General features: G+C 62.0%; 46 protein-coding genes and 2 tRNA genes. 17 read left to right on the plus strand and 31 right to left on the minus strand.

The window, feature by feature from the left end; genetic code table 11:
• The coding region (locus BN1133_RS07980; protein ID WP_197273658.1) for a PepSY domain-containing protein at window positions 1–647 on the minus strand (647 nt) is incomplete at its 3' end.
• 613 nt (window positions 648–1,260) lie between these two features.
• Between BN1133_RS07980 and BN1133_RS07985 the strand changes: the two genes are divergently transcribed.
• Window positions 1,261–1,557, plus strand: a complete 297-nt coding sequence (locus tag BN1133_RS07985; protein ID WP_050666078.1) for a YciI family protein — start codon at window positions 1,261–1,263, stop codon at window positions 1,555–1,557.
• Window positions 1,558–1,821: 264 nt separating this feature from the next.
• Here the strand turns inward: BN1133_RS07985 and BN1133_RS07990 are convergent, their stop codons facing one another.
• The 3 genes from BN1133_RS07990 to BN1133_RS08000 all read right to left on the minus strand — a co-directional run bounded on the left by BN1133_RS07990 (window position 1,822) and on the right by BN1133_RS08000 (window position 6,412).
• Window positions 1,822–2,235, minus strand: a complete 414-nt coding sequence (locus BN1133_RS07990; protein WP_050666019.1) for a GNAT family N-acetyltransferase — start codon at window positions 2,233–2,235, stop codon at window positions 1,822–1,824.
• A 772-nt stretch (window positions 2,236–3,007) separates the two neighbouring features.
• The gene (locus BN1133_RS07995; RefSeq protein ID WP_050666020.1) at window positions 3,008–5,101 is read right to left on the minus strand and encodes a hypothetical protein; all 2,094 of its coding nucleotides are present in this window, start codon (window positions 5,099–5,101) and stop codon (window positions 3,008–3,010) included.
• Window positions 5,102–5,257: 156 nt separating this feature from the next.
• Window positions 5,258–6,412, minus strand: a complete 1,155-nt coding sequence (locus BN1133_RS08000; RefSeq protein WP_050666021.1) for a Na/Pi symporter — start codon at window positions 6,410–6,412, stop codon at window positions 5,258–5,260.
• Window positions 6,413–6,632: 220 nt separating this feature from the next.
• Between BN1133_RS08000 and BN1133_RS08005 the strand changes: the two genes are divergently transcribed.
• A complete protein-coding gene (locus BN1133_RS08005) occupies window positions 6,633–6,929 on the plus strand; it encodes a hypothetical protein (protein ID WP_050666022.1) in 297 nt (98 codons plus the stop codon).
• A 77-nt stretch (window positions 6,930–7,006) separates the two neighbouring features.
• Here the strand turns inward: BN1133_RS08005 and BN1133_RS08010 are convergent, their stop codons facing one another.
• From BN1133_RS08010 to BN1133_RS08035, 6 genes are all read right to left on the minus strand, one after another.
• Window positions 7,007–7,330 carry a hypothetical protein gene (locus tag BN1133_RS08010; RefSeq protein WP_050666023.1) on the minus strand — a complete coding sequence of 108 codons (324 nt, stop codon included), beginning with the start codon at window positions 7,328–7,330 and terminating at the stop codon, window positions 7,007–7,009.
• A 405-nt stretch (window positions 7,331–7,735) separates the two neighbouring features.
• Window positions 7,736–9,082 (minus strand): APC family permease, encoded by a 1,347-nt coding sequence (locus tag BN1133_RS08015; RefSeq protein WP_050666024.1) that lies wholly within the window; start codon window positions 9,080–9,082, stop codon window positions 7,736–7,738.
• A 385-nt stretch (window positions 9,083–9,467) separates the two neighbouring features.
• A complete protein-coding gene (locus BN1133_RS08020; RefSeq protein WP_050666079.1) occupies window positions 9,468–10,817 on the minus strand; it encodes an APC family permease in 1,350 nt (449 codons plus the stop codon).
• Between the two features lie 364 nt (window positions 10,818–11,181).
• Entirely contained in the window at window positions 11,182–12,468 is a 1,287-nt protein-coding gene (gabT, locus tag BN1133_RS08025; RefSeq protein WP_050666025.1) for a 4-aminobutyrate--2-oxoglutarate transaminase, read from the minus strand.
• A gap of 53 nt (window positions 12,469–12,521) precedes the next feature.
• The gene (locus BN1133_RS08030; RefSeq protein ID WP_050666026.1) at window positions 12,522–13,970 is read right to left on the minus strand and encodes an NAD-dependent succinate-semialdehyde dehydrogenase; all 1,449 of its coding nucleotides are present in this window, start codon (window positions 13,968–13,970) and stop codon (window positions 12,522–12,524) included.
• Window positions 13,971–13,981: 11 nt separating this feature from the next.
• Window positions 13,982–15,370 carry a glutamine synthetase family protein gene (locus BN1133_RS08035; RefSeq protein WP_050666027.1) on the minus strand — a complete coding sequence of 463 codons (1,389 nt, stop codon included), beginning with the start codon at window positions 15,368–15,370 and terminating at the stop codon, window positions 13,982–13,984.
• Between the two features lie 235 nt (window positions 15,371–15,605).
• Here BN1133_RS08035 and BN1133_RS08040 point away from each other — a divergent pair, with 235 nt between their 5' ends.
• Entirely contained in the window at window positions 15,606–16,883 is a 1,278-nt protein-coding gene (locus BN1133_RS08040) for an NAD(P)/FAD-dependent oxidoreductase (RefSeq protein WP_050666028.1), read from the plus strand.
• Window positions 16,884–16,947: 64 nt separating this feature from the next.
• On the opposite strand, the gene BN1133_RS08045 is transcribed toward BN1133_RS08040, so the two are convergent.
• Window positions 16,948–17,358, minus strand: a complete 411-nt coding sequence (locus BN1133_RS08045; protein ID WP_050666029.1) for a CesT family type III secretion system chaperone — start codon at window positions 17,356–17,358, stop codon at window positions 16,948–16,950.
• Window positions 17,359–17,550: 192 nt separating this feature from the next.
• Between BN1133_RS08045 and BN1133_RS08050 the strand changes: the two genes are divergently transcribed.
• A complete protein-coding gene (locus BN1133_RS08050; RefSeq protein ID WP_050666030.1) occupies window positions 17,551–18,888 on the plus strand; it encodes a protein-tyrosine phosphatase family protein in 1,338 nt (445 codons plus the stop codon).
• Window positions 18,889–18,948: 60 nt separating this feature from the next.
• On the opposite strand, the gene BN1133_RS08055 is transcribed toward BN1133_RS08050, so the two are convergent.
• Window positions 18,949–20,850, minus strand: a complete 1,902-nt coding sequence (locus tag BN1133_RS08055; protein ID WP_050666031.1) for a PTS fructose transporter subunit IIABC — start codon at window positions 20,848–20,850, stop codon at window positions 18,949–18,951.
• Window positions 20,851–21,231: 381 nt separating this feature from the next.
• Here BN1133_RS08055 and BN1133_RS08060 point away from each other — a divergent pair, with 381 nt between their 5' ends.
• The 3 genes from BN1133_RS08060 to BN1133_RS08070 all read left to right on the plus strand — a co-directional run bounded on the left by BN1133_RS08060 (window position 21,232) and on the right by BN1133_RS08070 (window position 24,965).
• Window positions 21,232–22,155 (plus strand): Gfo/Idh/MocA family protein, encoded by a 924-nt coding sequence (locus tag BN1133_RS08060; RefSeq protein ID WP_050666032.1) that lies wholly within the window; start codon window positions 21,232–21,234, stop codon window positions 22,153–22,155.
• A gap of 278 nt (window positions 22,156–22,433) precedes the next feature.
• Entirely contained in the window at window positions 22,434–24,179 is a 1,746-nt protein-coding gene (locus tag BN1133_RS08065) for an ABC transporter substrate-binding protein (protein ID WP_050666033.1), read from the plus strand.
• A gap of 51 nt (window positions 24,180–24,230) precedes the next feature.
• Window positions 24,231–24,965, plus strand: a complete 735-nt coding sequence (locus BN1133_RS08070) for an RNA methyltransferase (protein WP_050666034.1) — start codon at window positions 24,231–24,233, stop codon at window positions 24,963–24,965.
• Between the two features lie 79 nt (window positions 24,966–25,044).
• Here BN1133_RS08070 and fdxA read toward each other — a convergent pair whose 3' ends face one another.
• A complete protein-coding gene (gene fdxA, locus BN1133_RS08075) occupies window positions 25,045–25,368 on the minus strand; it encodes a ferredoxin FdxA (protein WP_050666035.1) in 324 nt (107 codons plus the stop codon).
• 264 nt (window positions 25,369–25,632) lie between these two features.
• On the opposite strand from fdxA, the gene BN1133_RS08080 reads away from it, so the two are divergent.
• The gene (locus BN1133_RS08080; protein ID WP_050666036.1) at window positions 25,633–27,249 is read left to right on the plus strand and encodes an NAD(P)/FAD-dependent oxidoreductase; all 1,617 of its coding nucleotides are present in this window, start codon (window positions 25,633–25,635) and stop codon (window positions 27,247–27,249) included.
• A 67-nt stretch (window positions 27,250–27,316) separates the two neighbouring features.
• Here BN1133_RS08080 and BN1133_RS08085 read toward each other — a convergent pair whose 3' ends face one another.
• The 3 genes from BN1133_RS08085 to kch all read right to left on the minus strand — a co-directional run bounded on the left by BN1133_RS08085 (window position 27,317) and on the right by kch (window position 32,391).
• Complete coding sequence (locus BN1133_RS08085) at window positions 27,317–28,582, minus strand: RidA family protein (protein ID WP_050666037.1); 1,266 nt, start codon at window positions 28,580–28,582, stop codon at window positions 27,317–27,319.
• A 627-nt stretch (window positions 28,583–29,209) separates the two neighbouring features.
• Complete coding sequence (locus tag BN1133_RS08090; protein ID WP_050666038.1) at window positions 29,210–30,943, minus strand: RICIN domain-containing protein; 1,734 nt, start codon at window positions 30,941–30,943, stop codon at window positions 29,210–29,212.
• A 248-nt stretch (window positions 30,944–31,191) separates the two neighbouring features.
• A complete protein-coding gene (kch, locus tag BN1133_RS08095) occupies window positions 31,192–32,391 on the minus strand; it encodes a voltage-gated potassium channel protein (protein ID WP_050666039.1) in 1,200 nt (399 codons plus the stop codon).
• A 156-nt stretch (window positions 32,392–32,547) separates the two neighbouring features.
• Here kch and BN1133_RS08100 point away from each other — a divergent pair, with 156 nt between their 5' ends.
• On the plus strand, window positions 32,548–33,471 hold the full coding sequence (locus BN1133_RS08100) for an exopolyphosphatase (protein WP_050666040.1): 924 nt from the start codon (window positions 32,548–32,550) through the stop codon (window positions 33,469–33,471).
• A gap of 57 nt (window positions 33,472–33,528) precedes the next feature.
• Here BN1133_RS08100 and manA read toward each other — a convergent pair whose 3' ends face one another.
• Window positions 33,529–34,716 carry a mannose-6-phosphate isomerase, class I gene (gene manA / locus BN1133_RS08105; protein WP_082177954.1) on the minus strand — a complete coding sequence of 396 codons (1,188 nt, stop codon included), beginning with the start codon at window positions 34,714–34,716 and terminating at the stop codon, window positions 33,529–33,531.
• Window positions 34,717–34,819: 103 nt separating this feature from the next.
• Between manA and BN1133_RS08110 the strand changes: the two genes are divergently transcribed.
• Window positions 34,820–35,701, plus strand: a complete 882-nt coding sequence (locus BN1133_RS08110; RefSeq protein WP_050666042.1) for a helix-turn-helix transcriptional regulator — start codon at window positions 34,820–34,822, stop codon at window positions 35,699–35,701.
• Here the strand turns inward: BN1133_RS08110 and BN1133_RS08115 are convergent.
• The 8 genes from BN1133_RS08115 to cysK form a co-directional block, all read right to left on the minus strand.
• A complete protein-coding gene (locus BN1133_RS08115; protein ID WP_050666043.1) occupies window positions 35,679–36,461 on the minus strand; it encodes a PTS sugar transporter subunit IIA in 783 nt (260 codons plus the stop codon). The two genes, BN1133_RS08110 and BN1133_RS08115, sit on opposite strands and share 23 nt — an antisense overlap.
• A complete protein-coding gene (locus BN1133_RS08120; protein WP_050666044.1) occupies window positions 36,448–36,759 on the minus strand; it encodes a PTS fructose transporter subunit IIB in 312 nt (103 codons plus the stop codon). Before BN1133_RS08120 ends, BN1133_RS08115 begins: the two co-directional genes overlap by 14 nt.
• 38 nt (window positions 36,760–36,797) lie before the next feature.
• Complete coding sequence (locus BN1133_RS08125; RefSeq protein WP_050666045.1) at window positions 36,798–37,328, minus strand: SRPBCC family protein; 531 nt, start codon at window positions 37,326–37,328, stop codon at window positions 36,798–36,800.
• Between the two features lie 200 nt (window positions 37,329–37,528).
• The gene (gene mscK / locus BN1133_RS08130; RefSeq protein WP_050666046.1) at window positions 37,529–40,837 is read right to left on the minus strand and encodes a mechanosensitive channel MscK; all 3,309 of its coding nucleotides are present in this window, start codon (window positions 40,835–40,837) and stop codon (window positions 37,529–37,531) included.
• Window positions 40,838–40,987: 150 nt separating this feature from the next.
• On the minus strand, window positions 40,988–41,497 hold the full coding sequence (gene crr, locus BN1133_RS08135) for a PTS glucose transporter subunit IIA (RefSeq protein ID WP_005356937.1): 510 nt from the start codon (window positions 41,495–41,497) through the stop codon (window positions 40,988–40,990).
• 44 nt (window positions 41,498–41,541) lie between these two features.
• Window positions 41,542–43,269: a phosphoenolpyruvate-protein phosphotransferase PtsI gene (ptsI, locus tag BN1133_RS08140; RefSeq protein ID WP_050666047.1), complete on the minus strand. Its 1,728-nt coding sequence runs from the start codon at window positions 43,267–43,269 to the stop codon at window positions 41,542–41,544.
• Between the two features lie 50 nt (window positions 43,270–43,319).
• Window positions 43,320–43,577 (minus strand): HPr family phosphocarrier protein, encoded by a 258-nt coding sequence (locus BN1133_RS08145; RefSeq protein ID WP_005338266.1) that lies wholly within the window; start codon window positions 43,575–43,577, stop codon window positions 43,320–43,322.
• Window positions 43,578–44,028: 451 nt separating this feature from the next.
• Window positions 44,029–44,997, minus strand: a complete 969-nt coding sequence (gene cysK, locus BN1133_RS08150) for a cysteine synthase A (protein ID WP_050666048.1) — start codon at window positions 44,995–44,997, stop codon at window positions 44,029–44,031.
• Between the two features lie 150 nt (window positions 44,998–45,147).
• Between cysK and BN1133_RS08155 the strand changes: the two genes are divergently transcribed.
• The 4 genes from BN1133_RS08155 to BN1133_RS08170 are packed head-to-tail and all read left to right on the plus strand — an operon-like array spanning window position 45,148 to window position 49,811.
• Window positions 45,148–45,990: an AAA family ATPase gene (locus BN1133_RS08155; protein ID WP_050666049.1), complete on the plus strand. Its 843-nt coding sequence runs from the start codon at window positions 45,148–45,150 to the stop codon at window positions 45,988–45,990.
• Between the two features lie 2 nt (window positions 45,991–45,992).
• Complete coding sequence (locus BN1133_RS08160; RefSeq protein ID WP_050666050.1) at window positions 45,993–47,156, plus strand: vWA domain-containing protein; 1,164 nt, start codon at window positions 45,993–45,995, stop codon at window positions 47,154–47,156.
• A gap of 35 nt (window positions 47,157–47,191) precedes the next feature.
• Window positions 47,192–48,328 carry a beta-ketoacyl-ACP synthase III gene (locus tag BN1133_RS08165; RefSeq protein ID WP_050666051.1) on the plus strand — a complete coding sequence of 379 codons (1,137 nt, stop codon included), beginning with the start codon at window positions 47,192–47,194 and terminating at the stop codon, window positions 48,326–48,328.
• A 46-nt stretch (window positions 48,329–48,374) separates the two neighbouring features.
• Entirely contained in the window at window positions 48,375–49,811 is a 1,437-nt protein-coding gene (locus BN1133_RS08170) for an HD domain-containing phosphohydrolase (protein ID WP_050666052.1), read from the plus strand.
• A gap of 33 nt (window positions 49,812–49,844) precedes the next feature.
• On the opposite strand, the gene tsaA is transcribed toward BN1133_RS08170, so the two are convergent.
• The 5 genes from tsaA to cydD form a co-directional block, all read right to left on the minus strand.
• Window positions 49,845–50,552, minus strand: coding sequence for a tRNA (N6-threonylcarbamoyladenosine(37)-N6)-methyltransferase TrmO (gene tsaA, locus BN1133_RS08175; protein ID WP_050666053.1), 708 nt, complete (start codon window positions 50,550–50,552; stop codon window positions 49,845–49,847).
• Between the two features lie 58 nt (window positions 50,553–50,610).
• A complete protein-coding gene (locus BN1133_RS08180; RefSeq protein WP_050666054.1) occupies window positions 50,611–50,997 on the minus strand; it encodes a DUF488 domain-containing protein in 387 nt (128 codons plus the stop codon).
• A gap of 44 nt (window positions 50,998–51,041) precedes the next feature.
• Window positions 51,042–51,413 carry an Rcs stress response system protein RcsF gene (gene rcsF / locus BN1133_RS08185; RefSeq protein ID WP_050666055.1) on the minus strand — a complete coding sequence of 124 codons (372 nt, stop codon included), beginning with the start codon at window positions 51,411–51,413 and terminating at the stop codon, window positions 51,042–51,044.
• A 77-nt stretch (window positions 51,414–51,490) separates the two neighbouring features.
• Entirely contained in the window at window positions 51,491–53,218 is a 1,728-nt protein-coding gene (gene cydC, locus BN1133_RS08190; protein ID WP_050666056.1) for a heme ABC transporter ATP-binding protein/permease CydC, read from the minus strand.
• A complete protein-coding gene (gene cydD, locus BN1133_RS08195; protein ID WP_050666057.1) occupies window positions 53,211–54,980 on the minus strand; it encodes a heme ABC transporter permease/ATP-binding protein CydD in 1,770 nt (589 codons plus the stop codon). Before cydD ends, cydC begins: the two co-directional genes overlap by 8 nt.
• Before the next feature lie 200 nt (window positions 54,981–55,180).
• On the opposite strand from cydD, the gene BN1133_RS08200 reads away from it, so the two are divergent.
• The 3 genes from BN1133_RS08200 (at window position 55,181) to BN1133_RS08210 (ending at window position 56,830) form a co-directional block, all read left to right on the plus strand.
• Window positions 55,181–55,254: transfer RNA gene (locus tag BN1133_RS08200), tRNA-Gly, on the plus strand.
• A gap of 10 nt (window positions 55,255–55,264) precedes the next feature.
• Window positions 55,265–55,339 (plus strand) — tRNA-Gly (locus tag BN1133_RS08205).
• 192 nt (window positions 55,340–55,531) lie between these two features.
• Window positions 55,532–56,830 carry a methyl-accepting chemotaxis protein gene (locus BN1133_RS08210; RefSeq protein WP_050666058.1) on the plus strand — a complete coding sequence of 433 codons (1,299 nt, stop codon included), beginning with the start codon at window positions 55,532–55,534 and terminating at the stop codon, window positions 56,828–56,830.
• 57 nt (window positions 56,831–56,887) lie between these two features.
• Here the strand turns inward: BN1133_RS08210 and arcA are convergent, their stop codons facing one another.
• Window positions 56,888–57,607: a two-component system response regulator ArcA gene (gene arcA / locus BN1133_RS08215; RefSeq protein WP_050666059.1), complete on the minus strand. Its 720-nt coding sequence runs from the start codon at window positions 57,605–57,607 to the stop codon at window positions 56,888–56,890.
• Window positions 57,608–57,671: the final 64 nt, after the last annotated feature.

Below are 57,671 nucleotides of genomic sequence, written 5' to 3' on the forward strand. Positions count from 1 at the left end.
ACCTGGGGAGTCTCCATGCGGCAATCCGGGCTCACCGTCATGGGGCCATAGCTGCTGCCCGGGCTGAAGTCATAGCGCCCGCTCTTCTGGTTACCGCCATAGCCTCTGGCCTCCTGGCGGGTGAGCCCCTCCCATCGATCCAGCACCTCGCCACTGTGGGCGTCGATCAGGGTGAAGGGGCGGGCCAGCCCATCGCCGCTCGGATAGAGGAAATCCACCAGATAGGCCAGACGTGCCTTCTGCTCCCCATCGAGGGTGATCAGGAGGCGGGCGTTGGCGGCATCGCCGCCGGCGACACCCTGCTCGGCCTCGGCGATGTCGATGGCCTCTCGCTCACCGAGGGTGGGGGTGGTCGAGTCGATATCCTCGCCGATGGCGGTGACCACCTTCCCTTCCCGCGCCAGCAGCACCCCCTTGCCCGAGCCCTGAACGATGGAGTGGCCGTAGACGGGGATCCCTTGATAGAGCTGCTGCTGCCGGCTCCAGGTCTGGTCGCCGATGGTGAGCCTCTGCTCCTCGCGAAAGGCGAGGGAATCCTTGCCCGTTGGAGCAGCGAAGGGGGTGATAGCCAGGTCGGCGATGTCGATCAGGTCGGCCGCCATCGAGGGGAGTGACAGCAGCAGGACGCCGCAGGGGAAATATTTCATGACCGGTTCCTTATGGTTTGGCACGCATATCCACAGGCAGGAAGGGCCTGCGATGTCGTGGCCGGAATAGACGATACTGGAAACAGAGCGGGTTGCTTATCGGTGACCGACAGCCATATCCCCGCACCTGGTAAAGGGTATTGCCATCGTGAGGCGTGGTAAGTTGAAAGGTGTGTCAATTGACATCGGTAACCCCATGAAATAACAGGGATTGATGAATTGGTGATTAGCTGTTCCTTATATGAACTTACTGCTTTTATTGTTATTTTTTGCGCTCTGCTCCAGCCCCCTTCGGGCTTGGTTTATTCCCTTTTTATTATTCCAGTGGCATCAGGTCTGACCATTGAGGTGGGGGCGGTTTAATGGTTCGTTTGTCATTATCTCTCCTTCACCCATCTTGATAGTTCCGCTCTAAAAGGCTTGTATTTTCGCCGGTAATATGGGGCGGTGAATGGAAGCCCTCTTTTGGTGGTGGCCTGCGGCAACCGCTATTGGCCAACGCCGCGAAGAGGCCGCTGCGCAGGGCGGTGACGCCCATCGCTTTCTAGGTGGCACCGTCATGTTAAGTTGAGCGGGAGCCCGATCAGGCGGGCGAGCTGCTTGGGAGATGGCGATGGCGCACTACCTGTATCGACTCACACCGGCCCGGGGCGATCTGTTGGTCACAGGCCCAACCCCGACTGAGGCGGCCCATATCGCCGCTCACCTTGCCTATCTGGAAGCGTTGAGCCGGCGCGGTGTGGTGCGCTTGGCCGGACGGACACTGGACGAGGGGCCCGACACCTTCGGCCTGGTGATCTTCGACGCTGTCGATGAGCAAGCCGCCAGGGCCGTGATGGAGGGAGACCCGGCTGTGGTGCAGGGTGTGATGCTGGCGCGTCTGTGGCCGTTTCGCATCGCCTTGCCATAAGCGACCCCGTGCGGGAAGAGGCGCCTGTCACCACACATACCTTTTTCATCGCTCGGTTCCTTAACGGGTTTATCGGGTGATGCACGGCATCACCCTGTGTCATCACGTTACCCAAACAGAGAAGAGGGTACTTATACGGATTGGGGAAAAATGACGCGATTTCCCAAAACAGGGAGCCCCCCTGGTGTCTTTGGGTGCCGAGCGGTGTCTTGTTGGCTCGCCGGGGGCTATGGTGTCCCTCCCTTTGGCCGGGGCAGCGACCGGCTAAACCAACTCCTCGGCGCTGGCGATAGTCCAGGCGCTGGAATGGGCGCTAAAGCCTAGCTTGGGGTAATACCCGGTGGCCTGGGGGGCGGCAAGCAGGATCAGCTTGCACCCCTGATGCAGCGCCTCGAGGGTGTGGCGGATCAGCGCCTTGCCGATGCCTCTTGTCTGCATCTCATCGGCGACCGCCAGATCCGACAGGTAGCAGCAGTAGTGAAAGTCCGTCACCGAGCGGGCCACCCCCACCAGCTCTTCTCCCGACCAGGCGGTGACCAGCAGATCGGCGTGCTCCAGCATGCCGGCTATGGTGGCCGCATTCTCGATAGGGCGCCTGGCCCCCAGGCTGGTGCGTTTGAGCAAGGCGACAAACTGCTCGGCCGTGACGGGGTGGTTGATACGGTAGTCAATATCCATGATGTGGGCTCATCCGTGATGGGGTAACAGAAGGGTGATATGCCCACTCTTTGCACCAAAAGGCAAGAGGGAGGCCGCGCCGCTAAGGGGCGAAGAGTGGAGCCCCCTTCAGTCCGCCGAGGGGAGGGTACTGTGTCAGAAGCGCTCAGTAGCGGCTTCAATGCATCAAGTCTTAGCAAGGGCATCAGCGGGGCAGGGTATTGGCTCCCCTTTCAATCCGCCGAGGTGAGGGCGCAAGGTCAGGGACGATCAGTGGCTACATCAATGCATCCCGTATCGGTAAGAGTATCCGTGGGGCAGGGTATTGGTTCCCCCTCTGATTCGCCGAGTTGAAGCCATCAGGCCAGGTCGCGAGACAGGGATGTCGAGCGAGGGGCGGCGGTCCAAGGATGGACCGTCGGCGCGTGCCGTCGGCCTGATGGCTGAGGCGAGGGTACTCGACGAAGGAGAGCGAATCAGCGGGGGTGGCCTTTCTTTTGGTGACTTTTCTTTGGCTACGCAAAGAAAAGTCACTCGCCACAGCCCGCAGGGCGGGCGAACCCCTTTCGAGGGCAGCGCCCTCGCATGCAGGGTGCCCGTCGTAGGCAAGGAGCTCGACCGAGCTCCCCCTGGTGGGCGGGCGAACCCCCTATGCGGCGCAGCCGCATCAAAGGGCATGCCACAGGCAAGGAGCTTGGCCGAGCGCCTCCCGTGTTCGGCGTAGCCGCAAATGCCCAAGGCGCAGAAATAAAAAGGCGCGGTCGATACCGCGCCTCCTGGGTCAAGGCGTCGTTCAGGCGCCACTCTTTCTCGGGTTGAGGGAGAGGATCCGGGTCTTGCTGACCTTGTGGCGGTAGATCTCGCGCAGATAGAGGACCGCCTTCTTGACGCATTCGCGGCTGAGGCGAATGTCGTTGATGGAGACATACTTCTCCTTCTCGCGAATCAGCTCCCGGTACTTCTTCTCGTACATGGGTTTGATGGCGTACCAGTTGGTGTCGAGGATCTTGGCCGGGTTCTCGAACTCGTTGAGCATGTCGTCCAGCGCTTCGGCATCCCACTGGTCATCCTGGATCAGATCGAGGATCGCCTTGTCGAGGTGATCGTCGAAGCGGTAGTGATCCCGGGCGAAGCAGCGCTTGATAAAGGCGACGATCAGGGTAAGGAAGTCATCGCTCAGGCAGGGGCTCTTGACGATCAGGGTGGTCAGGGAGATGTTGGCCGAGGCACCGATCACCAGGGCGTAGCGCTTGAGGGTGGTGTTGGGGAAGAGCCCGTTGAGATGAGACTTGAGCCGGTTGAGATCCACGTAGGAGAGCTTGTACTCCTTGGGCAGGGAGATGATCGAGACGATGGAGGAGCAGTTCTTGAAGAAGTGCAGATCGTTGAGGCGGGTCGGGTTGTGACCGCTTTGCACATAGTCGTCCAGATACTCCTGATAGTGCTCCGCCTCGATGGGGAGCAGGCTGATCCCCTCGATGGCCTGGGTGGTCTTGTTGAAGTGGGGCAGCTGGATGGAGCGGGTGAAGAGATCGTCCACGTTCAGCCCCCCCTCCCGGTCGAACAGCCCCTCCTCGGGGGAGACCGACTCCGCATAGGCGACGGCGACCGGCCCGGCCAGGCTCATGAAGAGGTCGTTGGCATCGAGGCGGATGGTCTCGCTGATGTCGATGCCGGCGCGGCGGAAATAGTTCTCGTCGTAGTCGGTGGTGACGGCCTGGGCGGTCAATATGTTGAAGATCTGCTGGGAGATGTACTGGTTGGCGTACTTCTCCATGGTGTTGACGTCTACATGCTGGATATCCCCGTCGTCGCTCTGCTCGGCGTAGCGCATGATGTCGTTGGAGATGAGCATCATGGCGTTCCAGGGGCGGATCCGCTGCAGCATGGTGGTATCTCCCGACACCTCGTTGTCGAAGTGATAGGAGAAGTCCCACTCCTCGGAGAGGTATTTGCACAGCAGGCGCCCGGCGTTGATATGCAGTGCCTCGGAGATCTCGATGCCCCGATCGCAGATGTTGGGCAGGATGCAGATCCCGCTGGTGAAGATGGGGTCGAACATGAAGTGCTCCCCGAGGGAGAGGGGCTCTTGCTCCTCTGACGGGGGGGAGAAGGTCTTGCTCATGTAGGAGTACTGCTGGGCCAGACCGAACTCGGAGGCCATGCCCGAGCCGGTGCCACCGCCGGCGCTGAAGATGTAGAAGTAGAGACGAGACTGGTTGGCCTTGATGCCGCACGAATCCACCAGATAGGTGTGGATGGCCTGCCACTGGGAGTTGGAGAAGTAGTGGGGGCTCTTGTTGAGGATGATCTTGGCCAGGTACTGACCGAGGATGGGGGCGTTACCGGCGCCCCCCGCATGGATCTCGGAGAGATCCATGACCCGCATCTTGGCGTAATCACGCAGAAACCCCCCCTCACCCCCGCGGTTGGAGTGGCGAATTCGACCGTCGATGTCCTTGTCGAGGTCTCCCAGCATCACCATGGGCTCGATCAGAAAGACGGGGCGGGCGCCGTGATGGGGCAGGCGCAGGTTGCGACGGATCCAGCGCACCGGGCCAAACTCCTTCTCTCGCTTGCGCTGCTCTTCGCTATTGAACTCGTTGAGGTAGAAGCTGCGCGCGTTGTAGACCAGAGAGGCCACATCCTGGGCTATGTTGGAGCCGCATCGCCCCAGGCCGACCAGGCAGACAGAAGGGAAGCTGTGAGGGGGCTGAGAGGTCTCTTCAGCGCCCCCCGGTACGGTGGGAAAGACCGCCTGGCGAAGCTGTTCGAGGTTATCGAGAATGCGGGCGAGATCCCCTTCCGTGTAGTAGAGATAGCGGTTACCGGTCGGGGCCGGCTCGACCATGCCTTCGCCGGGCAGGTGATCGGTGTGCTCTGTCATGAATTGGCGTCCTCTGCATCTGGGAGTGCATATAAATCAGCAACTTTGCGCTGCCTGTTAACCTTAGTCGAAGAATCGGGAGGACGTCGGCCCGACTCGTGACTGATCCCCAAATGCAAACGGCGACCCAGGGGTCGCCGTCATCTGCCACACCGTTTATTTGGCCAGCATCATCATCATGCCCGGCAGGGCGAAGAAGAGTCCCAGCACATAGCCCATGGCCAGCAGCTTGTTCTCGCTGCCCACCTCGGCCAGCTTCTCGGCGGCACGCACCGGCAGGTCGCGCAGGAAGGGCAAGCCATAGATAAAGAGGACGCCGAAGATGTTGAACAGCACGTGCACCAGGGCCACGGTCAGGGCCAGGTGAGCACCCTCACCCGTGATGGCGGTCGCCGCCAGCAGGGCCGTGATGGTGGTGCCGATATTGGCGCCCAGGGTGAAGGGGTAGAGCTGGCGGGTGGTGAAGACACCGCCGCCGGCCAGGGGGATCATCAGGCTGGTGGTGGTGGAGGAGGATTGCACCATGATGGTCACCAGGGCTCCGGAGGTGATACCGGCGATCGGGCCACGGCCCAGCGCCTTGTGCAGCAGCTCCTTGGCGCGGCCCACCAGCACGGAGCGCAATACCTTACCGAGCCAGGTGACGCAGCCGAGGATCAGCAGAATACCGATGGCGATGGTGGCCAGGGCCGGGCCCTTGCCGGGCAGGAAGGCGGTGATCCCGTCGATAAGATCCATGGCCGGTGCGGTCAGGGGCTTCATAAAGTCCATCCCCTTCATGGAGAGGTTGCTGCTGCCCACCAGCAGGTTGGCGAGGGCCTCTGCGCTGTGGGAGAGCAGGCCGAAGGCGAGCTCCAGGGGCAGGAAGATGGCTACGGCCATCAGGTTGAAGAAGTCGTGCACGGTCGCGGCGGCGAAGGCGCGGCGAAACTCCTCGCGGTTGCGCACATGGCCCATGGAGACGATGGTGTTGGTGATGGTGGTGCCGAGGTTGGCACCCAGCACCATGGGGATGGCCATGGCCATGGGCAGGCCACCGGCGACCAGGCCGACGATGACCGAGGTGACCGTGCTGGACGATTGCACCAGGGCGGTGGCCAGGATACCGAGCAGCAGGGCCACGAAGGGGTTGCTGGCGAAGGCGAAGATCTGGGCGGCCCCTTCGGCGCCACCGGAGAAGCCCTTGAAGCCGTGGGAGACGGCGGCGACGGCGACCAGGATGAGATAGACCAGGGCAATGACGCTGGCCCAGTTGAGCAGTTGGCCGTAAGAACGGTGCTGGACTTGGGACTGGGTGTGTTCGCTGTGCATTGAAGCCTCTTGGGACGGTCGGGCCGTCGGGTAGCTGAAGTCGGGCGCATTACAGCAGGGGTTTATGACGCTTTTATTACACTTTGACGTTTTGATGATGGTTCGATGACATTTTCTGACGGCTCGACGGGGCCCCGGCTCATCCATCGCGCCGGCGGGATTGCATCCTGTCATCGCCCCCTCTAGGCTGGTGGTTTTCCTACCCTGATGGAGTCTCGCGATGCGATACCTGATGATCCCTCTGCTGCTGGTGATGGGCAGTGCCCAGGCGAATCTGATTAAGCCCGACTGTACCCTGGAGAAGGTGGCCAAAAATGGGGCGATGAATGCTGCCGTCGGGGTGAAAGGTCGCTGTGATGCAGAGGACCTGGTCGAGCAGAAGAGTGAGCAGGCCAGGAAAGAGGTGAAGGCGGTCAAGGAGGGGGCCGGGGACAAGATAGAGGCGGGGCACGAGAAGCTGGAGAAGGTCACCGACAAACCGCTTCGCTCGGCCGAAGAGGCCCTGACTCGGCAGTGAAGAGAGGGGGCTGGCTCCCCCTCTCATGACAGGGCGGCATGCGAAGCGACTCACTCTGCGAGCCGCGGCTTGCCCTGTCAGAAGTGATAGCGGTCTACTCCTGCCTCAATCCAGGATTTGAGCGAGCCGGGCTCCTCCTGAATCGCCGAGATGGCCTCCTCTGTGTGAGGAGTGCCGCTTGCATCGAGGGCTAAACCCATCACCTTGCCATCCTCCAGTTTCAGGTGGTAACCCAGTGGCACCTCCATCGTCAACCCGTTGCAATCGAACTCTTCACAGACCCGGGTGATCTTGACCACTTTGCGTGTGAGTGCTCCATCGTTGAAAAAGAGATAATCGACTGGCTGCCCGTCGAGCAGCTTGGTGATGTGGCGTACGGAGTCGGCGGTAAAAATAATCATGATAACTAGCCTGTATCTAACAAAAACGGGTCGGCCGATCCGGGGCTCGGAAGCGGGGACCTGGGGGCGAACATGTTGCGAGATGGTAATTAATCGGAGACTGAGGTGTCACCGTTGTGTGCATTTTTGTGGGTAAATGAGAAAGGTTCTGTTCAGGTCCTTTTTTCATCCCTGCTGGTGTCTCCAGTGTGCAACTCGGATTGCCTGTACGAGACGCCATCACCCCCGGGGGCCGGAAGAGGACAAGATAGCCGTTTATTGGACACCGGGATGTCACCGGGCATCGTCTTTTTATGAAAAAGAGGCCGCTGCCGATATCGAGCCGTGTTGGAAAGGATCGGGGACGCCAGAGGGCGCAATGAAAACGGCGACCAGAGGGTCGCCGTTGTTATCAGAGGGAGTCCCTTAGCGGGCATCCAGCTCTTCGTACTGACGAAACGGGATACGAAACACGGCCAGACGCAGGAACAGGTAGGTGGCGCCGATACCAGCCCAGATGAGGCCCAGTTCGAGTGAGCTCTGCTCCAGATTGATCCACAGGGCCCCGATGGTGGCGGCGCCCAGCAGCGGCAGCAGCAGATAGAGCAGGTGATCTTTCAGGCTCTTGTTACGCTTCTCGCGCACCCAGAACTGACCGATCACCGAGAGGTTGACGAAGGTGAAGGCCACCAGGGCACCGAAGTTCACCAGCGCCAGCGCCATGTCCAGATCGAACGACACGGCGGAGAGGGCCAGGGCGCCCACCATCAGCACGTTGATGGCCGGGGTGCGGTATTTCGGGTGGATGTAGCCGAATACCCGCTCCGGGATCATGCGATCGCGCCCCATCACGTAGAGGATGCGCGACACGCCGGCGTGGGCCGCCATGCCGGAGGCCAGCACGGCTACCGTGGTGCACACCAGTACCACGCTCTGGAACAGGGTGCCGCCCACGTAGAGGGCGATCTCCGGCAGCACGGCGTCCGGCTCCCTGAAGCGGGCCAGATCCGGGAAATAGAGCTGCAGACAGTAGGAGACCACCACGAAGATGACGCCGCCGATGAGGGCGGTCAGTACGATCGCCTTGGGAATCACCTTGCCGGCATTGGGGGTCTCTTCACTAAGAGAGCTCAGGCCGTCGAAGCCGAGGAAGGAGAAGCAGAGGATGGTGGCACCGGTAAAGAGCGGCACCATGCCGGCCGACTCAACGTGGAACGGCCGGCTGCTCACCAGGGTGGCGGCCCCTTCGCCGTGATAAATGCCCCAGCCCATCAGGCCGATAAAGACGGTGATGATGGCCAGCTGGATGAGGACGATGGCGCCGTTGAAGTTGGCCACCAGGTTGATGCCGCGCAGGTTGAGGAAGGTCATCACGGTCACCAGAGCGAAGATGAAGACCCAGGGCTCGATCCCCGGAAACAGGGCGCTTAGATAGATCTTGGCCAGCAGGATGTTGATCATCGGCATGAACATGTAGTCGAGCAGGGAAGACCAGCCGACCATGAAGCCGATGTAGGGGTTGAACACCTTCTGGGCGTAGGTATAGGCAGAGCCTGCGGAGGGGAACTTGCGCACCAGGTGGCCGTAGCTGAAGGCGGTGAGCAGGATGCCGCCCAGCGCCAGCAGGTAGGCGGTGGAGACGCGACCGTCGGTGATCTCGCCGACGATGGCAAAGGTATCGAACACGGCCATGGGGGTCAGATAGGCCAGACCCATGACGATCACCTGGACCAGGGTCAGGGTCTTGAGCAGCTTGGCGCCTTGTGCAGCCATTATCGGGTCTCCTCCGTGCTCTCTCCCGTCAGGGAGATGAATCGGGTGCGGCAGGGAGCCGCCTGGAGATCGTGAGCGCCGGGGAGACGCAGGCCGGCACATTCCGGCACAAAAGCAGTAAAACGCCCCATTTATTCCTCATCTACAACGAGAGATTGCAGCCAATCTCGGTATCACTTCCGGAACGGTTCCGGCCTCTTGGGTGGTGGTCTTGGTCCCATAAAAGAAAGAACCGATGCCGGTTGGGCATCGGTCCTTCGATGGGGGGCGTATTGTGCATTCGCAGGGGTGGGCAGACAAGCAAAAATGGGCGCCAGATCGCATTTTTCCGCCCCTCCCGGGAGGGGGAAACGAACAAGGAGCCCGCAGGCTCCTTGTGGTCGATTTATTGCACTGCCTCGGCCTCTTCGCGCGCCCGGAACGGGATGCGGAATACCGCCAGCCGCAGGAACAGATAGATAACGCCGAGGGCGGCCCAGATCAGCCCGAGCTCGAAGGAGGCGGGCTCCAGATTGAGCCAGAGCACCCCGATACAGGCCGCACCACACAGGGGCAGCAGCAGGTAGGTCAGATGGTCTTTCAGCGTCTTGTTGCGACCCAGCTTCACATAGAAGTGGGCAATCACCGCCAGGTTGACGAAGGTGAAGGCCACCAGGGCGCCGAAGTTGATCAGGGCCAGGGCGATCTCCAGGTCAAAGGAGACGGCGGAGAGGGCCAGCACGCCCACCAGCAGCACGTTGCAGGCCGGGGTCTGCCACTTGGGATGGACATAAGAGAAGAAGCGGCGCGGCAGGGCGCGATCACGCCCCATCACATAGAGCAGGCGGGAGACGCCCGCATGGGAGGCGAGCCCGGAGGCGAGCACTGCCACCGTGGTGCAGACCAGTACCACGGCCTGGAAGAAGGTACCACCCACGTAGAGGGCGATCTCCGGCAGCACCGCATCCGGATGCTGGAAGCGGGAGATGTCCGGGAAGAAGAGCTGCAGGAAGTAGGAGGTGGAGACAAACAGCACGCCGCCGATCAGCGCGGTGAGCACGATGGCGCGCGGGATCACCCGATCCGCATCCGGGGTCTCTTCCGAGAGGGTGCTGATGGCATCAAAGCCAAGAAACGACAGGCAGAGGATGGAGGCGCCGGTCAGCAGCGGGCTGATGTGCATCTGCTCGGAGAAGAAGGGGCGGCTGCTGGCCAGGGTGCCGAGCCCTTCGCCGTTATAGACACCCCAGGCGATAAGAGCGATGAAGACGGCGATGATGCTGAACTGCATCATGACGATCAGGCTGTTGAAGTTGGCCACCAGCTTGATGCCGCGCAGGTTGAGGGCGGTCATCACGGCGGCCAGGCCGAAGATATAGGTCCAGGGCTCCACGTTCGGGAACAGGGCCTCCAGATAGATCTTGGCCAGCAACATGTTGATCATGGGCATGAACATGTAGTCGAGCAGGGAGACCCAGCCCACCAGAAAGCCCACATAGGGGTGAAACACCTTCTGGGCATAGGTGTAGGCGGAGCCTGCCGACGGAAACTTGCGCACCAGATGGCCATAGCTCAGGGCGGTGAAGAGCATGCCGATCAGGGCAAACAGATAGGCAGTGGGAACGTGCCCTTCGGTGATCTCGGTGACGATGCCGAAGGTATCGAAGACGGCCATGGGAGTCAGATAGGCGAGGCCCATGATCACCACGTGCCACAGCTTGAGGGTCTTCTTCAGACCGACCGGTTGGGTCGCCATCATGCTTTCTCCTCGCAAAGGTTCCGGGCAGAACCTTTCACAAACATACCCGGGAAGCGGATCCCGGCATCGGGGGCGCCAGGGTGGCGCAAACCGGCGTGGGCCGGCAGGAAAGCAATGATATTCCCCATGATGTTCCTCACTAAACAGCGGGTGTCGTGAGATTGCTGCCAATCTCGCTATCTTTTCCGGTTGATGCCGGCCTCGTTATGGATTTGTGTACCGCAAAAAAAGAACCGGTGTACGACTCGACACCGGCTCTTTCTGCGGTGGCGCATTGTGCATTCGTGATGCCCCCTTGACAAGCACAAAAGGGGGCGAAAATGCATTTTTTTGCAGTGGTAAGCGGTCACTTTCACGCTGGTCAGGCCAGCGCGGCCTCCAGGGATTGCTCCAGGATGGCCAGCCCCTCTTCCAGCAGTGCGACAGGGGCCGTCAGGGGGGCCAGGAAACGGATAACATTCGCGCGAACCCCGCATGAGAGCAGGATAAGACCGCGCTTGCCCGCCTCGGCCACCAGGCGCTTGGTGAGATCGGGATCCGGCTGGCCGGCATCCCCGTTTTTCACCAGCTCCATGGCCACCATGGCGCCGGGGCCACGAATTTGACCTATGCAGTCAAAACGCTCGCCTATGCGATGCAGCCGGCTCTTGATCAGCTCGCCCTGGGCCTGGGCCTTCTGGTTGAGCTGCTCCTCCTCGAGCACATCGAGTACCGCCAGGGCGGCGGCGCAGGCGATGGGGGAGCCGGCATAGGTGCCGCCGAGACCGCCCGGCTTGGCGGCGTTCATCACCTCGCTCTTGCCCACCACGGCCGAGAGGGGGAAGCCCCCGGCCAGGCTCTTGGCCAGGGTCATGATGTCCGGCTCTATGCCGCTGTACTCGGTGGCGAAGGTCTTGCCAGTGCGGCAGAAGCCGGTTTGTATTTCGTCGCAAATAAGCAGGATGCCGTGCTGGTCGCAGACCCGGCGCAGGGCCTGCAGGAAGCTTGGGGAGGCGGGGTAGAAGCCCCCTTCACCCTGTACCGGCTCTATGATGATGGCGGCGACCCGGGCCGGCTCGATGTCGGCGGCGAAGAGTCCCTCCAGGGCGGTGAGGGCACTCTCCTCGCTCACCCCCAGATAGTCGGCCGGGAAGGGGAGGTGGTAGACCTCACCGGGGAAGGGGCCAAAGCCCACCTTGTAGGGAACCACCTTGCCGGTGAGGGCCATGCCCATCATGGTGCGACCGTGAAAGCCCCCCTTGAAGGCGATAACGCCGCTGCGTCCGGTGTGGGCGCGGGCTATCTTGATGGCGTTCTCCACCGCCTCGGCTCCGGTCGAGAGAAACAGGGTGCGCTTGGGGGTGGGGCCGGGTACCAGGGCATTGAGCCGCTCGGCAAGCTCGATGTAGCCCGGGTAGGGGGTGACCTGGAAGCAGGTGTGACTGAATTTCTCCAGCTGATCGCGCACCGCGGCGATCACCTTGGGATGGTTGTGGCCCGTGTTAAGCACGGCGATGCCGGAGGCGAAGTCGATATAGCGCTTGCCCTCCACATCCCACAGCTCTGCGTTGCTGGCGCGCTCGATAAAGGCGGGCAGCAGGGTGCCCACGCCCTGAACCACGGCGGCCTCACGGCGGGCCTGCCACTGTTGGTTGCTCGATTGACTCATGATTCCTCCCTGAATGCTCGGGGGCCCTCGCCCCCGGCCGATGTCGTGGTGAATTAGCGGATGCCGCCAAAGCAGAGATATTTGGTTTCAAGGTACTCTTCGAGTCCCTCTGCCGCCCCTTCGCGGCCCAGACCCGACTCCTTGATGCCACCGAAGGGGGCCAGCTCGGTGGAGATGATCCCCTCGTTGATGCCGACCATGCCATATTCGAGGCGCTCGGCCACTCGCCAGACCCGGGCGATGTCACGGCCATAGAAGTAGGAGGCGAGGCCATAGGGGGTGTCGTTGGCCAGGGCGATGGCCTCCTCTTCACTCTCGAAGCGCACCACAGGGGCGACCGGACCGAAGATCTCCTCATCCAGGATGGGATTGCCGGGGCGGACGCCGGTCAGCAGGGTCGGGGCATAGAAGAGCGCACCGGCGTCGTGGCGACTCCCCCCGCATACCAGGTGGGCGCCGGCATCCCGGGCCGAGGCGACCAGGCTCTCGACCTTGTTGATGGCGGCCGGGTTGATCAGGGGGCCTATCTGGGTGCCATCGGCCAGGCCATCGCCCACCCTGAGGGCGGCGATGGCAGCCTGGAAGCGCTCGATGAACTGATCGTGCACCCCGGACTGAACCAGGATGCGATTGGCGCAGACGCAGGTCTGGCCGGCATTGCGAAACTTGGAGGCGATGGCGCCGGCGACGGCGGCGTCGAGATCGGCATCATCGAAGACGATAAAGGGGGCGTTGCCACCGAGCTCCAGAGAGAGGCGCTTCATGGTGTCGGCGCACTGGCGCATCAGCTGTTTGCCGATGCGGGTGGAGCCGGTGAAGGAGAGCTTGCGCACCAGGGGGTTGGCGGTGAGTTCGCTCCCCACCTCGCTGGCATGGGCCGAGGTGACGATGTTAATGACGCCGGCCGGGATGCCCGCCTGCTCGGCCAGGGCCGCCAGGGCCAGGGCACACAGGGGGGTCTCGGCGGCGGGTTTGATGACGATGGTGCAACCGGCGGCCAGCGCCGGACCCGCCTTGCGGGTGATCATGGCGATGGGGAAGTTCCAGGGGGTGATGGCGGCGACCACCCCGACCGGTTGCTTGATGGTCGCCAGGCGGCGATCCGCGCTAAAGCCCGGTATGGTGCGGCCATAGGCGCGCTTGGCCTCTTCGGCAAACCACTGGATGAAGCTGGCCCCGTAGGCCACCTCACCGCGTGCCTCGGCCAGGGGTTTGCCCTGCTCGCAGGTCATGATGCGGGCCAGCTCTTCGCCGTTCTCTGTGATGGCCTGGAACCAGGCTTGCAGTCGGTTGCCCCGCTCCTTGGCGGTGAGGGCCGCCCAGGGTCCCTGGGCCCGGTGGGCCGCCTCGATGGCGCGGCGGGTATCCTCACCGTTCATATCGGGCACCTGGGTGATGACGGCGCCGCTGGCGGGGTTGAGAACATCCAGAGTGCGGCCGCTGGCGGCCGGGCACCAGTGGCCATCCAGATAGGCCTGGGACTTGATGAGGGTATGCTGCATGGTGGGAAACCTCAGGTTGTTTTCAAAATCCAGTTGAGCTCGAGTTCGGTGACGTGGCGCTCGAACTGGAGCAGCTCGTCATTCTTGCAGATGTAATAGATGTGGCAGAACTCCTCCCCCAGATAGCGCTTGAGGACATCGCACTCCTCGAAGGCGGTCAGGGCGTCGCTCATGCGGAAGGGGAAGCTGTCGCCCTCGACGATGAGGCCGTTGCCCACCACGGGAGGCGGAGGTTGCAGCCGGTTGTCGAGGCCGTGTTGCAGTGCCGCCAGCACGGTGGCCACCACCAGATAGGGGTTGGCATCGGCGCCGGCCACCCGATGCTCGATGCGCCTGTCCTGGCGATCGCCGCAGGGGATGCGCAGGGCCACGGTGCGGTTGTTGTGACCCCAGGAGGCGTGCAGGGGCACATACATGCCGGGCTGGAAACGGCGGTAGGAGTTGACGTTGGGAGCGAGCAGGGCGATGGAAGAGGGGAGCAGGTCTATCATGCCCGCCACCGCATGGAGCAGCAGGGGCGAGTCGTCCCCTTCGGCGTCGGAGAAGAGGTTGTTGCCCTGTTTGTCGACGATGCTGATATGGATATGCATGCCGCTGCCCGCCTGATCCGGGTAGGGCTTGGCCATAAAGGTGGCCTCCATCTCGTGGCGCTCGGCTACCCCGTGGATGAGGCGCTTGAGGGCCAGGGCCTGATCGCAGGCGGCCAGCACGTCATCGGTATGGCGCAGGTTGATCTCGAACTGACCCGGGGCCGCCTCGGCCACGGCCCCGTCGAGGGGCAAGCCCTGCTGCTCGGCCACCGAGTGGACCTCCTGCAGGAAGTCGTCGAAGTCGTTGAGGTTGTCCACCGAGTAGACCTGGGCACCGATGTCCCGGCGCTGGGTCACCGGCGAGCAGGGGGGTTGGATGCGTCCATCCTCATCCCGCTCCCGGTCGATGAGATAGAACTCCAGCTCCACCGCCACCACCGGGTGAACGCCCTGGGCCTTGAGGGCCTCCCATTGGCGCTTGAGGATGTTGCGCGGCTCGATATTGAGGGCACTCTCGTCGTCGTCGAGCATGGTGAGCAACATCTGCCCGACCCGCTCCGGGTCGCTCGCCGCCGGCATCAGGGTGCCGGGAATGGGGATACAGCGGTGGTCGGGTTCGCCCAGGTCCTGGCCAAGCCCCGCCTCTTCAACCGTATTGCCGTTGATATCGAGGGCAAACACCGAGACGGGGAAGTAGCAACCCTTCTCGAGCTTTTCCAGGGAACCAATGGGAATGCGCTTGCCGCGGAGTATGCCGTTCAAGTCAGGCAACAACATATCCATATATTGCAGATCGGGGTTTTGCTGGAAGAAGGCGGCCGCCTCTTCCATGAACGGACTTCGCACGCCGTCCCTGGTCGTGTCTGTCATAGATCACCTTCATCGACTGTCAAAAATATTGAGCATGATATGACCTTAAGATGGCGGCAAATGTTTTGCAAGTGTTAAATATATTTGAAATTTTGGGGGGCGCCATGCTAGAAATGAGCCTATTCGGGGGCCTTGAGTGGGTAGTGCTCTGCCAAGGGTGTGCAGAATACTGAACATTCGGCCCGTTGGATATAGCGAACATGGGCCGCAGGTTCGGCCCGCAAGGACAAGGGATATGACCGAACATGTGAAGAGCTTCTACGCCGCCAGTGCCAACCCCCATGCGCCCTGGCCCACCCTGACCGGTGATCAGGAGTGCGATGTCTGTGTGGTGGGCGGAGGCTATACCGGCCTCTCCAGTGCCCTGCACCTGGCCGAGCGGGGTTATCAGGTGGTGCTGCTGGAGGCGGCACGCATCGGCTTTGGGGCCAGCGGCCGCAACGGGGGGCAGATAGTCAACTCCTACAGTCGCGACATCGACACCATAGAGCGCAACTGCCCACCGGAGCAGGCTCGCCTGCTCGGGAACATGTTGTTCGAGGGGGGAGATATCATCCGTGAGCGGATCGAGCGCTATCAGATCCAGTGTGACTTCCGTCAGGGGGGGGTGTTTGCCGCCGATACCGAGAAGCAACTGCACGAGCTCAAGGCCCAGAAGGAGCGTTGGGGGCGTTGGGGCAACGATCAGATGGAGCTGCTCGACAAAGAGGGGATCCGCGATGTGGTTCAGACCGAGCGCTACGTGGGCGGCCTGCTCGACAAGCGGGGAGGCCACATCCATCCCCTCAACCTGGCCCTGGGGGAGGCAGAGGCGATCCGCAGCCTGGGAGGCCGCATCTTCGAACAATCTCCGGTGACCGATATAGTGCCGGGGGAGCGGGTGTTGGTGAAGACCGGGCAGGGGACGGTGAAGGCCCGCTTCGTGGTGGTGGCCGGCAACGCCTACCTGGGCAATCTGGTGCCCGAGCTTGCCGCCAAATCGATGCCGTGTGGCACCCAGGTGGTGGCCACCGAGGTGTTGGGTGAGGAGCGGGCACGCGAGCTGCTGCCTCAAAACTACTGTGTCGAGGATTGTAACTATCTGCTCGACTACTATCGCACCACAGGGGATCACCGTCTCATCTACGGGGGGGGCGTGGTCTATGGGGCACGGGATCCGGCGGATATCGAGCGCCTTATCATGCCCAAGCTGCTCAAGACCTTCCCCCAGTTGGCCGGGGTCAAGGTGGAGTACACCTGGACCGGTAACTTCCTGCTGACCCTGTCGCGCCTGCCCCAGTTTGGCCGCATTGGCAGCAACATCTATTACATGCAGGGTTACAGCGGCCACGGGGTCACCTGCACCCATCTGGCCGGCAAGCTGCTGGCCGAGGCCCTGGCCGGTCAGGCCGAGCGTTTCGATGCCTTCGCCCGCCTGCCCCATTACCCCTTCCCCGGCGGGCGGCTGCTGCGAGTCCCCCTCACCGCCATGGGGGCCGTCTGGTACAGTCTGCGCGACAGCCTGGGGGTCTAATCCCTCAATCATGAAGAAGGCCACCCTGAGGTGGCCTTCCTCTTTTTATACAGGAACGCGGGAATCAGACCCTGACACTGGCGGGAGGGGATACCGGCTCTGTTGCAGGTGTGGTCGAAGCGAGGGCATCGGCGAAGGCCAGCAAGGTACTGAGGGCCTGGTAGAGGGCTACGCCATCCATATCTTTTAGGGCGTGCTGGCTCCAAGCGATAAGATGATTGTCTGGCGACAGGCCGACTCGGGGATGATTGCAATGTTCCGAGAAGAGGTTTCTCTGCAACAGAGTCACCGCTTGTTGCTCATTCTCCAGCGGTTGTACTCGGGCAAACATTGCCAATTGATCCTCACCCAGGGGGGCAAGGTGGATCACCTGCTCACCATCGAGGGTCAGACTGGCTATCCCCGCTTCGGCAATCAGTTCGATCCCGAGTTGCTTACCCAGCGCCTCCAGGGTGGCATTAAATCGTTCGCTCATGTTCGCGTCTCTTTACCTGTGATTTGTGGGAGCAAACTACCGAAAAAGCCCCCCCTCCTTTGTCACTCCCTGTCGTCGTTTTATCGCTTTCCGCCATTTTGTAGCAGGGCTAAAAAAAACCGGCCATGACTGAAAAGAGAGATTTGGAAAGCTTCTTATACTCGCGGCTCGACAACATAAGCTGAGGTTCATATGGCATTATCTCTTCAAGCCCTGCACTCTAAGGTCACCCAGCTGGCTCAGAACAATGGTGAACTGACCGGTAAATTCAAAAACGATTCTCTTGCCGCCCATAAAGAGGGCTCTTTTCAGGGGCTAACCGTATCGAGCGGAGCCAGACCGACAGAGCGGGCTTTTGCCCAGGAGGTGCTCAAACATCTACAGCATGTCTCTCTTAACGATGGTGAGGTGCGTGGTTTGACTGAGGGAAGCCGCTATGCCCAGAGCAATTTTGAGCTGCATTATGATGGCAAGGGGGTTCAACTTCGTGGATTGCACAGCGATCAGCTCACCCTGAAAGATGCCAAGATTCTGCTTGATGCGGCACTGCGTCAGCAAGGTCGTGAGGAGGCTCCCCCGCTTCCCCCGCGTAGCGCGCCTGTCCGGACCGACCGACCCGCACTGGCCCATCAGCATGAACGTCTGATGGGAACTGCTCCGCGGTTGGTAGCGGCCCCGCCTGCAGATCCTTGTGGTTCCGCTCAGAAACAACAGCTCAGCGACCGCCTCAAGGCGCTGCAGGATCAACTCTCACCGGGCAATGATCCTGACCGTTATCAGCAGGGGAGCGGGGTGAATCGCTTCAGAGACATTCAGGCCAACAAGGCGACTGCCGTACGCGAGGATCTCAACGCCAACTATGTGCAGGTCGGGGCCCATCGTTCCATCGCCTGTCAGTATCCGTTGCAGGCTCAACTTGAGAGCCACATGCAGATGCTGTTTGATAACCGGACTCCGGTGCTGGCGGTGTTGGCTTCCGCGAGCGAGATCGACACACCGGGTAACAAGATGCCCGATTACTTCCGTCAGGATGGCCAATATGGCCAGATGAAGGTGAAGTCTGCTCTTCACCACTCCGTCGACTTGGGACGAGGCATCCAGGCTGATGTTTACCATATGACACTCTCTCAGCCCAATTCCGGTAAGAAGGGGATTGTGGTGCCCGTGGTACACGTAAGCAATTGGCCGGATAAGCAAGCGGTAGGGACTGACGTTAGCGATAACCTGGCGAGGCTTCTTGAACAGACCACTCAGGAAAAGAAGGATATGTACACCAGAGCTGGTAGCTCGGCCGTGGGTGACGACAATAAGTTACTGCCGGTTATCCATTGCCGCGCCGGGGTAGGACGCACCGGTCAGGTGATTGGGACCATGGCCATGAATGACCCCCGCAATGGGGCTCTGAGTGTTGAAGATGTGGTGGGTGAGATGCGCCAGCATCGAAACGGCATCATGGTTCAGACTCAGGGTCAGCTTGACGAGTTGGTCAATCTGGCTCAGCAGCAAGGGCGTTCTTTGTTGCGTGCCTAAGTGACAGGAGAAGAGGCCACCCAGGGGTGGCCTCTTCGTTATGGCACGTTTATGGTGCGATCAGGCGGCCTTGGCCAGCGCGACCTCCTGGCTCTTTTTCAGGCGCAGCTTTTTCAGGGCTACCGCCGTGATGCCGGTGATAACGGCACCGGTCACCATGCAGAGCAGGGCCAGCAGGGGCTTGTTCATGGCTCCGAGCAGGGCCACGATGGGGCCGCCGTGGGCGACGCTGTTGGTGATGCCAAACAGGAAGGCCATGACGGCGGCGACCATGCTGCCCAGCACGTTGGCCGGAATGACGGCCAGCGGGTCGCGGGCGGCAAACGGGATTGCCCCTTCCGAGATACCGACCAGGCCCATGGCGCCGGCCGCCTTGCCCGCCTCGATCTCGCTCTTGTCGAAGATGCCGAGCTTGCGACCGAGTACGGTGGCGATGCCCATGCCGAGCGGCGCAACCGGGATGGCGCAGGCCATGGCCCCCATAAACTGGGTCTGGCCGGAGGCAATCATGCCGACGGAGAAGAGGAAGGCCACCTTGTTGACCGGGCCACCCATATCAAAGCCCGCCATGCCCCCGAGCACGATGCCGAGCAGCACCAGGCTACCGCCACTCATGGAGAGGAGCAGGGCGTTGAGGCCGGTCATCATGTCGGCGATGGGGGCACCGATGATGAAGATAAAGACGGCGGCGATAAAGAGTGAACCGACGATAGGGGCGATCAGGATCGGCACCAGCGGCTGCACCATCTTGTGGTAGCTGCGGGTCGCAATCCAGCGCACCAGGTAGCCGACCAGAAGGCCCGCGATGATGGCACCGATAAAGCCGGTACCGGCATCGGCCCCGTAGAAGCTGCCATTGTTGGCGATCCAGCCGCCGATAAAGCCCGGCGCCAGGGCCGGACGATCACCGATGGCATAGGCGATATAGCCAGCCAAGATGGGGATCATCAGGGTAAAGGCGGCCACACCCACGTTGAGGATCTGGTTCCACATGCTCCCTTCCGGGATCTGCATGCCCGCCGGTGTCGGCACGCCGCCGATGGCCAGGGCCAAGGCGATAAGCAAACCGCCCGTCACGACAAACGGAATCATATGGGAGACACCGTTCATCAGATAGCGGTAGAGATCCGAACTGCCGCTGCTGCTCTTCTCCTCGCTCGTCTTGGTTCCGCCAGCCACGTGGGCGGGAGCCTTGAGCGCCTGTTCGATCAGCCCCTTGCCATCCTTGATGGGGGCCTTGACCCCGGTCTTGACCAGGGGCTTGCCGGCGAAGCGATCGAGATCCACCTGCTTGTCGCAGGCGACTATGATGGCGCTCGCCCGGGCGATCTCCTCGGTGCTGGGGGCATTCTTTACCCCGATGGAGCCGTTGGTCTCCACCTTGATGGCGTATCCCAACTCGGCTGCCGCCTTCTCCAGGCACTCGGCCGCCAGATAGGTGTGGGCCACGCCGGCGGGGCAGCCGGTCACCCCGATAAGAAAGCCCTGATCGGCGCTGCCGGTGGCCTGCTCCTGCTTCTCGGCGAGCAGCAGGGCCAGGGCCTGGTCCGCATCCTTGGCCTGCATCAGGCGCTCGACAAAGCCCGGCTCGATGAGCTTGGATGAGAGTTCGGCCAGTACCTCGATATGGTGGTTGGCCCCACCGGCGGGGGAGGCGATCATGAAAAAGAGGCGTGATGGCTGGCCATCTTCGGCGCCATAGTCGATCCCCTGGCGGCTGATGCCGATGGCCACGGCTGGCGTGATGACGGCGCCGCTCTTGGCGTGGGGCAGGGCGATCCCCTCCTCGAAGCCGGTGTTATCGAGCTCTTCCCGAGCCCAGAGATCGGCGACAAACTGCTGCTCGTCCCCAATTTTCCCCTGCTCCTTGAGCATGCGGGCCATCTCGGTGAAGACCTCTTCCTTGCTCCCGGCGGCCAGATCCAGACAGATCAGCTGCCGGTTGATCAATGTGGTGATCATGATGCTCTCCCCTCTCGTGTGCAGTACGCGTGAATCGTTTTTCTCGAGCCTATTATTTCGCGCCAGGGGGGGGTAAAAAATCGCATATTCGTGTCGTTAACTGGATTTTTGTGTCATTTGTCCGTGGCTGTGATCCAGGTCGCAACCATAGTGATAGCCTCTTATGGTTCCTGTTGATGCTTGTTGCCGACATTAATCAATGAGTTACATCCTGTCACCAGGACGTTTAAGAGCTGGCATGGGCCATGAGCGGCAGGGGAAGGGAAAAGAGAAATTGTAAATTTGTGGCATTTTCAGAGCCGTGGGAGTGTGATCCCGCGCACGGGATTGGCTCGCCAGAGGCGTGCTATGCTGCCCCGTCACCTGCATCAAGGAGTTTCCATGCGCATTGCCATGATTGGCCTCGGCGACATTGCCCAAAAGGCCTACCTGCCCCTGCTCGCCGCCGACGCCCGGGTCACCCCGCTGCTGTGCACCCGTCATCCCGAGACATTGGCACACCTCGGCCGGCAGTATCGTATCCCCGAGCTGTTTACCGACCTGGACACCTTGCTGGCCGCCCGCCCCGATGCGGTGATGATCCATGCCGCCACCCGGGTCCACGACGAGCTGGCGAGGGCCACCCTGGGTGCGGGGATCCCCACCTTCGTGGACAAACCCCTGTGTGACAGCGCCGATCAGGCCGAGCGTCTGTGCGAGCTGGCCCTGGCCCGCAACTGTCCCCTGTTTGTCGGCTTTAATCGTCGTTATCTGCCGGCCATGGAGGCGGCGCGCTGCCAGCCACTGACCGAGCTGCACTGGCACAAGCACCGTCACGCCTTGCCGGGCGTCGCGCGAGATTTTGTGTTTGACGACTTTATCCATGTGCTCGATGCCCTCTGTCACTTTGGTGGCGTGCCACAAGGCGAGGTTCATTCGGTGCTGCGCACCTCATCCCGGGACCCACACCTGCTGGCCGCGGTGAGCGTCAGTTGGGAGAGCGACGGGCGCGCCATCGGCGGCAGCATGAACCGCAGTGCCGGGGTCACCGAGGAGCGCATCAGCGCCTATGGAGAGGATCTCTCGCTGCATCTTGAGAGTTGTACCCGCGGCACCCTGGCCCGTGGCGGGGTGGTGCAGCGGCTGGAGCCGGGGGACTGGCAGCCGGTGCTGGCCCAGCGCGGCTTCGCCCCCATGCTCGAGCACTGGTATCGGCAGATCGATGGCGGGGTCGCCGACACCGGGCTTGTCGACTCCTACCTGCATAGCCATCGACTGGCCGAGCAGCTGGTGGCGAGGGCAGCGCGCCTTGGCACCCCCAGCTAGAGAGGGCGCTGCCGGCAGCAGGCAGGAACCACGGCTCTGGGGCGCCTGAGGAAGAGAGCAAGGAGCCTTGCCAGCACTCTGCGTGTCAGGGGAGGCCTGCCGGTCTCTACCACTGGGCAGGGGTGATGACGGGGTCTGAGCCAGTGGCGGTGGGGGTAGATATGATCGTTCATGATGGCACTCCAGGATGGGGATGCCTGCATCTTGGTCGGAAAAAAGGTGTAGTAAAATTGAAGAGGTGATAAAAGAAACTACGCCTTTAACGCGACGAGGGGAACATGAGTCAGAGACGGCGTCTGCTGCAGCTTGAGCACAAACTGGGTCCCCTGGGAGAGGGGGAGATCACCCTCGATGAGTTGGCGCAGACCTTTAGCTGTTCCCGCCGCAACATTCAGCTGGTACTGGGCTCTCTGATCGAGGCGGGCTGGATCCGCTGGTCACCGGGGCGGGGGCGCGGCCATCGGTCACGGATTGCGCTACTGCAGAGCCACCATCGACTCACGATGCAGGAGGCCGAAGCGGCGTGCCAGAGGGGACAGCTCGATCTGGCCATGGCCCTGCTCGAGGAGATTGGGGCCCGGGCCGACTTTGGCCAGTTGCTAGGCCAGATGGTGCAGCGGCGCCGCTGTGTGGACGGCATCATCATCCCCATGGCCTGCCCCATCCTCGAGCTGGATCCGGCCCGAACCAGTAGCAGCAGTGCGCTGCATATTATCGAGCATCTCTACGATGGCTTGCTCGAGGTCTCTCCCCTCGACGGCGCTCTTCAACCTGCGCTGGCACACCACTGGGAGGCGCGGGAAGAGGGGCTCTGCTGGCATTTTTGGCTGCGCAGCGGGGTTCGCTTTCACCACGGCCCCACTCTGGAAGCCGGAGATGTGGTCCGTACCCTCGAGCGGCTGAGGGATCCGGCGAGCCTCTTTTACTCCCTCTATATGCATATCGTTGAGGTGCGGGCCCTCTCGCCGTTAAAAGTGGAAGTGCGTCTGGCCCACCCCGATCCCTTTTTATTGCAGCTGTTGGCCAATCCCCATAGCCGCATCATCGCCGGCGAGGGGAGTCATGACACAGTGGGGCGCTTCACCCCCTTCGGCACGGGTCCCTTCCAGCTGCACCAGCGCAGTGAACATCACCTGATCCTGCATCGTCACGAGCACCATTGGGGGCTCTTGCCACAGCTGGAGCAGATCGAGATCTGGCATCTTCTTCCCTCGGGCCGGCAGCCCAATCTCTGGCTGCATACCAATCCCAGTCAGCACCCGCAAGGGGATGCGGTCAACCAGATCCACGAGACGGCGGGCTGTTTCTATCTCATTTTCCATCACCTGAGCCCCCTCTGGCAGACGGAGGCGCGGCGTCAGGCCCTCTGGCACTATCTGGAGCAGGCTCGGCACCATGCCGACGAGATGGTGCCCGCCAATTCGATCTTTCCCGGCGGCCATATGCTGCCCCCTCTCTGTCCCGAGCCGCCGACCTGGACACCCCTGGGGAGCCCCCTGCGCATCGCGGCACCCGACAACGAGCGTTGCCGGCGACAGCGCCGCTGGTTGGCCCAGAGCCTGGAGCGGCTCGGCATCGAGTGCGACTGGTTGCCCTTGCCCGAGTCGGGTAGTGAGATGGGGGAGCTTGACGGGGCCGATCTGGTGCTGCTCGCCGAGGTGCTCGACAGTGAGGGGGAGTGGGGTCTCTTCGAGCTGCTTATTTCCAGCTCGGGTATTTCTTTGGCACTGGGTCAGGGGGCGCACAGGCAGATGGCCGCGACCTTGCGCTCACACCTCGCCCGCTGCCGGCCGCAAGAGCGGCTTGCTCTCTTCTTGCAACAGGAGGCCCGGCTCTGCAGCCAGTACCGTTATCTGCCTCTCTTTCGCCAGCAGGAGCACGTCATCTTCGACCCGCGTCTGCGCGGGATCCAGGTCAACCATCAGGGGTATTGCTCCTTCCGGCATCTCTGGCTCGACGAGCCCGAGCTCGGGGTCAATATCTGTGCTCCACAAGAAGACCCTGGCTCCGGGGGGCGCCTTTAGTTCACCAAGGCTTTGCTCTATAATCGGCGCGCTTTTATCCGGGACGACACCATGATTTCGAAGAACCAACTCAAATTGCTGCGCGCGTTAGGGCAGAAGAAACAGCGCAAGGCGCTCGGCCTCTTTCTGGTTCAGGGTGAGAAGAACGTTCTGGAGCTGGCCAACAGCGACCTGGTGGTCAAACAGATCTTCGCCACCCCCGAGTTTCTCGCCCTGCACGGGCAGGCCTTGCGCCGCTACGAGTGCATCGACGCCGACCTTGAGGATCTCACCAAGGCCAGCACCCTGGTCAGCAACAATGCGGCGATCGCCGTGGTGGCCATTCCCGAGGTGGCGGTGCCCAAGGCCCGGGGGCTGATGATTGCCCTCGACGGGGTCTCCGATCCCGGCAACCTCGGCACCATCATTCGCCTGGCCGACTGGTATGGCATCCAGCATATCGTCGCCAGCCAGGACAGCGCCGATCCCTACAACCCCAAGACCATCAGCGCCACCATGGGCAGCTTTGGTCGGGTGCAGGTGAGCCAGGTCGACTTGCCCGACTATCTGGCCAAGGCGGGTCTGCCGGTCTATGGCGCCTTCCTGGAAGGGGAGAGCATCCATCGCACCGCCTTCCAGGCCGAAGGGATCCTGCTGATGGGGAGTGAATCCCACGGCATTCGCGAGCAGGCCGCCCGCTGTGTGACCGACAAGATCACCATTCCCGCCTTTGGCGGCGCCGAGTCGCTCAACGTCGCCATGGCTACCGGCATCATCCTCGATAACATGCGCCGCCAGCATGGCTGACGAGATGCCTCAGGGATAAGAAGTCAGGGATAAAAAAAGCGTCGGTGTTGCCGACGCTTTTTTTGTGAGCTCGCAGCACTTACTGCTTGAGCATGCCGAGCTTGCCCGGCACCCCGTCCCAGCGCTCGGCCTCATCCATCGCCGGCCTGACCTCGGTCAGGTTGGGCCATAGCGTCGAGAGCTCGGCGTTGAGTTCGATAAAGAGGCGATCGTCACCCACCAGCTCGTCTTCCTGGAAGATGGCCTGGGCCGTGCATTCCGGTACACACAGACCGCAGTCGATGCACTCGACCGGGTTGATCACCATGAAGTTCGGTCCCTCATGGAAGGCGTCGGCCGGGCAGACCGCCACACAGTCGGTGTATTTACACTGGATACAGTTCTCGGTGACGACAAACGCCATGACTCTTCGCTCTATTCTGGTTAGCCGCAGCGCACACGCGAAGTACACGCAAAAATGGAGAACGGGGATGATACTGAGCGGCCGCTAAAATTCAACCCGCGCCTTGGCAAGTGTAGCTCTCCCGGTGCCCTCACCCTGCCGCCTGCGCCCCTCGGACATGGATCGACCGTATGACAGGCGGGGGGAATTTTCGTAAAATGCGCGCCATTGTGAGCCGCCACTGTGCTGGTTAGGCCAAGACACCCATTATCCACGAGACATCCCATGATACGTTTAACCGAACTTAAGCTGCCGCTCGATCACGAGGAAGGGGCGCTACTCGACGCCATTGCCGCCAAGCTGGCCATTCCTGCCGGGCAGGTGCTCTCCTTTAGCCTGTTTAAACGTGGCTACGATGCCCGCAAGAAGAGCAATATCCAGCTCATCTATACCGTGGATGTGGAGGTGGCCAACCCCGAGCCGCTGCTGGCCAGGTTCAAAAGCGACCCACAGGTGCGCCAGACCCCTGACATGGCCTACAAGTTTGTGGCCAAGGCCCCTGACAACCTGCAAGAGCGCCCCCTGGTGATCGGTTTCGGTCCCTGTGGCCTGTTTGCCGGTCTGGTGCTGGCCCAGATGGGCTTTAACCCCATCATCGTCGAGCGTGGCAAGGAGGTGCGTGAGCGCACCAAGGACACCTTCGGTTTCTGGCGCAAGCGCACCCTGAACCCCGAGTCCAACGTGCAGTTTGGCGAGGGCGGGGCGGGCACCTTCTCCGATGGCAAGCTCTACAGCCAGGTCAAGGATCCCCACTTCTACGGCCGCAAGGTGATCACCGAGTTCGTCGAGGCGGGCGCCCCGGAGGAGATCCTCTATGTGAGCAAGCCCCACATCGGCACCTTCAAGCTGGTGACCATGATCGAGAAGATGCGGGCGAAAATCCTCGAGCTGGGCGGCGAGATCCGCTTTAGCACCCGGGTTGACGACATCCACATGGAAGAGGGGCAGATAACCGGGGTGACCCTCTCCAATGGCGAGGAGATCAAGACGCGCCACGTGGTGCTCGCGGTCGGCCACAGCGCCCGCGACACCTTCGAGATGCTCTACGAACGCGGCGTCTACATGGAGGCCAAGCCCTTCTCGGTCGGTTTTCGTATCGAGCACAAGCAGTCGATGATCGATGCCGCCCGCTTCGGACCGAGCGCCGGCCACCCCATCCTGGGGGCTGCGGACTACAAGCTGGTGCACCACTGCAAGAATGGCCGCACCGTCTACAGCTTCTGCATGTGCCCGGGCGGTACCGTCGTGGCGGCCACCTCGGAAGAGGGGCGCGTGGTGACCAACGGCATGAGCCAGTACTCGCGCGCCGAGCGCAACGCCAACAGCGCCATCGTGGTCGGCATCTCGCCGGAGCAGGACTACCCGGGGGATCCCCTGGCAGGCATTCGTCTGCAGCGCGAGCTGGAGGCCAACGCCTATGTCCTCGGCGGCGAGACCTACGACGCGCCGGCCCAGAAGATCGGCGACTTCCTCAAGGGGCGTAAACCCGGCGAGCTGGGGGATGTGCAGCCCTCCTTCACCCCGGGTATTCATCTGACCGATCTCTCCAAGGCCCTGCCGGCCTTTGCCATCGAGGCGATCCGCGAGGCCATCCCCGCCTTCGATCGCCAGATCAAGGGCTTCGCCTCGGAAGACGGCTTGCTGACCGGGGTTGAGACCCGCACCTCCTCGCCCGTCTGCATCAAGCGCGGCAAGGATTACCAGAGCATCAACCTCAAGGGCTTCTACCCGGCCGGTGAAGGGGCCGGTTACGCGGGGGGCATTCTCTCGGCGGGGATCGACGGCATCAAGGTCGCCGAGGCGGTGGCCCTCGACATGCTGGCCAGCCTGCAGCAGGCGTAAGGCGCCAGGCAGAAAAAAAAGAGCTCGTTTGAGCTCTTTTTTGTTTCTGCAGGGTGATCCCGGATCATCAGGCCTGGGGCGGGGTGCTCTCGGCGTTGGAGAGCACCGCATCCATCTGGATCAGGGCGCCTTCCGGCAGCTCGGCGACGCCGATCACGGTGCGAGCCGGCAGGTAGTCGGGGAAGTAGCGGGTATAGATGGCGTTGACCGCCTCCAGATCCTCGATGTTTTTCAGATGGATGTTGATCTTGACGATGTCATCCATCACATGACCAATGCTCTCGACGATCGCCTTGAGCTGGGTCAGGCACTGGCCGGCCTGCTCCCTGACACACCCTGCCAGCACCTTGCCGGTGGCCGAGTCGATGGGCAGTTGGCCGGCGATGTGGTTGTAGTGAGAGAAGGCGACAGTCTGGGTGTAGAGGGCACTGCGCGGCGCCAGATCCGTGTTGCGGGGTCTGATCACCAGGCCGTGGCGATCCTCGACCAGTTGGGGCGGCGTGCCATCCCCGTGGGAGACCACCACGTCCATCTGTACCAGGGCATCCATGGGCAGGGCCGAGGCGCTGATGATGGAGCGAGCCGGCATATAAGCGGCGGCGCGGGCGATCCCTGAATCGGGGAAGAAGGTGGTGTAGACCTCGTTGACGGCCTCCAGATCGGCGAGGCTCTTGAGGTAGACGTTGACGCGCACGATATCGTCGAAGGGAACGTCGATGCTCTCAAGGATTGCCTTGATATTCTTCAGGCACTGGGCTGCCTGGGCCTTGATGCCACCTTCGACCAGTTGACCGGAGACCGGATCCAGCGGCAGTTGGGCCGACACGTTGTTGTAGTGGGAGAAGGCCACCGTCTGGGTGGAGAAGGCGCTCCTGGGGGCTTGCTCGCTGTCGCGGGCCAGCTTGATCAGGGCGCAGGGGGCCTGGGGATGGGTCCCTTCACCGTTGGAGATGATGGCGTCCATCTGTACCCGGGCACCCAGGGGCAGGGCGGCAACGGCCAGCACGGAGCGGGTCGGTACATAGGCCGGGAAGAACTCGCCGTAGACGGCGTTCACCGCCTCCAGATCCCCCATGTCGCGCAGGAACAGGGTGATCTTGACCACATCGTCCATCACATGGCCGATGCTCTCGACAATGGCCTTGATATGGGTGAGGCACGCCCTGGCCTGAGCCTGGACATCTCCCTCGATCAGCTTGCCGGTAGCCAGGTCAACCGGGAGCTGGGCCGAGATGTTGTTGTAGTGGGAGAAGGCCACGCTCTGGGTGTAGGGACCCAGGTTCAGGGGAGCCTTGTCGGTATTTCTTGCCGCCTTGATAATAGTGCCACTCATGGGAGTCGACCTCGCTATGGATTATAAGGTTCAGGGTTTCCCTATCGATTCTTGTGAGGCCGTCATCGGAGTCATTGATTGCTCAACGGTGTCTCTGTGCTGCCCGTTATAGGGGGGTGATAGGGGATATCGTTTCAGACAGGGGGGATTCTAGGAGCGGTCAGAAACCGGATGCAAAACCAAAATCTATTTCTATGAGGTGCCTCAATGCTCTGAAAAATCGTCCCGATGCTATTCATTTCATGGGTAACAGGAAACGTATGTCGCTTTTTTTAACGATCACCTTCCAGAGTGTGCCAGTGCTGTGGGCGGGCGTCGGTTAGGGGATGTGAACTGGGGGTTAATAAAGGAATAATGTGGGCTGTCGATGCACTTCATCTGCATGAATATATATTTTTAACCCTTGCGCCCCCCCTTCTCACGGTCGGTTAAATATGCTAGCGCCAGGCTATTTTTGGCCTGCGACGGGCAGGGGTGGAATATCATTCATCGCTATTGCATGAAGGCCATGAGGATATTGCTTCAGGCGGGCTATCCATCGGGGAAATATCGGGGGGATTGACAGGAGTTTATGCCATGAATATGCAAGGAGGTGGGCCTCCACCCACGGGGGTGGAGGCCGAATGATCACCAGATCTGTTTTTGGGTGGTGAACCTCGCCGTGTTGGGAATGGGGGCGCTGGCCTCCTGAGTCAGGATGCCGGGCCCTGCTGCGTCGAGCAGGTTGATGCGTCCATCGCTGCGACCGGTGAAGAGGACGTCGTTACCAAAGAGCTCGGGCTGCTGCCAGCGCCAGTTTTGCCCGTTGGGGGGCAGGGGCTGGTCACAGCGGCTGCTCAGTGCCAGCCCCTGTTCGCTGCTGAGGCAGCGGTCGAGGTCGGCCACACTGCGGTAGCGATTCATCTGATCGAAGACGAAGGCCTGGCTGCGGTCGCCGATCCGACAGGGCTCGAAGCCGAGTTGCCCCGAACGTACGGTGAGGCAGTGGGCCTGCTGCTCGCTCAGATAGGTGGACTGGATGTAGACGCTGTCGGCACCGAGGAAGAGAGGGCTGCTCCAGTCCACGTCCATCTCGAAGCGGACTGGGTAGTGCTGGATCAGGTAGTCCTGACCGGTGCGCCACTCCCCGTTGGCTCCCCGGCTCTGATCGTCCTGCCACAGCTTGTTACCCGCTCCCCAGCGACGACCGATGATCCAGCGATTGTGGGCCAGCAACTCGATGCCCCGGATATCGGTCTCCACCGTGAGGGTGGAGTGGCCACTGGCCTCGCGGGGCGCCCGCATCTGCACCTTGAACTCGGGCTTCATGCCAGCCATGGCGGTGGGGATGGTGTCACGGATCTTGTTGAAGTCGTATGGAGCGACCCCCTGGGCGTAGTAGTCCCAGCACCAGCCGCTGGCGGTGTTGAGGTCGCAGTACTTGTTGCTGCCGCGCGAGCCATAGAGGTTGTTGGCGTACTCGACCCAGGCAGAGCGCTCGTCGTTGGCGGCGTTGAGGGTGTAGGAGGTCTTGGCCTCTATGGTGGTCTTGCTGCTGACGCCGACCGAGATGTCCTTGATGGGGATCTTGGGGAAGCTGCTGAAGCCCACCTTGACGGTGGTGTTCTCCTCCTTCTGGTAGCTGGTGCTGTCTTGCATCTGCTGGGTCGGGACCAAGCGGTTCATCCTGGCAGGGGCCGTGATGCTCACCCGGGAGCGGACACTGTCGAGGTACTGGCGATAGACGAAGTTTTTGCTGTTGTCCTTGCGCGAGGAGAAGGTGCGATGCAGGTAGTCGTGCTCCTTCTCGGGCAGGAAGGTGATCCCGGCCCCCTCTTCGAGTAACACCTCCACATACTTGTCCGAATCGCTGCCCTGGCTGTAGTAGGGGGAGGTGCTGTACATCCTCACCTTGTACTTGAGATCCGCGCTGCCCTTGCCATCGCGGCCAAGGGGGAAGTGCTTGATGATGGCGACCTCGTGCAGCGGGGTTGCCTCGGTGCCCGCCGAGCGGGCCATGCGGCGGGCCCTGGGCGCCGGTCTGTCGAGCCGATCATAGAGCAGCTCGAGGAGATAGGGTTCATCCAGGGTATCGAGCAGATAGATCTGGCGCCGTGCGGCCTCACGGGGATAGAGCACCAGCACATAAGGGCTGTCAAAACCCAGACCGGTTATCTGGCGGGTGAGGGCTCGCCGCTCCTCCCGGGTGCGCCCCGCCAGATCCAGCATGGTGTAGTTGCACGGGGCCAGCGCGAGGGGCTCTCCACTGGAGTGGCAGGCCTCCTGATAGAAGGGGGTCGATTGTAGCAGGGCGACGGGGTTGCCCTGTGCCTGAGCGGCCAGGGGCAGCAGCAGCGCCCAGCCATATAGCCTGAAACTCATGGTTTTTCTCCATTATTGTTGTATGCGTGACGTGCCGACCGGGGTCGGAACCGCGCCAATATGGACCCATCAATTCGTGGCTACAATGACTCCCTTTTGGTTTTTTACTACCTCTTTTGAGTAGTGTGAGTGGCGCCGCAGAGTGCCAGCGTTCCCCTTCTACAGGGGTGGCATCGGGTGATTAAATAGGCGAGCTGTCGGACTCTATTCCTGGTTATATTATTGATCTTGTTGACAATAATGGGCCGTCAGGATGCCTCCTTGCCCTGGGTCAGCAGCAAAGAGATCAGCATCTGGTTGTCTATCTCCTCCCCGTTGAGTACCCGGGCCAGCACCTCACTGCCGAAGAGCTGGGGCGACAGCAGAATATCGGGCTGCACCTTCTTGATCTTGTTGATGTTCTTGCTGTCGTTGACCGCCACTATGGTCTTGCTTCCGGGGGCCAGATCATGGGCCGCCAGTACCACGAAGGCGTTGTCGGCATCGTTATCACCCAGAGCCAGGATCGCCTTGCAGCCGCCGATACCGGCCAGTGTCAGGGTGGCATTGTCGCTGCTGTCACCGGCCATGATGTCGTAGTCTCCCCCCAACCGCTGGCGCAGCTGGGCCAGCTCCTCCTCTCCCAGATTGACGATGAGGGTGATGGGCTGCCCGCGCTCGTGCAACTGCAACAGGGTATTGATGGCCAGCATGGAGTGGCCGCAGATGATGAAGTGATCCTTGCGCTGCATGGTTTTATGGTCCCCTTTGACTAGCTTGCTGAGGCCACCGCTGATGAGGGGGCCGAAGATGGTGCTCATGGAGGTGGCGAAGACGGTGATGCCGGCGATGATCACGGAGACGGTGAAGAGGCGGGCCGCCTCCGAGACCGGCAGTATGTCCCCGTACCCCACCGTGGTCATGGTCTCGATGGAGAAGTAGAAGGCGCCCATCAGGTTTTCGATGGGAGGCTCGAAGCCGTCTCCCAGATAGAGGGCACCGTAGCTGGAGTAGAAGAGCAGAGAGGCGAAGCTGATAAAGGCGAAGATACTGCCGGCGGTGGCGCTGCTGCGGTTGAAGTCCCGGCGCAGTAGCAGCAGGGAGGCCATGGTGGCAAGGCAGAGTGCCGCATTGGGGTGCAGATTCGGATAGAAGCGGAGCATATAGATCAGGGTGATGAGCAGCAACACCAGGCTCAGGGCCCAGGCGAGCCTGGCCCGAAACAGCAGGCCCAGAGTGCTGAGCACCAGAAAGACCCCCAGCATAAACCAGGGTCCGTTGATCAGGAGTGACAAGTCCAGCCCCGCCAGGGTGCGCAGGTGAAAGATATCCAGCAGATCCACCGGCATACCATAGATGGTCCTGAAGATGAGCAGGCCGTTGAGCAATACGGCCAGGGCCACCATGCCGTGGCGCAGGCTCTGCCAGCCCTGTCTCATTCCCTGCCTGAATCGATTCCAGCGGCTCACCCTCGTTCTCCTCTCGATGTGACCACGGGATCCTACCACCAAGGTCCTTTTGGGTCATGCCGCGGGTTGGCGAAGGGGCGCGGGGGCGATTAACCTCAAAGCGTGTTGGTGCCCGAGTTCGGGCACATTCTTACCCCGGCATGGAGTAGCCTCCCTATGACTAAATACCGATTGGTGACCCGCAGCGACTTCGATGGTCTGGTGTGTGCGGTGCTTCTCAACGAACTGGAGATGATCGACGACATCCTCTTCGTACACCCCAAGGATATGCAGGATGGCAAGGTCGCCATCGACGGGCGTGACATAGTGACCAATCTCCCCTATGTGCCGGGGGCCCATCTGGTGTTCGATCATCACCATTCGGAGACCCTGCGCAACAGCGGGGAGCGCCCCAATCACATCATCGATGGCAATGCCCCCTCCGCGGCCCGAGTGGTCTATGAGCACTTCGGTGGCAAGGCCCGCTTCCCCCATATTGCCGACGACATGATGGTGGCGGTGGACAAGGCCGATTCGGCCCGTTTCAGCCGGGACGAGATCCTCCAGCCACAGGGGTGGGTGCTGCTCAACTACCTGATGGATGCCCGCACCGGGCTCGGGCGTTTCCGCGAGTTTCGCATCTCCAACTATGCCCTGATGATGGATCTCATCCGCTATTGCCGTGCCCACACCATTGAGCAGGTGTTGGCCCTGCCCGATGTGGAGGAGCGCAGTCGTCTCTATTTTGAGCACGAGCCCCTGGCCCGGGAGCAGATCCGGCGCTGCAGTCGGGTACTGGGTAATCTGGTGGTGCTCGATCTGCGCGACGAAGGGATCATCTACGCGGCCAACCGCTTCCTCATCTATGCCCTCTTCCCCGAGTGCAACGTCTCGGTCCATGTGATGTGGGGGCGGGAGAAACAGAACACCGTCTTCGCCGTGGGGGCCTCCATCCTCAATCTCGACCCCCATGTGAACATAGGGGAACTCATGCTGGCCAACGGGGGGGGCGGACATGCCAATGCAGGCACCTGCCAGGTGGCCAACGAGGAGGCCGAGACCCGGCTCAGGGCCCTTATCGAGGCGCTTACCCAGGGGTAACGCAGCCAAATAAAGAGCGGGAGGCCATGGCCTCCCGCTCTCATTGTGACGACCGGTTTAGCGGTTGCCTGCCCGGGCGAAGCGCCCCTCGCTCTCGACCCGATAGCGGGCCGTGCTGGCGGGCACGAAGGCCGAATGTCCGATAGCCAGGGAGAGGCGCTGCTCGCCGCTGACGAGGGTAAGGGGGGCGTCAATGGCGAAGATCACCTCGGCGCTTTGGCCCTGCAGCTCGTGCTCCCCCGCCTCGTAGATGCGGAAGGTGAAGTCGGGCACCGGCACCTGGAAGTGGCAGCAACGTCCCTCTCTCCGGGGGGCGAGCAGGATCTCGGCGGCGGGCTTGGGCTCGCAGCGGGTGCAGGCGAGCAGTTCGTCCACATCCATGTGCTTGGGAGTGAGACCGGCGCGCAGCACGTTGTCGGAGTTGGCCATGATCTCGAGGCCGGTACCACGCACATAGGCGTGGGGGGTGCAGGCGTCGAGGAACATGGCCTGACCGGGTTGCAGGGTCACTACATTGAGCAGCAGCGGAGCAAACAGTCCCACATCCCCGGGGTACTGCTCGAAGAGGTGCAGGATGAGGGCGAAGGTCTCCTCCGTGCGACAGGCTGCGGCGGTGCGGGCCAGATCGGCCAGGGCTGCCTCTTTTTGGGCCCCCTGCAGAGTCAGCAGGGCACGAAACAGAGTGGCCAGACCCGCTTCATGTTGCGCGCGGGCGAAGGCCTCTACCAGAGGGGCCAGGGCCGGTGAGGCGAGGCGCTCGAACAGGGCGAGGATCTCGGCGTGGGGCCGAAAACCGTTCATGGCCTGGTAAGGGGTGAGGGCGAAGACCAGCTCGGGCTTGTGATTGTCGTCCCGATAGTTACGATGGGGGGCATTGGGGGCGAGCCCGGCCTCGTTGTCCCGGGCAAACCCCGCCTCGGCCTGGGCCTTGCTCGGGTGCACCTGGATGGAGAGGGCCTTTTCGGCGCAGAGCACCTTGAACAGGAAGGGGAGGGTACCGAAGCGCGCCGCCGTCGCCTCGCCCAGCATGGCGGCCGGATCGGCGGCGATGAGGGCGTCGAGACGAATCAGCTGACCCTCCTGCTCGACCAGCGAGCAGCCGCTGGGATGGGCACCCATCCAGAGCTCGGCCTGGGGCTGCTCATCGGGGTTGGCGATGCCAAACAGCCGGGTCAGGGCATGGCGACTGCCCCACTCATACCCCTGGATGGGGTTGGTCATCGGAAAGAAGGCGCACTGGCTCATGGATGGGCTCCTCATACGGCATCAACGGAACAGGTGCGGACTATAACATGGCGGGGATGGCGCGACCCAACGGCGTGGTCGCTCCCCTTGAGCGAGATCATTGATGAGCCTTGTTTTTACCCAGTTGCTGGATGGGCTGCTCGGCGCCGACGCCGGCTTTGAGCGGGTGTGGTTTGCCGCCGATCGCGGGGTCCCCCCCAGCTTTAGCTACCAGGTCAACTTTCCCCGTCTCGAGCTGGTGTTCGACGGCGAGTATGTGAACCGGCTCTGGTGCCCCGAGCAGGAGGTACGAGAGGTGAGTGTGCTGCCGGGCCAGGCCCTCTATATTCCCCCCAATGGTTGGAACAAGCCGGACTGGGAGCGGGAGTGCACCGTGCTGAGTCTGCTCTTTGGCAAGCGGCAACTGGGGCTGAGCCTGGTGGTCAAGCGCCGGGGAGAGACGGGGTTTGCCGATGTGAAGAAACACAGTATCCCGGGGGCCACCGGGCGCGCCCTGGATCCGACACTGCAGGCCCTCGACACCCTGGCCCGGGAGGCGGTGACGGCGCCGATGGATAACTACCTGCTACTGGCCCTGCTGGCGGGGAGCCGCCAGCTGCTGCTGGAGTCTGCCGCCGGACGCGCCCGCGGGGCGGATCTGTTCCACGGCATCTGCATCTACATTCAGGAGAACTTCCACCGCCCCATCTGCCGGGAGAGCATAGCGGCACGCTTCAACCTCTCGGCCAGCCACCTGTCGCGCCTGTTTCGCCAGCAGGGACACATGCGCCTGGCTGATTACATAGGCTGGGTGAGGCTGGAGCGGGCGAAATTCATGCTCAAGAAGTATCGCTTTCGCCTCGAGGAGGTCTCCCGCCGCTGTGGCTATCGGGACGTGAACTACTTCTGCCGGGTCTTCAAGCAGAAGACTGGCCTGACGCCCTCTCAATACCGGGAGCTGAGCCAGCCGGGAGAGGGCGCCGTTACAGCGTCACCCAAGTGGTGAGACCCTCGACCAGGATGGCGTGACGAGCGCTGGCGCTGGAGGCGCGCAGCAGCGCCGGGCCCAGCGTCTCTCCCAGCAGGTTTTGCACCAGGATGGGGAGGGGGCGCAGTCGCTCGGGCGGGAGCGCACGCGGGGCCGCCATCAGGATCAGGGTATTGACTGGCCCGAGGGGGGAGCCCCATTCCAGCCCGAGCGGGCTCTGCAGCAGGGTCAGGGCGGGGGCCTGCACCGCCTCGCTCAGCACATGGGGCATGGCGAGCCCGGCGCGGATCAGGGTGGGAGAGATCTGCTCGCGCTCTTGCAATTGACGGAGCAGCTGTTCCGGGTCCGTCAGGATATCGGCAGGGAGTCGCCCCACCAGATGTGCCAACGCCTGCTCTTTGGTGAGGGGATCGTGTCGCTCACTCACCATGGCCGGCGTCAGACGATAGCCGGGCAGTGTACGTTCGAGCCGGCTCTGGGCCTGGGCGAAGCCGGGGCGCTTGCCGCCCAGCAAGTGTCCCAGCTCGGTGACCCAGGAGGTAAGCACCATGTGGGCCAGCTCGGCATCCGCTCCCTCGATCACCAGTTGGCAAAGATCCCCCTGACGCGCGGCGGCGCTGAGCAGGGCCAGCAGTTGCGCCGGGTCCCCCTGCTGGCGACGGCTCAGGTTAATCAGGCAGAGTCGGGCGCGGAACATGCCCCCGAGCCGCCGCAGCTGGCGTGCCTGGGGAATGGTAAGGGGGCGATGGCAGTAGAAGGTGAGCTCACGCCGGGGCATGGCCACCTGCCGCCTGCAGCACGGCGATGGGATCGAGCAGCACCGCCTCGAGAGAGACCCGACGCTGGGGGCAGCCGAGGAAGCGCTCCTTCTGCTCGACCTCGATATCGGAGGCAAGCAGCACCAGATCGGCCCGGGCGATGTCGTGGGCGGTGAGGATGTTCTCGATCCCCATGGCGCCCTGAGTCTCGACCTTGATCTTCATGTTGAGGGCATTGGCCGCCTTGCGCAGGGCGTCGGCGGCCATGTAGGTGTGGGCAATACCGGTAGGGCAGGCGGTGACGGCGACGATATTCATGGGCTGAGGGCTGCTGACAACGGGCCCCCAGCATAGCCTCAAACCGTGGCGCAGCCAATGACGCAGTAGTCGGCACCCGTGGTGGCGAGTGCCTCCCGGCTCGGCGGATCGCGCCAGTCAACGGGACCATTGAGGAAGTACCAGCGCAGGCGTGGCAGGAAGAGGTTGAACCACTCGTCCTGAAAGAACTCGAAACCCTGATTCCACTCCGGATCGTTGGCCCAGCCGGTCTGGACGAAGTGGAGGCGGGTGCTCATCCCCTCCGGGGCGAAGCGCAGGCAGACCTGGGTCTTCTGATGACGGATATGGGTCAGATGGGGTGGAAAGTTCCAGCTGAAGCTGAGCAGATCATAGGGCATCACCGCCATCATACGGCACCCCTCGGTGCCACGCAGGCCGTGGGCCTCGTCGAGGCGAAAATAGATCTCGAAGGGACCGTTGGGTTCGGCCACCACCAGACAATCGGGGGCCAGGAAGCTGCGGATACCATGCTCCGTGGTCCAGGCATTCCAGACCGCCTCGACCGGGGCCGGGATGAGAATACTACCTTCAAGCTGCTTGTTTTCCATCACGTACGCCCTCCTGGGTCATGCAGTCGGACCAGTATAGCTCCATCTGCCTCCAAGGGGGGAGGCCAAAATGTGGCCGTCAGAAGTGGTCCGATAACCTTGTCAGTAAACATAGAGGGAGGGGGAGAAGAGGGCCAGGATCGTGGGGGGCCGAAATAAGAGAGGCCCGCACGGAGCGGGCCTCTGGGCAGGCTAGGGGATTAACCCTTGGCCTCGTCGGCGGGAGGGAGGGAAGAGCGTGACTCTATCTTCTGCTCGTCCCCCTTCATGTTCTTGATGTAGATATCCATCTGGTTGAAGGCGATCTCGATGCCATGCTCCTTGAAGAGCAGGTCGATGCGACGGTTCAGCTCGTCGATGGCCGGGTTTCTGTCCCCCAATTCGCTGACGAAGAAGCGCAGCTCATGATCCAGGGTGCTGGCACCAAAGGTGAGGAAATAGACGATGGGCTCCGGCTCCTTGAGCACCCGGCTGTTCTCCTGGGCGGCCTGCAGCAGCAGCTTGCGGGTCATCTCGAGATCCGAGCCATAGGCCACCCCGACCCGGACGATCACCCGGGTGACCGTATCGCTCAGTGACCAGTTGATGAGACGTTCGGTCATCAGCTGCTGGTTCGGGATGATCACCTCCTTGCGGTCGAAGTCGGTGAGGGTGGTGGCCCGGATCCGGATCTTCGAGACGGTGCCCGAGAAGGTGCCGATGGTGACGGTGTCACCGATCCGCACCGGACGCTCGAACAGGATGATGATGCCCGAGACGAAGTTCGACACGATTTGCTGCATGCCGAAGCCGATACCGACCGACAGACCGGTCGCCACCCACTGCAACTTGTCCCACTGCACCCCCATCAGGGAGAGGGAGACCAGCACGCCCACGCTCAGCAGCACATAGTTGAGCATGGTGGTGATGGCGTAGGCGGTGCCTTGGCCCAGGCGCAGGCGCGATAGCACCAGTACCTCGAGCAGGCCGGGCAGGTTGCGGGCCAGCGACCAGGCGCCCCCGAGCATGAAGAGGCCGGCCATGACATCGCGCAGGCTGACCGGATAGAGCACCGCATTGGCCCCGGTGCCCTCGCTCTTGTGCCACAGCACTATGCCGTCGAGGTAGGAGAAGACGGCCACCAGATCGGACCAGAGCCAGTAGAAGGCGAAGCCGAAGATGCCAAGAAGCACGATGCGGGCCAGACGCAGAGACTGCTGGCTCACCTCTTCCAGTGCCATGGGCTGCTCTTCAACCGTCTCGCCTCCTTCCGCATCCTCGGTGACCTTCTGCTCGCGCTTGGCGATGGCGCGGCGCCAGGCCAGACGGCGTGCTGCCAGCTCGAGCCCGCGCAGGGCGGTGCGGTAGACCAGGCTCCACAGCAGCATCAGGTAGAAGGACTCGATGAGGCGGCCGGTCAGCTTGAGGGAGGTGTAGTAGTAGCCCATCACCACCAGCACGATGAGGGCCAGGGGGGCCAGCGCCAGCGCCATGGCCAACAGGTTCTGCCCCAGGCTCGCCTCGCCCTTGATGCGGGCACGGCTGATGGGGAAGACCAGGTAGGCGGTCAGGGCCAACAGGGCGATGGTGAGGGCCTGGCCGATGACGTCATTGGCCAGGGTGGAGGGCTCGACCGTCCCCTTGGTGGAGAGCATGATAAGCGGCAGCAAGGGTAGCCAGAGGTAGCGCATGCTGGCGTGCTTGGCCTGCAGCTCGGCCTTGGGTTGGCGGAAGTGGCTCTCGCCGATGCCGCCCGGTTGCATCACATCGAGATAGAGGCCAAAGACCAGGTAGCCGAGGGCCAGGTTGACCGTCATCACGAAGATGAGCTTGGGGCTGAGCAGGCCGCAGTAGGTGAGCAGCAGGCCGACGGCCCCTATGGTCAGGCTGCCGGGCAGGCGAGTGATGAGGGCCCACAACAGGGCCTTGGGGGTGTGCCACTGACTGTCGTGACGGAAGCGGCCGAGATCCTTGCGGATTTTCTCCTGCTTGTGTTGCAGCAAGGGACGCTTCCAGCGCAGCAGGGCGGCGAGCAGCAGCATGGGCAGGGCCAGCAGGCTCACCGGCAGCAGCATCTCGCCCCACTGGCTCCAGTCCGGTCGCAATGCCCACTCGCTCGACTGCTTGAAGGCAAGACCCGGCCAGGCGATCAGCCACTTGCCGTCGATAGGCTTGTTGCTGCTTACCCAGAAGATGTGCTGCTGCAGGGTGAACTCTATCTGGCTGTAGACCCGCTGGATCTGCTGCTGGGTCAGTTGCAGGCTGATGGCGGTGGTGAGCTGCGAATCGAGCTGCCGGTTGAGCTGATCGAGCAGGACGATCCGGGTGTCCACCAGCTCTGCCAGCTGGTTGCGATCCTCGTCGCTGACCGGGTCGCTGCTCTGGGCGATCAGAGTGTCGATATAGCTCTGTTTCTGATAGAGCTGATCCCGCTGTTGGCTCAGCTCGAACTGGGCCAGGTGCAAGTCGGCGATCTGTTCGGCCAGGTTTTTCACCAGCTGGGTCGGGGCGCTCTCCAGCTGTTGGTAGAGTTGATAGAGGATGCGCGACAGCAGCAGGTTGCCCTTGAGCATCTCCACCTGCTCGTTGAGGTTGCGCTCCATCTGGGTGCCGCGATCGAGCCAGCTCTTGGATTGCAGGTTCTTCTGTACCAGCTGGTTCAGGTTGCCGGTGGCGGCGATAAGCTGCTGGCTGAGCTGGTGGTTGAGCTCCTGCTCGTGCTGGATCAGGGGGCTGTCTTCGTTGGCAACCAGCTCGCCGGTCTCCTCGGCCGCCTTCTCGGTCGCTCCCAGCCGCTTGGCACTGATGCGCTCTTGCAGCACCTCCAGCCTCAGCTGCTCGGCCGAGAGTTTAAGGTTGACCAGATCCCGCTGCTTGGTGGTGAACTCCTGCAAGCCGGTACGGCTGTCGAGCTCTTTTTGCAGCTGGGCCAGCTGCAGCTCGATGAGCACCTGCTCGGCCTGCAGTTGCAGTTTGGCGGCCGACGAGGCTTCACCGCTGGTGAGTCGGCTACGAATATCCTGGCTGCGTTGGTAATCCCGGCTCATGGTGGCCTGGGCGCGCTCGGGCAATGTCTGCAACGAAGTGAGACGGCTATTGATGGCGCCAAGCTGCTCCTGCAGGGTTTGCAGGTTGGTGAGGGTCTCGCTCTGCAGGGCATCGAGACGCTCCAGGGGGAGTTTGTCATACTCTTTGGCCAGCTCTTCCCGGCTCTTCCCCTTGCCCAGCGCCGCCAGTTCTGCGGTCACGCTCTTGAGCCGGGTCGGCAGGTCGCGCAGTTGCTGGGCGCTCTCCTTGGCCTTGTTCCTGGCCTTGGTGATGGCATCCAGGGTAGAGAGCGCCTCGTTCAGGCGTTTCTGGTCATCCTGCTGGCCCGCCGTCAGCGTCTCCTGCTTGGCGAGTTCGTCGAGCTGACGCTGGATCTGGTTACGGGTCGGCGGCTCCTGCGCCTGAGCCGCAGGCATGGCCAGCATCAGACTGGCCAGGATCAGCAGCATGGCCTGGAGCACGCCTCTGTTCATGATTCGCATAGGGATTCCGGTGTAGCCATCAGGCTTGTGGTTCACTTGGGCGCGCGGATTCTATCACCGCTCAAATGGGTGGCGCAGTGGGGGGGCGAAAAAAAACCGGAGCCTGGGGGCTCCGGTCTCGTTCACTCGACAACCGTGGTCGTCAGCGACTTACTTCTTGATGCGGATTACCGGGGTTTCACCCACGGTCACGGCGCCAGTCAGCTTGGTCAGCTCTTTGATCTCGTCCATGTTGGAGATGACAACCGGAGTCAGGGTAGACTTGGCCTTCTCTTCCAGCAGCGCCAGATCGAACTCGATGATCACGTCGCCCTTCTTGACCTGCTGGCCTTCCTGAGCGATACGCTTGAAGCCTTCGCCCTTCAGTTCGACGGTGTCGATACCGAAGTGGACGAACAGCTCGATGCCGCTGTCAGACTCCAGGGAGAAGGCGTGGTTGGTCTCGAAAATCTTGCCGATGGTACCGTCGCACGGCGCAACCATCTTGTTGCCGGCCGGCTTGATGGCGATACCGTCGCCTACGATCTTCTCGGCAAACACGACATCCGGCACATCTTCGATCGGTACGATTTCACCGGACAGAGGGGCAAAGATTTCGATGCCGCCGGTGTCGCTGCTGTCGTCGGAGACCAGTTTCTTCAGTTTGTCGAACAGACCCATAGTTAAAGCTCCTAGAGAATTATTGTCGCTGTTTGCTGCCGATCTTAGCAGACTGCCTTCTGCTTGATAAAGCTATCGACGCAGGCTTCGATTTCGGCGGCGGTTGCAAAGCTCAGGGCTTGGTCTGCCATCGCCTTCACATCTTCGAAGTTGGTGTTGCGGATGAGCTTCTTGATGCGCGGAACAGAGATAGCGCTCATGGAGAACTCGTCCAGCCCCATGCCGAGCAGCAGCAGGGTAGCACGCTCGTCACCAGCCAGCTCGCCGCACATACCGGTCCACTTGCCTTCGGCGTGGGACGCGTCGATCACCATCTTGATGAGGTTCAGGACGGAGGGCGACAGCGGGTTGTACATGGCGGAGATCATCTCGTTGCCACGGTCCACGGCCAGGGTGTACTGGGTCAGATCGTTGGTGCCGATGCTGAAGAAGTCCACTTCCTTGGCCAGGTGGTGAGCCATCACGGCGGCAGCCGGTGTCTCGACCATGATACCCACTTCGATGTTCTCATCAAAGGCATGACCTTCGGCGCGCAGTTCGGCCTTCAGCTGTTCCACGGTTGCCTTGAGGCTGCGGAACTCCTCGACGGAGATGATCATGGGGAACATGATGCGCAGCTTGCCGAAGGCGGAGGCACGCAGGATGGCGCGCAGCTGGGCATTCATGATGTCGGTACGGTCGAAGAAGATGCGCACGGCGCGCCAGCCCAGGAAGGGGTTCATCTCCTTCGGGAAGTTCATGTAGGGCAGTTCCTTGTCACCGCCGATGTCCATGGTACGGACGATGATCGGCTGGTTCGGCATGGCCGCGGCCACTTCTTTGTAGGCCTGGAACTGCTCATCTTCGCTCGGCAGGGCGTCACGATCCATGAACAGGAATTCGGTGCGGTAGAGACCGACACCCTCGGCGCCGTTGCGGATGGCACCTTCGGTATCCTTGACGGTACCAATGTTGGCGCACACCTCGACCTGATGGCCGTCCAGGGTGATAGCCGGCAGATCCTTGAGCTTGGCCAGCTCATCTTTCTCGGCCTGGTAGCGAGCCTGGGTCTCTTTGAACTGGGTCAGCTCGGCGTCGCTCGGGTTGATCACCACCTTGTTGTTGATGGCGTCGAGCAGGATCATGTCGCCGTTCTTGACACGGTTGGTGATGTCGTTGGTGCCCACGATGGCCGGCAGCTCGAGGGAGCGGGCCATGATGGAGGTGTGGGAGGTGCGGCCACCGATATCGGTGACAAAACCCAGCACGTATTTCAGGTTGATCTGAGCGGTCTCGGAGGGGGTCAGGTCTTTGGCGACCAGGATCACCTCTTCATCGATGGTGCTCAGGTTGACAACGGGGATACCCAGAGTGTTCTTGATGAGGCGGGTACCGATGTCACGGAAGTCGGTGGCACGCTCGCGCAGATAGGGGTCATCGAGTTCCGCCATCATGCGGGCGTACTGCTCGATGACCTCATAGATTGCACGGTCAGCCGAAGCCTGGTTCTCTTTGATGAAGGACTTGATATCGCCTTCCAGCTCTTCATCTTCGAGCAGCATGATGTGGCCTTCGAAGATGGCCTCTTTCTCTTCACCGAAGGTGCGACCCGCCATCTCTTTGATGGCTTCCAGCTGGGTTGCGGATTTGGAGCGCGCTTCGATGAAGCGGCTGATTTCGCTCTCGACCTGGCTCTGTGCAATGGGAGCCTGGTTGATCACGATCTCTTCTTCTTTCAGGAGCAGCGCCTTGCCGAATGCAATGCCGGGGGACGCCAGAATGCCAGATATCATAACCCTATCCTAAATAGAACCTAAGACTGTGGGGGGAGGGAAAAGCTGGATTACTCCAGCTCGTCCATCAGGGCTACCAGCTTCTCTACGGCTTGCTGGGCGTCCGGGCCGTCGGCCTGGATGGTCACGTTGGTGCCCTTGGTCAGGCCCAGAGTCTGCAGTTTGAACAGGCTCTTGGCGCTGGCGGACTTACCACCGGAAACCACGGTGATCTCGCTCTGGAACTCTTTGGCTTCTTTGACGAACTGAGCTGCCGGACGGGTGTGCAGGCCGTTTTCAGCAGTGATGACTACAGACTTCTCGTACATGGTTTCACCCCATATTATTGATATTTTCACGTCCGGTTCGGCACATGTAACCGTTTTCCGGACAGTTGCAGTATGCATATGTTGTAAAGTAACGAAATCGAACTGGCAAAGGTTTAATCCAGGTCAATTTTCTGTGCACTTCTCCGTGGAGAACGCTCATTTTTCTCGTCATTTCTCTCGCAAGGCCGCACGGCGTCGGGCTTGGAGATTATTTCATAACGAAAAATAACACTATGTTACTTTGTGATACCTTGCCGGCAAACATGCCGTGACGGGCCATAGAGTATGAGATTTATCACGTTTTGTCTGCTCTTTTCGACGTGCAAAGGGTTGTTATTTTACCCCTTAAAATAAGGGCGTCGTTCTTGTCTGGTGTCGAAGAGGCTAGCCAAAGGAGGCACGGCGCTCAAGTGAGCGCCGTGATCGGGGGGAGGGAGAGGAGGTAAAGTCCTTACTGCTGCAGCTCCTGCTCGGTGAAGACACCGGCAAACAGGGCGCTGGAGAGGTAGCGCTCGGCGGCGCTCGGCAGTATGACCACGATAGTCTTGCCTTCAAACTCCGGCAGCTCGGCCAGGCGATTGGCGGCCACGACGGCGGCGCCCGAGCTGATGCCGGCCAGGATTCCTTCCTCTTCCATCAGGCGACGCGCCATCTCGATGGCGTCATCACTGGTTACCTGCTCGACCCGATCGAGCAGCGACAGATCCAGGTTACCCGGGATGAAGCCGGCACCGATCCCCTGAATCTTGTGGGGGCCGGGCTTGAGCTCTTCACCGGCCAGGGTCTGGCTGATCACCGGGGATTCGGCCGGCTCGACGGCGACCGAGACCACGGCCTTGCCTTTGGTCTGTTTCAGATAGCGGGAGACGCCTGTGATAGTCCCGCCGGTGCCGACGCCGGCCACAAACACGTCCACATCGCCGTCGGTGGCTTCCCAGATCTCGGGGCCCGTGGTCTTTTCATGGATCTCCGGGTTGGCCGGGTTTTCGAACTGCTGCAGCAGTACATACTTGTCGGGGTCTGAGGCGAGGATCTCGTTGGCCTTGGCGATCGCCCCCTTCATGCCGAGGGGGCCTTCGGTCAGCACCAGATTGGCACCCAGGGCCTTGAGCAGTTTGCGACGCTCCAGGCTCATGGTGGCCGGCATGGTGAGGGTGATAGGATAACCACGAGCCGCCGCCACGAAGGCCAGGGCGATGCCGGTATTGCCGCTGGTCGGTTCGATCAGCTCCTTACCGGCCTTGAGGACGCCGCGTTTCTCGGCATCCCAGATCAGATTGGCGCCGATCCGGCACTTGACGCTGAAGCTGGGATTGCGGCTCTCTATCTTGGCCAGGACACGTCCCTTGGTCACCCGGTTGAGGCGAACGAGAGGGGTGTTGCCTATGGTCAGGCTGTTGTCCTCGTAGATCTTGCTCATGGTACTGGTCCCTGTGGTGTCGGTCGGAGATGGGTTAAGAGTAACGCCTCGAATCTGAATGAGAAGTGACGAATTGTTATAACCATATGTTATTAGAACCTATGCAGCTTATGCTGTGGTTCTCCACCTCGAGCGCAAGGAGTGACGAGGATGCAATTTCAGGGAAGTGGGCAGTATCTCGCCTCAGAGGCACTGCAGATGGCGGTCAATGCCGCCGTGGTGCTGGAGAAACCCCTGCTCATCAAGGGGGAGCCCGGTACCGGCAAGACCATGCTGGCGGAGGCAGTGGCCGAGGCATTTGGCTGCGAGCTCATCGCCTGGCACATCAAGTCGACCACCAAGGCCCAGCAGGGACTCTATGAGTACGACGCGGTCGCCCGCCTGCGCGACTCCCAGCTTGGCGATCCGCGCGTCGCCGACATCCATCACTACATACGCCGCGGCAAGCTGTGGCAGGCCTTCACCGCCGATGAGCGTCCCGTGCTGCTGATCGACGAGATCGACAAGGCCGATATCGAGTTCCCCAACGATCTGCTGCTCGAGCTCGATCGCATGATGTTCGACGTCTACGAGACCGGCGAGCGGGTAACGGCGCATCGGCGCCCCATCGTCATCATCACCTCCAACAACGAAAAAGAGTTGCCGGATGCCTTCCTGCGCCGCTGCTTTTTCCACTACATCCGCTTCCCCGAGAAAGAGGAGATGGCGGCCATCGTCCGCATGCACTATCCGCACCTCAAGGAGGCGCTGCTCGGTGAGGCGCTGGAGCTCTTCTTCGAGCTGCGCGAGGTGCCGGGCCTGCGCAAGCGCCCCTCCACCTCGGAGCTGCTCGACTGGGTTCGTCTGCTGCTGGCCGACGAAATCGACCCCGAACTGCTGCGCAGCCGAGAGCCGGGCAAGCTGATCCCGCCCCTCTATGGCGCCCTGCTCAAGACCGAGCAAGACCTGCACCTGTTTGAGAAGCTGGCCTTCCTGGCCCGCCGGGGAGCCTAGTCGTGCTGCTCGACTTCTTCACCTGCCTGCGCCGCCACCGCCTGCCGGTGAGCCTGCGCGAGCTGCTCGACTTGCACGGCGCGCTGGCGGCACGCCTGGTGTCGGTCGATATGGAGGCCTTTTATCAACTGGCGCGCTGCGTACTGGTCAAGGATGAGGCCCACTACGATCGCTTCGACCGTGCCTTTGGTGAGTATTACGAGGGGCTGCAAGAGGCCCCCTTGCTACCGGAGAGCCTGCCGGACGACTGGCTGCGCCAGGAGTTCGAGCGCTTGCTCAGCCCCGAGGAGAAGGCCTTGCTCCAATCCCTGGGCGGGCTCGACAAGCTGCTCGAGCGCCTCAATGAGCGGCTGGCCGAGCAGAAGGAGCGCCACGCCGGCGGCAACAAGTGGGTCGGCACCGGTGGCAGCAGCCCGTTTGGGCATGGCGGTTACCACCCCGAAGGGGTGAGGATGGGAGGGCAGTCGCGCCATGGCCGCGCCGCCAAGGTGTGGGAGGCGCGGGTTTACCGCAACCTCACCGATGAGGAGCCCCTCGGCCAGCGGGCGATGCAGCTGGCCCTGCGCCGGCTGCGGCGCTGGGTGCGCCGCGGCAGCCCGAGCGAGCTCGATCTTGACGAGACCATCCGGCGCACCGCCCGTCAGGGGTGGCTTGATCTCCAGTTGCGTCCCGAGCGCCACAACGGGGTGAAGTTGCTGGTCTTCTTCGATGTGGGGGGCTCCATGGATGTCCATGTGGCGCAGGTGCAGCGGCTCTTCTCGGCCCTGCGCCATGAGTTCAAACATCTGGAGTATTTCTATTTTCACAACTGTCTCTACGAGTCGGTGTGGAAGGATAACGCACGGCGCCATGAGGAGCGTTTCGATACCTGGCGTTTGTTGCACACCTATGGCAGTGACTACCGGGTGATCCTGGTGGGGGATGCGACCATGGGGCCCTATGAGATCACCTGGCCGGGAGGCTCGGTCGAGCAGTGGAACGAAGAGCCGGGACAGGTCTGGCTCGAGCGGCTGCAGGCTCACTTTCCCAAGCTGGTGTGGCTCAATCCCACTCCGCGTCGGGAATGGCTCTGGCACCCCTCTATCAAATTGATGGGCTCGCTACTGGGCGAGCGCATGTATCCTCTGACGCTGGCAGGCCTTGCCGAGGCGGTGGAGCAACTATAAGCGAGGCCGAGCAGCGGCCCATCCAAGGAGCTGAAATGACATCGACAACGACGGACGCCATCGTGATCAGCGGCAGTGGGCTCTATACCCCGCCACACGCCGTCTCCAATGAGGCGCTGGTTGAGGCCTTCAACCGCTGGGTAGACCTCTACAACGAGGAGAACGCCTCGGCCATCGACGCCGGCCAGATCCCGGCCAAGCAGTATTCGAGTTGCGACTTTATCGAGAAGGCGTCGGGGATCAAGAGCCGCTACCTGATGAGCAAGGAGGGGGTGCTCGACCCTGAAGTGATGCAGCCCCTCATCCCCGAGCGGGCCGACGACAAGCCCTCGCTCATGGTGGAGATGGCGGTGGCGGCAGCCGAAGAGGCGCTGCGGGAGGCCGGCCGCGAGCCGGGAGAGATCGATCTGGTCATCGTCGGCGCCTCCAACATGCCGCGCCCCTATCCGGCGCTGGCCGTCGAGCTGCAGCACTACCTGGGGGCCGGGGGAGCCGCCTTTGATATGAACGTGGCCTGCTCCTCGGCCACCTTCGCCATCAAGACTGCCGCCGATCTGCTGCGCGCCGGCACCGCCCGGCTGGCTCTGGTGGTCAATCCGGAGATCTGCTCGGGTCACCTCAACTTTCGCGATCGTGACAGCCACTTCATCTTCGGTGACGCCTGCACCGCCGTGCTGCTGGAGCGCGCGGAAACGAGCCGCACTCCGCACCCCTGGGAGCTGGTTGACGCGCGCCTGGTGACCCGGTACTCCAACAACATCCGCAACAACTTCGGTTTCCTCAACCGCTGCAGCCCCGACACCCGCTACGGTGACGACAAGCTGTTTGTGCAGCAGGGACGCAAGGTGTTCAAGGAGGTGCTGCCCATGGTGAGCGAGCTTGTCGCGACCCAGCTTGGCGAGGCCGGATGGGGGAGTGAGAGCCTGGCGCGCCTGTGGTTGCACCAGGCCAACCTCACCATGAACCAGTTTATCGCACGCAAGGTGCTGGGCCAGGATGCCACTACCGAGCAGGCGCCGGTGATCCTGGATCGTTACGGCAACACCAGCTCGGCGGGTTCCATCATCGCGTTTCATCTGTACAATCGCGACCTTCCCGTCGGGGCCCGTGGGGTTCTCTGCTCGTTTGGGGCCGGCTATTCTGTCGGTAGCCTGTTGCTTCGGCGCCGCTAGGTGGGCCAGACCCACCAATAACAACACAACATGTTCAGGTGGGTCTATGCATCCAATTTATCGAAGGGCCGCCCTCCATTACGGGGCGAGCCTGCTGCTTATTCTGCTCTACGGCATTCAGGTCTGCCCCTTCCTGGAGGGGCTGACCCTGACCCAGCTGGGGGCACCGGTAGTGGTGATTTTCATCGCCATGTATGCCCTGCGCAGCCGACTGATGGCGAGGGGGGAGGCACAGGAGAACGGCTTCTTCGTGGAGCTGGGTCTCTTCCTGCTCGGCGGTGCGCTCTGGTCGCTCTATAACGCGCTTCTGTTTGACTTCCCCCTGGAGAGCCATCTCAAGATCCTGCTGGGGATGTTGACCCTGGGCTTTCTGGTGGCGGCCGAGCTGTCGCTGCAGCGGGAGTGGTTGCAGGCCAGGGAGTGTGAGGCCCATGAGGTGTTCGAGCTGAGCGGCCCTATCGGTATGCCGCTGACACGCAAGTTCTCCCTCTTCACCCTGGCGACTCTGGTATTGCTCGGGGCCGTCTTCTTCCTGATCTTCAACAAGGATCTGGAGTGGCTGGTGGCGGCCGAGCATCAGCTCCCCAGGCAGACGGCCCAGGCTCTCATCCTGTTGGAGGTCGCCTTCGTGATGGGGACGGCATTTGCCTATCTCTGGTTTATTATTCGTGCCTACGGGCGCAATCTGACCCTGACACTGACCTATCAGACCCGTACCATGGCCAGGGTTCGGGTGGGTGATCTCGACGCCAGGGTGCCGGTTTCCCGGGATGATGAGTTTGGCCTCATCGCCGCCGGGACCAACCAGATGATCAGTGAGCTCAAGGCGCGCCGCGACGAGCTGAACCTGACTCGGGATGTGGCCATACTCGGTCTTGCCTCCCTGGCGGAGACCCGGGACAACGAGACCGGGGCCCATATCATCCGCACCCAGCACTATGTGAAGGCGCTGGCCGAGTACCTCAGTCGGCTCGACTGGGATCGCTATCCTCTGGATGATGCCACCATCGATCTCTTGTTCAAATCTGCCCCCCTGCACGACGTGGGCAAGGTGGGGATCCCCGACGCCATCTTGCTCAAGCCGGGCAAGTTGACCGACGAAGAGTTCGCCATCATGAAGCGCCATCCACAGATCGGGGCCGATGCCCTGGCCAGTGCCGAGGCTCAGCTGGGGTCCAACTCCTTCCTGCGTCTGGCCCGGGAAATCGCCCTCACCCACCACGAGAAGTGGGACGGCAGCGGCTACCCGGCCGGGCTGGCAGGGGAGGCGATTCCCCTCTCGGGACGCCTGATGGCGATTGCCGACGTCTATGACGCCCTCATCTCGGCGCGGGTCTACAAGCCGGCCTTCAGTCATGAAGAGGCGCGGGAGATCATCGTCCGGGGGCGGGGCAGTCACTTCGACCCGGCGTTGGTCGATGCCTTCCTCGCCTGTGAGGCCCAGTTTCGCGACATCGCCAGCCGCCATCGGGACCGTCATTGATACCAGAAGGCGCCACCCAGGGGTGGCGCCTTCTCATTGGGCGGGATCGAGCGAGGTGACCTCGCACTCGGGCTCGCGGATTCGAAAGCGGACGTTGAGATCGTAGAGGCGCACCCCGTACTCCTTCTCGTCTGGTTTGCCCTTCTTGTAGGCGGGTCTGGGGTCCTGAGCCAACACCTCGGCGATGAATTGCCTCAGTTGAGGCTGCGCTCGCTGGTGATGGGCTAGCGCCGCCTCGGCCTCGGGGCTGAAGTGCACCGTCAGCAGATCGCCGGGCGCCTCGGGAGCAAAGCCGCCCCGAGCCTGGGGCAGGCTGTCTGCGTAGGGGATATAGGGCTTGATGTCGACGATGGGGGTGCCATCGAGCAAGTCCACGGCGCCGAGTTCGAGCCAGATGCCTCCCCGCTCCAGGGTCACCCCGAGCAGGGGGACCACAGAGAGGCCGAGGGGGTTGGGGCGGAAGGTGGATCGGGTGGCGAAGACGCCGACCCGTTCGTTACCGCCGAGGCGGGGTGGGCGCACCGTGGGATGCCACCCCTGACTCATGGTCTGGTGGAAGACGAAGCTGAGCCAGAGGTGGGAGAACTGCTCCAGCCCCCGTACCGTATCCGCCTGGTTGTAGGGAGGCAACAGCTCGAGACGAGCGGTGGAGGCGGTGACCAGACCAGGCTGGCGCGGGATGGCGAATTTCTCCTTGTAGGGGGAGTGGATCACCCCCAGGGTATCGAGCTCGAACTTCATGGCACTTCCATCGATAAAAAACCGGGGCAATCTAGCACAGTCGCCCCGCCCCTGCCATTCAGGCGAGGGCCGCGCCCAGGGTGGCCAGCTCCTCGCGCAGCACGCTGCGATGACAGCGAGCCTCGTTCTCGCAGTAGCAACCGATGGAGAGATCGCAGGTATGGGAGAGGGCGGCCAGCAGCGCCAGGTTGTGGCGTGCCTCCGGGCTCTTGAGCTCGGCCCGGTAGCGGCGTACGAAGCGCTGCCAGCTCTGCTCGTCGTTTGCTTCCTGACCGAGTTTCATGGTCTCGCTGCCGGGGGCCAGATTGGGGTACCAGACATCGAACCAGTCGCCACTGGCATAGTCGCTCTTGGGTATACCGCGAGGTGGTCGGCGTACCGTGCCGATGCGCAGCCCCTCGCCCGGTTGGCGGGGCGTCCCGAGACGTATGATGGAGAGGGCCATGATGACTCCTTGACGATGCAAAACGGGCCCGCAGGCCCGCTCTATCACTTGGTGTCGGCCACCTTGATGGCCTGACCGTAGCAGACGATCTGCTTGAGACAGCCCGGCGTGTCGCTGCGCTCGCTGCACTTGTCGAGAACCAGTCCATTCCCCCCCAGATCGGCGGCCCGGTTGCGGGCCTCGGTGCGGGCATTGGCGGCACTCGGGATCGGCTGATCACTCCCCTCCTGGCAGGATTGTCCCTCGACGGTCCCCAGGTAGAGGTAGTTGAGCTCGGTCAGCTGATCCTGGCGATAGATCTCCACGCTACCCGGCTTGAAGTACTCCTCGAAGTTCTCCTTGTCGAGGTTGCTGTTGAAGGCAAAGTTGGCGCAGCCGCTGGCCAGCAGGGGCATCATCAGGATCAGGCGTTTCATGGTCGTGTCTTGTTGTCGGGGTCGGAGCGGCCATTATAGGGGCGGGCGGCCTGTGCCGACCAGCCCCGCATGGTACATCAGGCCGGCGTCAGTCTCTGGTGCAGGCGGCGGTAGTGGTCATCCTGCACCATCAGCTCCCCATGGGGGGCACAGCGCAAGATCTTCCCCTCCTCCATCACGGCGATGCGATCCATCTGTGCCAGACCGGTGAGGCGATGGGTGATGAGCAGCACGCTGCGTTCGGCACACACCTCATGCAGTAGTCCCATGATGGCCTGCTCGGTCTGACGATCCAGCCCCTCGGTGGGCTCGTCGAGCAGCCAGAGCGGCGCGTCGTGGAGCAGGGCGCGGGCGATACCGATGCGTCGTTGCTCGCCGCCGGAGAGCGAACGCCCCCCTTCGCCGAGCCAGGTATCGAGGCCGTCATCGTCCAGCAGCTGGCCAAGCCCAACCCGGGTCAGTACCTCGGCGAGGCGCTCATCCGGGGCAGCGGGCGCCGCCAGCAACAGGTTGGCGCGCAGGGTGTCGCTAAACAGGTGGATCCGCTGACTCACCACCGTCATGGCCCCGCGCAGGGCGCTTTCGCTGTAGTCGGAAAGAGGTATCCCCCCCAGGGTGAGGGTGCCCGCCGTCGGCTCCCACTCACGGGTGACGAGGGAGAGCAGGGTCGATTTGCCGCAGCCGGTCTGACCGAGCAGGGCCACTTTCTCCCCCGCGGCCAGGGTGAGGGAGACCCCTTGCAGCACTTGGGTATCGCTTCCCGGATAGGCGAAGAGGAGGCGCTCCATCACCAGGTCACCCCGGGCTGGCTCGCGTTGCTCGCCATAGGTGGTCGGCTCGGCCTGCTCCAGCACCTGATTAAGCCGGCGTGCCGCAGTCAGGCTGCTGGTGAGGTGCAGGAATGCGCCGGCCAGCGGCATCAGGGCCTCGAAGCTGGCCAGGGTGGCGAACACCATGAGGGCGGTGACGGGGTCCGGCGCCTGGCCTGCCACTCCGTGACCGGCGAGCCATAGCATCAGTGCCAGGCTCCAGCCGCTGATGAGGGTCATCAGGGCGCTCGAGAGGCCGGTGATGCGTGCCATGGTGGCCTGAGCCTCGATGAGGCCACGTTCATCGCGGCGCAGTGCCATGTGCAGCTCCTCTGCGGCGGCAAACATCTGCAGCTCGGCCTGGGCGCCGAGGTAGTCGAGCAGCCGGGTGCGCAGATGGGCCTTCTGTTCGATCAGGAGGCGGCCGGGACGCTTGCCCAGGTGATAGAAGAGGATGGGCAGCAGCACCATGCTCACCAGCAGGATAGAGCCCAGGATCAGCGCCAGGCGCGGATCAAACAGGCTGAGAAAGCCCACCATGGCAAGGGAACCGAGCAGGGCCACGCCTATGGGGGTGAGCAGCCGCAGGTAGACGTGGTCGAGGGCATCGATATCGGCCACCAGGCGGTTGAGCAGGTCAGCCTGGCGGAATTGACCACGGCTGCCGGTGGAGAGGGGGGCCAGGCGTTGCCAAAACCAGACCCGCAGCCGGGTCAGCACCTTGAAGGTGGCATCGTGGCTGACGACCCTGTCTCCCCAGCGTCCGGCGGTACGAATGATGGAGAAGAAACGGACTCCACCCGCCGGGGTCATGTAGTTAAAGGCGTGGCTGCTGGCCACCGTGAGCCCTGCCACGGCGGCGGCGCTGAGAAACCAGCCGGAGAGGGAGAGCAGGCCCATGCCGGCAATCAAGGTCACCAGGGCCAGCAGCAGGCCGAGGCTCAGGCTCAGCCAGTGTTGGCGGTAGAGGCGCAGGAAAGGGAGCAGGTCACGCATCGAGATCTCCTTCGTCACGGTTGGCAAGCAGGGTGGCAAAGGGCCCCTGGGCACGGATCAGGCTGCGCCAGTTCCCCTGCTCGACCAGCTGGCCCCGCTCGAGCACCAGGATCTGGTCCATCCCCTCCAGTTGTTCGACTCTGTGGGTGATCATCACCAGGGTCTGGCGGCAGATCACCTCGGCCAGGGTCGCCATGATGGCGCGCTCCGAGTGGCGATCCAGACTGGCGGTTGGCTCATCGAGCACCATCAGCCAGGTCGGCTTGAGCAGGGTACGGGCGAGGGCGACGCGTTGGGCCTGGCCGACCGAGAGGCCGCTCGCCCCGTCGCCGAGCCGATAGTCGAGCCCCCTGGCGGCCACGAACTCCCAGGCCTGGGCACGGCGCAGCGCCAGCTCCAGGGCGGCATCATCGGCGCGGGGGGCGGCCAGCTGCAGGTTGTCGCGCACCGAGGCGGTGAGCAGCTGAGGATGTTGGGAGAGCCAGCCTACCTGGCGGCGCCACTGCACCATGTCGAGCTCGCGCAGCTCTTGCCCGTCGACCTTGAGGCTTCCCCGGTAGGGCATAAAACCAAGCAGGGCATTGATGAGGGAACTCTTGCCGGCACCACTGACCCCGACCAGAGCCACCTGGCTGCCCGCCGCGATGGAGAAGGAGAGGGGGCCGACCAGCACCTTGCCTTCGGCGCTCAGCACCTCAAGAGCGCACGCCTCTATGGCGATGGGGGCTGCGGCAGAGAAGGGGGCGCGTCCCGAGGCGGGCTCTGCCACCTCTGCCTCGAGGAAGTCGAGCAATTGCTCGGCGGCACCAATGGCCTGGGCCTTGGCGTGGTAGTGAGCACCCAGTTCGCGCAGGGGAGCGTAGAACTCGGGAGCCAGAAAGAGCACAAAGAGGCCGGTGAAGAGGGTGATCTCGGCACCATAGTGGCCAAAATCCAGATGGTCTATGTAGCTGAAGCCGAAGTAGACCGCCACCAGTGCCACCGCGATGGCAGCGAAGAACTCCAGTACCGCAGTACTGAGGAAGGCGAGGCGCAACACCTCCATGGTGCGGGCACGAAACTCCTCGGAGGCGCGCTCGATGACCTTGCCCTCTTCACTGGCGCGCAGGAACAGTTGCAAGGTACGCAGGCCGCGCAGGCGATCGAGGAAGTGGCCGGAGAGGCGGGCCAGGGAGTGGAAGTTGCGACGGTTGGCATCGGCGGCCCCCACGCCGACCAGGATCATGAAGAAGGGGATCAGTGGCGCCGTGCCGAGCAAGATAAGGCCCGCAGCCCAGTTGACCGGGAACACGGCCACCAGGATCACCAGGGGAATGAAGACGGCGATGGCCATCTGGGGCAGATAGCGGGAGAAGAACTCCTGCATGTTTTCCACCTGTTCGAGCAGCAGGCTGGCCCAGCTGCCGGCCGGCCGGCGCTGGATGTAGGCCGGGCCCAATTGAGAGAGACGAGTCAGCACCAGATCACGGATGGTCTGACGCACTGCGGCACCGGCCCGAAAGCTGGTTATTTCACGACCATAGGCGGCCGCCGCCTTGAGTGCCGTGGTGATCAGCAGGGCGGCGAAGTGAGGGAGCATCTCGGCTGGCGCCTGCTTGAGCATGATAAAGCTGTGCAACAGGGTCGCCAGCAGCCAGGCTTGCGCCACCATCAAGACCCCTTGGGCGAGGCCAAGGGCGATACTCATGCCGATCCAGCGTTTGCCGTGAGCCGATTGCTTGCGCAGCCAGCCGTACAGGCGCTTTTGTGTCTGTTTGTCCATGCCACCTCCATTTGCTCGGGGTGGCGCAAGACTATCTGCGGGTTCCCCCCTTGGCAACCGGCAGTCGCATCAGAATAAGAGACGTTGGTGTGAAAAATCATCACCTTGGTTAAATGGTGGTCGAACGGTAGGGGCAACAGCAAAAAAGTGCATCAAGGTCGTTGCGCTTATCCTGAAAAACCATATAGTGGGTCCACCAAGCGGGTGTAGTTCAATGGTAGAACGGGAGCTTCCCAAGCTCTTAGCGTGGGTTCGATTCCCATCACCCGCTCCATACAATGCGTGCGGGCATCGTATAATGGCTATTACCTCAGCCTTCCAAGCTGATGATGCGGGTTCGATTCCCGCTGCCCGCTCCACATCAAGGCCGCCATCAGGGCGGTTTTTTTGTCTCTATCGCCTCTCTTTTCATTTCTTGCCTCCTCAATCCCTCTCTCTTCGGCATGGACTCTCTCCCTGATTCATACTGAACGCAAGCCGTCTTGTGATGGCTCGTGACAAGGAGGTCGCCACCATGCAGGGCGATCGTATAGCTCGTATGAGGTGAAGAGATGTTCAATAACAGGCTTAAGGGAGAGCTGGAGCTGACCCGTTCCGAGCTGGCCCGGCAAAAGGCATTCATCGAGGCGCTCAACCAGAGCATGGCAAGCATCACCTTCACTCCCCAGGGGGAGGTGGTCGATGCCAATGCACTGTTTTTGAAAACCGTGGGTTATACCCTGCCCGAGGTAGTGGGTCATCATCACTCCATGTTTTGTGACGAGAGTGAGCGCCACTCGCCGGAGTACCAACGTTTCTGGCAGGAGCTGGCTCAGGGCCAGGTCAAGTCAGGGACCTTCCGGCGGCGCGGCAAGCAGGGCCAAAACATCTGGCTGGAGGCGACCTACTTCCCGGTGAAGGTCGAAGGGAGTGTGGTCCAGGTGATCAAGATTGCACTGGATGTGACGGCCCAGCAGGATCAGAGGCTGACTCAGGAGGCCCTCTTCCAGGCCCTGGACCGCTCCATGGCCATTATCGAGTTTACTCCCCACGGGGAGATCCTTAACGCCAACAAGAACTTCCTCGACACCCTCGGGTATCGCCTCGACGAGATCAAGGGAAAACATCACCGTATCTTCTGCGACGAGAGCTTCTATCGTGAGCAGCCCCATTTCTGGGAGGATCTGGCCCAGGGGCGCTTCAAGTCTGGCCAGTTTCTGCGGCGAGGCCATCATGGAGAGGAAGTCTGGATTGAGGCCACCTACAACCCCATCTTTGGTGCAGGTGGCAAGGTGACCAAGGTGATCAAGTTTGCCGCCGATATCACGGCCCAGATAAAGCGAGCCCATGCGGTGCAGGAGGTTGCCGAGGTGGCCAGATCGACTTCGGTTGAGACCGAACAATCGGCTCGCAAGGGGGTCAATCTGTTGACGGGGGTGGTGGAGACATCGGCCAGTATCGCCTCGCAGATGGAGGAGGCCAGCGACTACATGGACAAACTCAACGCCCAGTCACAAAGCATTGAGGCTATTGTTTCAACCATCAGCGGGATCGCCGATCAGACCAATTTGCTGGCGCTCAATGCCGCTATCGAGGCGGCCCGGGCCGGTGATCAGGGGAGGGGATTTGCGGTGGTGGCCGACGAAGTGCGCCAGCTGGCGGCCCGAACGTCTCAATCGACCGGGGAGATAGCCAATGTGGTGCGCAAGAATCGTGAGCTCACCGGTCAGGTCAGCGCCCAGATGGGGGCCGTCTCTTCCAGTGCCCAGCAGGGCCAGCGACAAATTGGTGAGGTGGCGAGTGTGATGGAGGAGATCCGCCGCGGGGCCGAGCATGTTTCGGTGACCATCGCCGGCCTCTCTCACTCCTGAGGCCAGAAGGATAACGACAAAGGGCGCCGAGGCGCCCTTTGTGGAATACAGCAAGGTTTACTCTACTTCCAGCTCGCCGCAGAAGCGGTACCCTTCGCCGTGAATAGTGGCGATGATCTCGGGGGTATCGGTCACGCTCTCGAAGTGTTTGCGAATACGACGGATGGTCACGTCGACGGTGCGATCGTGGGGCTTGAGCTCGCGACCGGTCATCTTCTTGAGCAGCTCGGCACGGGTCTGGATCTGGCCGGGATTCTCACAGAAGTGCAGCATGGCGCGGAACTCGGAGCGGGGCAGCTTGAAGAGATCGCCGCTCGGGCTGACCAGAGCGCGGCTGTTGATGTCCAGTGCCCAGCCGTTGAATTTGTAGCGCTCAACCAGTTTCTTCTCTTCACCGGCACCATTGGCGTTCATGGTACGGCTGAGCAGGTTGCGGGCACGGATCGTCAGCTCACGGGGGTTGAAGGGCTTGGTGATGTAGTCATCGGCACCGATCTCGAGACCGAGGATCTTGTTTACCTCATTGTCACGGCCGGTCAGGAACATCAGGGCGATGTTGTCGTGCTCGCGCAGCTCACGGGCCAGCAACAGGCCGTTTTTGCCCGGCAGGTTGATGTCCATGATCACCAGATTGATGGTGTGGCTGGTCAGGGCCTGATGCATCTCGTCGCCATTGTTGGCCTCGAGAACGGTGTAGCCTTCGGCCTCAAAGATGCTCTTGAGGGTATTGCGGGTGACGAGTTCGTCTTCGACGATCAGAATGTGTGGTGTTTGCATGAATGTTCCCGGATTCGTAGCAACTGATTATTAAAATTTAACACTGTCGGTTCAGCCTGACCCT

Origin of the sequence: Aeromonas schubertii, from assembly GCF_000820105.1 — a bacterium.
GTDB lineage: Bacteria > Pseudomonadota > Gammaproteobacteria > Enterobacterales > Aeromonadaceae > Aeromonas > Aeromonas schubertii.

Coding starts and splice junctions, on each gene's coding strand:
- BN1133_RS07985 (WP_050666078.1), top strand. CDS start 1,261: ATGGCGCACTACCTGTATCGACTCACACCGGCCCGGGGCGATCTGTTG.
- BN1133_RS07990 (WP_050666019.1), bottom strand. CDS start 2,235: ATGGATATTGACTACCGTATCAACCACCCCGTCACGGCCGAGCAGTTT.
- BN1133_RS07995 (WP_050666020.1), bottom strand. CDS start 5,101: ATGACAGAGCACACCGATCACCTGCCCGGCGAAGGCATGGTCGAGCCG.
- BN1133_RS08000 (WP_050666021.1), bottom strand. CDS start 6,412: ATGCACAGCGAACACACCCAGTCCCAAGTCCAGCACCGTTCTTACGGC.
- BN1133_RS08005 (WP_050666022.1), top strand. CDS start 6,633: ATGCGATACCTGATGATCCCTCTGCTGCTGGTGATGGGCAGTGCCCAG.
- BN1133_RS08010 (WP_050666023.1), bottom strand. CDS start 7,330: ATGATTATTTTTACCGCCGACTCCGTACGCCACATCACCAAGCTGCTC.
- BN1133_RS08015 (WP_050666024.1), bottom strand. CDS start 9,082: ATGGCTGCACAAGGCGCCAAGCTGCTCAAGACCCTGACCCTGGTCCAG.
- BN1133_RS08020 (WP_050666079.1), bottom strand. CDS start 10,817: ATGGCGACCCAACCGGTCGGTCTGAAGAAGACCCTCAAGCTGTGGCAC.
- gabT (WP_050666025.1), bottom strand. CDS start 12,468: ATGAGTCAATCGAGCAACCAACAGTGGCAGGCCCGCCGTGAGGCCGCC.
- BN1133_RS08030 (WP_050666026.1), bottom strand. CDS start 13,970: ATGCAGCATACCCTCATCAAGTCCCAGGCCTATCTGGATGGCCACTGG.
- BN1133_RS08035 (WP_050666027.1), bottom strand. CDS start 15,370: ATGACAGACACGACCAGGGACGGCGTGCGAAGTCCGTTCATGGAAGAG.
- BN1133_RS08040 (WP_050666028.1), top strand. CDS start 15,606: ATGACCGAACATGTGAAGAGCTTCTACGCCGCCAGTGCCAACCCCCAT.
- BN1133_RS08045 (WP_050666029.1), bottom strand. CDS start 17,358: ATGAGCGAACGATTTAATGCCACCCTGGAGGCGCTGGGTAAGCAACTC.
- BN1133_RS08050 (WP_050666030.1), top strand. CDS start 17,551: ATGGCATTATCTCTTCAAGCCCTGCACTCTAAGGTCACCCAGCTGGCT.
- BN1133_RS08055 (WP_050666031.1), bottom strand. CDS start 20,850: ATGATCACCACATTGATCAACCGGCAGCTGATCTGTCTGGATCTGGCC.
- BN1133_RS08060 (WP_050666032.1), top strand. CDS start 21,232: ATGCGCATTGCCATGATTGGCCTCGGCGACATTGCCCAAAAGGCCTAC.
- BN1133_RS08065 (WP_050666033.1), top strand. CDS start 22,434: ATGAGTCAGAGACGGCGTCTGCTGCAGCTTGAGCACAAACTGGGTCCC.
- BN1133_RS08070 (WP_050666034.1), top strand. CDS start 24,231: ATGATTTCGAAGAACCAACTCAAATTGCTGCGCGCGTTAGGGCAGAAG.
- fdxA (WP_050666035.1), bottom strand. CDS start 25,368: ATGGCGTTTGTCGTCACCGAGAACTGTATCCAGTGTAAATACACCGAC.
- BN1133_RS08080 (WP_050666036.1), top strand. CDS start 25,633: ATGATACGTTTAACCGAACTTAAGCTGCCGCTCGATCACGAGGAAGGG.
- BN1133_RS08085 (WP_050666037.1), bottom strand. CDS start 28,582: ATGAGTGGCACTATTATCAAGGCGGCAAGAAATACCGACAAGGCTCCC.
- BN1133_RS08090 (WP_050666038.1), bottom strand. CDS start 30,943: ATGAGTTTCAGGCTATATGGCTGGGCGCTGCTGCTGCCCCTGGCCGCT.
- BN1133_RS08100 (WP_050666040.1), top strand. CDS start 32,548: ATGACTAAATACCGATTGGTGACCCGCAGCGACTTCGATGGTCTGGTG.
- manA (WP_082177954.1), bottom strand. CDS start 34,716: ATGAGCCAGTGCGCCTTCTTTCCGATGACCAACCCCATCCAGGGGTAT.
- BN1133_RS08110 (WP_050666042.1), top strand. CDS start 34,820: ATGAGCCTTGTTTTTACCCAGTTGCTGGATGGGCTGCTCGGCGCCGAC.
- BN1133_RS08115 (WP_050666043.1), bottom strand. CDS start 36,461: ATGCCCCGGCGTGAGCTCACCTTCTACTGCCATCGCCCCCTTACCATT.
- BN1133_RS08120 (WP_050666044.1), bottom strand. CDS start 36,759: ATGAATATCGTCGCCGTCACCGCCTGCCCTACCGGTATTGCCCACACC.
- BN1133_RS08125 (WP_050666045.1), bottom strand. CDS start 37,328: ATGGAAAACAAGCAGCTTGAAGGTAGTATTCTCATCCCGGCCCCGGTC.
- mscK (WP_050666046.1), bottom strand. CDS start 40,837: ATGCGAATCATGAACAGAGGCGTGCTCCAGGCCATGCTGCTGATCCTG.
- crr (WP_005356937.1), bottom strand. CDS start 41,497: ATGGGTCTGTTCGACAAACTGAAGAAACTGGTCTCCGACGACAGCAGC.
- ptsI (WP_050666047.1), bottom strand. CDS start 43,269: ATGATATCTGGCATTCTGGCGTCCCCCGGCATTGCATTCGGCAAGGCG.
- BN1133_RS08145 (WP_005338266.1), bottom strand. CDS start 43,577: ATGTACGAGAAGTCTGTAGTCATCACTGCTGAAAACGGCCTGCACACC.
- cysK (WP_050666048.1), bottom strand. CDS start 44,997: ATGAGCAAGATCTACGAGGACAACAGCCTGACCATAGGCAACACCCCT.
- BN1133_RS08155 (WP_050666049.1), top strand. CDS start 45,148: ATGCAATTTCAGGGAAGTGGGCAGTATCTCGCCTCAGAGGCACTGCAG.
- BN1133_RS08165 (WP_050666051.1), top strand. CDS start 47,192: ATGACATCGACAACGACGGACGCCATCGTGATCAGCGGCAGTGGGCTC.
- BN1133_RS08170 (WP_050666052.1), top strand. CDS start 48,375: ATGCATCCAATTTATCGAAGGGCCGCCCTCCATTACGGGGCGAGCCTG.
- tsaA (WP_050666053.1), bottom strand. CDS start 50,552: ATGAAGTTCGAGCTCGATACCCTGGGGGTGATCCACTCCCCCTACAAG.
- BN1133_RS08180 (WP_050666054.1), bottom strand. CDS start 50,997: ATGGCCCTCTCCATCATACGTCTCGGGACGCCCCGCCAACCGGGCGAG.
- rcsF (WP_050666055.1), bottom strand. CDS start 51,413: ATGAAACGCCTGATCCTGATGATGCCCCTGCTGGCCAGCGGCTGCGCC.
- cydC (WP_050666056.1), bottom strand. CDS start 53,218: ATGCGTGACCTGCTCCCTTTCCTGCGCCTCTACCGCCAACACTGGCTG.
- cydD (WP_050666057.1), bottom strand. CDS start 54,980: ATGGACAAACAGACACAAAAGCGCCTGTACGGCTGGCTGCGCAAGCAA.
- BN1133_RS08210 (WP_050666058.1), top strand. CDS start 55,532: ATGTTCAATAACAGGCTTAAGGGAGAGCTGGAGCTGACCCGTTCCGAG.
- arcA (WP_050666059.1), bottom strand. CDS start 57,607: ATGCAAACACCACACATTCTGATCGTCGAAGACGAACTCGTCACCCGC.